51 protein-coding genes, 3 pseudogenes and 1 riboswitch (2 of these 55 cut by a window edge) are annotated in these 56,127 nt (G+C 61.9%); of the genes and pseudogenes, 18 read left to right on the plus strand and 36 right to left on the minus strand.

Going from position 1 to position 56,127, the window contains the following annotated elements:
- Positions 1-300, minus strand: partial view of a DNA helicase RecQ gene (gene recQ, locus C8K66_RS09510; protein WP_017845348.1) — the 5' portion only. The gene continues 1,827 nt to the left of window position 1, outside the view; only the first 300 of its 2,127 coding nucleotides appear in the window; it begins with the start codon at positions 298-300; its stop codon lies off the left edge, out of view.
- Between the two features lie 275 nt (positions 301-575).
- Here recQ and C8K66_RS09515 point away from each other — a divergent pair, with 275 nt between their 5' ends.
- The 3 genes from C8K66_RS09515 (at position 576) to C8K66_RS09525 (ending at position 5,170) form a co-directional block, all read left to right on the plus strand.
- The gene (locus C8K66_RS09515; protein ID WP_017845347.1) at positions 576-1,163 is read left to right on the plus strand and encodes a YecA family protein; all 588 of its coding nucleotides are present in this window, start codon (positions 576-578) and stop codon (positions 1,161-1,163) included.
- A gap of 20 nt (positions 1,164-1,183) precedes the next feature.
- Positions 1,184-1,567, plus strand: coding sequence for a YbaN family protein (locus C8K66_RS09520; protein WP_079445037.1), 384 nt, complete (start codon positions 1,184-1,186; stop codon positions 1,565-1,567).
- 132 nt (positions 1,568-1,699) lie between these two features.
- A complete protein-coding gene (locus tag C8K66_RS09525) occupies positions 1,700-5,170 on the plus strand; it encodes a PAS domain-containing hybrid sensor histidine kinase/response regulator (protein ID WP_108524701.1) in 3,471 nt (1,156 codons plus the stop codon).
- A gap of 8 nt (positions 5,171-5,178) precedes the next feature.
- Here the strand turns inward: C8K66_RS09525 and rmuC are convergent, their stop codons facing one another.
- Together rmuC and C8K66_RS09535 are read right to left on the minus strand one after the other, a co-directional pair.
- Complete coding sequence (gene rmuC / locus C8K66_RS09530; protein WP_164887036.1) at positions 5,179-6,543, minus strand: DNA recombination protein RmuC; 1,365 nt, start codon at positions 6,541-6,543, stop codon at positions 5,179-5,181.
- 175 nt (positions 6,544-6,718) lie between these two features.
- The gene (locus C8K66_RS09535; protein WP_057003854.1) at positions 6,719-7,042 is read right to left on the minus strand and encodes a hypothetical protein; all 324 of its coding nucleotides are present in this window, start codon (positions 7,040-7,042) and stop codon (positions 6,719-6,721) included.
- 457 nt (positions 7,043-7,499) lie between these two features.
- Here C8K66_RS09535 and C8K66_RS09540 point away from each other — a divergent pair, with 457 nt between their 5' ends.
- The 4 genes from C8K66_RS09540 to C8K66_RS09560 all read left to right on the plus strand — a co-directional run bounded on the left by C8K66_RS09540 (position 7,500) and on the right by C8K66_RS09560 (position 10,668).
- Positions 7,500-7,805 (plus strand): hypothetical protein, encoded by a 306-nt coding sequence (locus C8K66_RS09540; RefSeq protein WP_057003853.1) that lies wholly within the window; start codon positions 7,500-7,502, stop codon positions 7,803-7,805.
- A gap of 443 nt (positions 7,806-8,248) precedes the next feature.
- Entirely contained in the window at positions 8,249-8,473 is a 225-nt protein-coding gene (locus C8K66_RS09550) for a hypothetical protein (RefSeq protein ID WP_017845341.1), read from the plus strand.
- A 280-nt stretch (positions 8,474-8,753) separates the two neighbouring features.
- Positions 8,754-9,236, plus strand: a complete 483-nt coding sequence (locus C8K66_RS09555) for a hypothetical protein (RefSeq protein WP_046382493.1) — start codon at positions 8,754-8,756, stop codon at positions 9,234-9,236.
- A 145-nt stretch (positions 9,237-9,381) separates the two neighbouring features.
- Entirely contained in the window at positions 9,382-10,668 is a 1,287-nt protein-coding gene (locus C8K66_RS09560; protein WP_057003852.1) for an OmpP1/FadL family transporter, read from the plus strand.
- Between the two features lie 64 nt (positions 10,669-10,732).
- Here the strand turns inward: C8K66_RS09560 and C8K66_RS09565 are convergent, their stop codons facing one another.
- From C8K66_RS09565 to cobO, 14 genes are all read right to left on the minus strand, one after another.
- A complete protein-coding gene (locus C8K66_RS09565) occupies positions 10,733-11,284 on the minus strand; it encodes a glutathione peroxidase (protein WP_017845338.1) in 552 nt (183 codons plus the stop codon).
- Between the two features lie 34 nt (positions 11,285-11,318).
- Complete coding sequence (locus tag C8K66_RS31230) at positions 11,319-11,441, minus strand: hypothetical protein (protein WP_017845337.1); 123 nt, start codon at positions 11,439-11,441, stop codon at positions 11,319-11,321.
- Positions 11,438-12,637: an MFS transporter gene (locus tag C8K66_RS09570; protein ID WP_162231515.1), complete on the minus strand. Its 1,200-nt coding sequence runs from the start codon at positions 12,635-12,637 to the stop codon at positions 11,438-11,440. The genes C8K66_RS31230 and C8K66_RS09570 overlap by 4 nt, the downstream gene beginning before the upstream one ends.
- A gap of 63 nt (positions 12,638-12,700) precedes the next feature.
- Complete coding sequence (locus C8K66_RS09575; RefSeq protein WP_017845335.1) at positions 12,701-13,105, minus strand: MarR family winged helix-turn-helix transcriptional regulator; 405 nt, start codon at positions 13,103-13,105, stop codon at positions 12,701-12,703.
- 42 nt (positions 13,106-13,147) lie between these two features.
- A complete protein-coding gene (locus C8K66_RS09580) occupies positions 13,148-13,876 on the minus strand; it encodes an adenosylcobinamide-GDP ribazoletransferase (protein ID WP_017845334.1) in 729 nt (242 codons plus the stop codon).
- Positions 13,877-13,878: 2 nt separating this feature from the next.
- Entirely contained in the window at positions 13,879-14,454 is a 576-nt protein-coding gene (gene cobC, locus C8K66_RS09585) for an alpha-ribazole phosphatase family protein (protein WP_108524703.1), read from the minus strand.
- Positions 14,451-15,506, minus strand: coding sequence for a nicotinate-nucleotide--dimethylbenzimidazole phosphoribosyltransferase (gene cobT / locus C8K66_RS09590; RefSeq protein ID WP_046382490.1), 1,056 nt, complete (start codon positions 15,504-15,506; stop codon positions 14,451-14,453). Before cobT ends, cobC begins: the two co-directional genes overlap by 4 nt.
- Complete coding sequence (cobU, locus tag C8K66_RS09595; RefSeq protein ID WP_017845331.1) at positions 15,503-16,024, minus strand: bifunctional adenosylcobinamide kinase/adenosylcobinamide-phosphate guanylyltransferase; 522 nt, start codon at positions 16,022-16,024, stop codon at positions 15,503-15,505. Before cobU ends, cobT begins: the two co-directional genes overlap by 4 nt.
- Positions 16,025-16,115: 91 nt before the next feature.
- Positions 16,116-17,567 carry a cobyric acid synthase gene (locus tag C8K66_RS09600; RefSeq protein WP_057003849.1) on the minus strand — a complete coding sequence of 484 codons (1,452 nt, stop codon included), beginning with the start codon at positions 17,565-17,567 and terminating at the stop codon, positions 16,116-16,118.
- The gene (gene cobD / locus C8K66_RS09605) at positions 17,564-18,553 is read right to left on the minus strand and encodes a threonine-phosphate decarboxylase CobD (RefSeq protein ID WP_108524705.1); all 990 of its coding nucleotides are present in this window, start codon (positions 18,551-18,553) and stop codon (positions 17,564-17,566) included. Before cobD ends, C8K66_RS09600 begins: the two co-directional genes overlap by 4 nt.
- On the minus strand, positions 18,546-19,454 hold the full coding sequence (gene cbiB / locus C8K66_RS09610) for an adenosylcobinamide-phosphate synthase CbiB (protein WP_017845328.1): 909 nt from the start codon (positions 19,452-19,454) through the stop codon (positions 18,546-18,548). The genes cobD and cbiB overlap by 8 nt, the downstream gene beginning before the upstream one ends.
- A complete protein-coding gene (gene bluB / locus C8K66_RS09615; protein WP_108524707.1) occupies positions 19,451-20,101 on the minus strand; it encodes a 5,6-dimethylbenzimidazole synthase in 651 nt (216 codons plus the stop codon). Before bluB ends, cbiB begins: the two co-directional genes overlap by 4 nt.
- Positions 20,098-21,465: a cobyrinate a,c-diamide synthase gene (locus C8K66_RS09620; RefSeq protein WP_017845326.1), complete on the minus strand. Its 1,368-nt coding sequence runs from the start codon at positions 21,463-21,465 to the stop codon at positions 20,098-20,100. The genes bluB and C8K66_RS09620 overlap by 4 nt, the downstream gene beginning before the upstream one ends.
- Complete coding sequence (cobO, locus tag C8K66_RS09625; protein ID WP_046382485.1) at positions 21,462-22,073, minus strand: cob(I)yrinic acid a,c-diamide adenosyltransferase; 612 nt, start codon at positions 22,071-22,073, stop codon at positions 21,462-21,464. The genes C8K66_RS09620 and cobO overlap by 4 nt, the downstream gene beginning before the upstream one ends.
- A 78-nt stretch (positions 22,074-22,151) precedes the next feature.
- A riboswitch (cobalamin riboswitch) is annotated at positions 22,152-22,396 on the minus strand.
- A gap of 99 nt (positions 22,397-22,495) precedes the next feature.
- On the opposite strand from cobO, the gene C8K66_RS09630 reads away from it, so the two are divergent.
- On the plus strand, positions 22,496-23,809 hold the full coding sequence (locus C8K66_RS09630) for a sorbosone dehydrogenase family protein (RefSeq protein WP_108524709.1): 1,314 nt from the start codon (positions 22,496-22,498) through the stop codon (positions 23,807-23,809).
- Between the two features lie 133 nt (positions 23,810-23,942).
- Here C8K66_RS09630 and C8K66_RS09635 read toward each other — a convergent pair whose 3' ends face one another.
- The 5 genes from C8K66_RS09635 to C8K66_RS09655 all read right to left on the minus strand — a co-directional run bounded on the left by C8K66_RS09635 (position 23,943) and on the right by C8K66_RS09655 (position 28,532).
- The gene (locus tag C8K66_RS09635) at positions 23,943-24,479 is read right to left on the minus strand and encodes a C40 family peptidase (protein ID WP_017845323.1); all 537 of its coding nucleotides are present in this window, start codon (positions 24,477-24,479) and stop codon (positions 23,943-23,945) included.
- Between the two features lie 144 nt (positions 24,480-24,623).
- Positions 24,624-25,253: a C40 family peptidase gene (locus tag C8K66_RS09640; protein WP_046382483.1), complete on the minus strand. Its 630-nt coding sequence runs from the start codon at positions 25,251-25,253 to the stop codon at positions 24,624-24,626.
- A gap of 213 nt (positions 25,254-25,466) precedes the next feature.
- Positions 25,467-26,171, minus strand: coding sequence for a DnaA regulatory inactivator Hda (hda, locus tag C8K66_RS09645; RefSeq protein ID WP_017845321.1), 705 nt, complete (start codon positions 26,169-26,171; stop codon positions 25,467-25,469).
- Positions 26,172-26,374: 203 nt separating this feature from the next.
- The gene (locus tag C8K66_RS09650; RefSeq protein ID WP_046382482.1) at positions 26,375-27,448 is read right to left on the minus strand and encodes an AI-2E family transporter; all 1,074 of its coding nucleotides are present in this window, start codon (positions 27,446-27,448) and stop codon (positions 26,375-26,377) included.
- A 43-nt stretch (positions 27,449-27,491) separates the two neighbouring features.
- Complete coding sequence (locus C8K66_RS09655) at positions 27,492-28,532, minus strand: DUF2066 domain-containing protein (RefSeq protein ID WP_046382481.1); 1,041 nt, start codon at positions 28,530-28,532, stop codon at positions 27,492-27,494.
- Between the two features lie 355 nt (positions 28,533-28,887).
- Between C8K66_RS09655 and purM the strand changes: the two genes are divergently transcribed.
- From purM to C8K66_RS09675, 4 genes are all read left to right on the plus strand, one after another.
- Positions 28,888-29,946, plus strand: coding sequence for a phosphoribosylformylglycinamidine cyclo-ligase (gene purM / locus C8K66_RS09660; RefSeq protein WP_017845318.1), 1,059 nt, complete (start codon positions 28,888-28,890; stop codon positions 29,944-29,946).
- Complete coding sequence (gene purN, locus C8K66_RS09665) at positions 29,946-30,596, plus strand: phosphoribosylglycinamide formyltransferase (RefSeq protein WP_017845317.1); 651 nt, start codon at positions 29,946-29,948, stop codon at positions 30,594-30,596. The genes purM and purN overlap by 1 nt, the downstream gene beginning before the upstream one ends.
- An 8-nt stretch (positions 30,597-30,604) precedes the next feature.
- Positions 30,605-31,318 (plus strand): DUF3108 domain-containing protein, encoded by a 714-nt coding sequence (locus C8K66_RS09670; protein ID WP_046382480.1) that lies wholly within the window; start codon positions 30,605-30,607, stop codon positions 31,316-31,318.
- Positions 31,319-31,597: 279 nt separating this feature from the next.
- A complete protein-coding gene (locus C8K66_RS09675) occupies positions 31,598-31,786 on the plus strand; it encodes a hypothetical protein (RefSeq protein WP_017845315.1) in 189 nt (62 codons plus the stop codon).
- A gap of 91 nt (positions 31,787-31,877) precedes the next feature.
- On the opposite strand, the gene C8K66_RS09680 is transcribed toward C8K66_RS09675, so the two are convergent.
- The 10 genes and pseudogenes from C8K66_RS09680 to C8K66_RS09720 form a co-directional block, all read right to left on the minus strand.
- Positions 31,878-32,423, minus strand: a complete 546-nt coding sequence (locus C8K66_RS09680) for a DUF2058 domain-containing protein (RefSeq protein ID WP_017845310.1) — start codon at positions 32,421-32,423, stop codon at positions 31,878-31,880.
- Positions 32,424-32,448: 25 nt separating this feature from the next.
- A complete protein-coding gene (gene mazG / locus C8K66_RS09685; protein ID WP_017845309.1) occupies positions 32,449-33,282 on the minus strand; it encodes a nucleoside triphosphate pyrophosphohydrolase in 834 nt (277 codons plus the stop codon).
- Between the two features lie 152 nt (positions 33,283-33,434).
- Positions 33,435-33,569 (minus strand): annotated as a pseudogene (locus tag C8K66_RS31605) (hypothetical protein); the annotation flags it as partial.
- Positions 33,570-33,573: 4 nt separating this feature from the next.
- Positions 33,574-33,645, minus strand: a pseudogene (locus C8K66_RS09690) (hypothetical protein); the annotation flags it as partial.
- A 152-nt stretch (positions 33,646-33,797) separates the two neighbouring features.
- Positions 33,798-36,041, minus strand: a complete 2,244-nt coding sequence (gene relA, locus C8K66_RS09695) for a GTP diphosphokinase (protein ID WP_017845308.1) — start codon at positions 36,039-36,041, stop codon at positions 33,798-33,800.
- Positions 36,042-36,175: 134 nt separating this feature from the next.
- Entirely contained in the window at positions 36,176-37,528 is a 1,353-nt protein-coding gene (gene rlmD / locus C8K66_RS09700) for a 23S rRNA (uracil(1939)-C(5))-methyltransferase RlmD (protein WP_046382479.1), read from the minus strand.
- Positions 37,528-38,430, minus strand: coding sequence for a cysteine synthase CysM (gene cysM / locus C8K66_RS09705; protein WP_108524711.1), 903 nt, complete (start codon positions 38,428-38,430; stop codon positions 37,528-37,530). The genes rlmD and cysM overlap by 1 nt, the downstream gene beginning before the upstream one ends.
- A 106-nt stretch (positions 38,431-38,536) precedes the next feature.
- On the minus strand, positions 38,537-44,407 hold the full coding sequence (locus tag C8K66_RS09710) for an NEL-type E3 ubiquitin ligase domain-containing protein (RefSeq protein WP_108524713.1): 5,871 nt from the start codon (positions 44,405-44,407) through the stop codon (positions 38,537-38,539).
- A 71-nt stretch (positions 44,408-44,478) separates the two neighbouring features.
- Complete coding sequence (locus tag C8K66_RS09715; RefSeq protein WP_108524715.1) at positions 44,479-45,069, minus strand: tRNA-uridine aminocarboxypropyltransferase; 591 nt, start codon at positions 45,067-45,069, stop codon at positions 44,479-44,481.
- A 6-nt stretch (positions 45,070-45,075) separates the two neighbouring features.
- Complete coding sequence (locus C8K66_RS09720; RefSeq protein ID WP_017845303.1) at positions 45,076-45,969, minus strand: LysR family transcriptional regulator; 894 nt, start codon at positions 45,967-45,969, stop codon at positions 45,076-45,078.
- A gap of 149 nt (positions 45,970-46,118) precedes the next feature.
- Between C8K66_RS09720 and speB the strand changes: the two genes are divergently transcribed.
- The 4 genes and pseudogenes from speB to C8K66_RS09740 all read left to right on the plus strand — a co-directional run bounded on the left by speB (position 46,119) and on the right by C8K66_RS09740 (position 50,441).
- Positions 46,119-47,069, plus strand: coding sequence for an agmatinase (gene speB, locus C8K66_RS09725; protein ID WP_017845302.1), 951 nt, complete (start codon positions 46,119-46,121; stop codon positions 47,067-47,069).
- Entirely contained in the window at positions 47,069-47,491 is a 423-nt protein-coding gene (locus C8K66_RS09730) for a nuclear transport factor 2 family protein (RefSeq protein ID WP_108524717.1), read from the plus strand. Before speB ends, C8K66_RS09730 begins: the two co-directional genes overlap by 1 nt.
- Positions 47,492-47,512: 21 nt before the next feature.
- Positions 47,513-49,024, plus strand: a pseudogene (locus C8K66_RS09735) (cytosine permease).
- Between the two features lie 34 nt (positions 49,025-49,058).
- On the plus strand, positions 49,059-50,441 hold the full coding sequence (locus tag C8K66_RS09740; RefSeq protein WP_017845299.1) for a sodium:solute symporter: 1,383 nt from the start codon (positions 49,059-49,061) through the stop codon (positions 50,439-50,441).
- Positions 50,442-50,600: 159 nt separating this feature from the next.
- Here C8K66_RS09740 and C8K66_RS31235 read toward each other — a convergent pair whose 3' ends face one another.
- A complete protein-coding gene (locus C8K66_RS31235; protein ID WP_017737772.1) occupies positions 50,601-50,723 on the minus strand; it encodes a PA1414 family protein in 123 nt (40 codons plus the stop codon).
- Positions 50,724-50,862: 139 nt separating this feature from the next.
- Positions 50,863-51,756 (minus strand): LysR family transcriptional regulator, encoded by an 894-nt coding sequence (locus C8K66_RS09745; protein ID WP_017845298.1) that lies wholly within the window; start codon positions 51,754-51,756, stop codon positions 50,863-50,865.
- Between the two features lie 105 nt (positions 51,757-51,861).
- Here C8K66_RS09745 and C8K66_RS09750 point away from each other — a divergent pair, with 105 nt between their 5' ends.
- Positions 51,862-53,079: a YbfB/YjiJ family MFS transporter gene (locus C8K66_RS09750; protein ID WP_057003841.1), complete on the plus strand. Its 1,218-nt coding sequence runs from the start codon at positions 51,862-51,864 to the stop codon at positions 53,077-53,079.
- On the opposite strand, the gene C8K66_RS09755 is transcribed toward C8K66_RS09750, so the two are convergent.
- Complete coding sequence (locus C8K66_RS09755; protein ID WP_079444480.1) at positions 52,991-54,433, minus strand: NCS1 family nucleobase:cation symporter-1; 1,443 nt, start codon at positions 54,431-54,433, stop codon at positions 52,991-52,993. The genes C8K66_RS09750 and C8K66_RS09755 overlap by 89 nt on opposite strands.
- Positions 54,434-54,805: 372 nt before the next feature.
- Positions 54,806-55,642, minus strand: a complete 837-nt coding sequence (locus C8K66_RS09760; protein ID WP_028617391.1) for a S1 RNA-binding domain-containing protein — start codon at positions 55,640-55,642, stop codon at positions 54,806-54,808.
- A gap of 322 nt (positions 55,643-55,964) precedes the next feature.
- On the opposite strand from C8K66_RS09760, the gene C8K66_RS09765 reads away from it, so the two are divergent.
- Positions 55,965-56,127, plus strand: the 5' portion of a protein-coding gene (locus tag C8K66_RS09765; protein ID WP_003193095.1) for a hypothetical protein. 17 nt of this gene lie beyond the right edge of the window; only the first 163 of its 180 coding nucleotides appear in the window; it begins with the start codon at positions 55,965-55,967; the stop codon falls past the right edge of the window.

The following is a 56,127-nucleotide window of genomic DNA, read 5'->3' on the forward strand; positions in this document are numbered from 1 at the left end:
GGCCAGGTCGCGCTGCTGTTCGGCGCTGAGCGTGGAGTTCAATGCGGCGGCAGCAACGCCGAGTTCCTCAAGGGTCGCCACCTGATCGTCCATCAGCGCGATCAACGGCGACACCACCACGGCAAGGCCGTTACGCAGCAACGCCGGCACCTGGAAACACAACGACTTGCCACCGCCGGTCGGCATCAGGACGAGGGCATCACCGCCATTGGCCACGCGCTCAATGATCGCACCCTGGCGGCCACGAAAACTGTCGTAGCCGAAGATGTCCTTGAGGACGCGTTGAGCCTGCTCGAGCATGTAAAACTCCAAATATCGCCGAAATCCCTCCATACAGGCTGGCCGAAAAAGCGCGTATCTACGGAAAATAATCCGTAAGCGAAGTTTTCTCGGGTTGGCGCTGGCCTGCAGGGGGCATCACAAAACGCGGCAGTATACCCGAGCGTCGGCCGGCAAAGGGCGCGGCTGACGAACAGCGGCCGCTATCTAAAACCGGCCAAATATGCAGTGTGGCTGGCCTGGGCGCTCAAGAAAGCCTAGAATTCAGCATCGTTTATTCCCAAGGTAGTCCTTCAATGTCCTTCGCTGAGCAACTAACCCGCCTGCAAGCCTTCCTCGACGCCGATGAGCTGCATGACGAGGCGCTGGACTACGTGGCCGCCCACGGCTACCTGACCGCCCTGTCGATTTCTTCCGACATCGTGCCGGACCGTGAGTGGATCGACGCCTTGTTCGCCGAAGAGCCTCATTACGCTGACGCCGCCCAGCGCGAAGAGATCGAAGCCACCCTGCTCGCCCTCAAGGCCCACATCGGTCGCCAACTGGCCTCCGACGAGGAATTCGAGCTGCCGTGCGACCTCGACCTGGGCGAAGAGCCGGACGACTCCGACCTGCGCGGCTGGTGCATCGGCTTCATGGAAGGCGTGTTCCTGCGCGAAGCCGCCTGGTTCGAAACCGCCGAAGAAGAAGTCAGCGAAATGCTGCTGCCGATCATGGTCGGTTCGGGCCTGTTCGACGACCAGCCGGAGTTCTCCGACATCGCCGCCGACGCCAATCTGATGGACGACATGATCGTACAGATCCCGGAAGCCCTGACTGCCCTGTACCTGCTGTGCAACGCCCCCGACGAAAAACCGGCGCTCCTCAAGCCACGTCACCACTGAGTCGCACGCCCGTGATCGCCATGGGCAAGCGCTCGCCGCTCCTGCGTTACGCACTGCTGGCCATCGGCTGGCTGAGCGTAACGCTGGGCGTGATCGGCATCTTCCTGCCGGTATTGCCCACCACCCCCTTCCTGCTTCTTGCCGCCGCTTGCTTCGCGCGCAGCTCCCCGCGTTTCTACGCCTGGCTGGTGGAACACCCGCGCCTGGGCCCATGGATTCGCGACTACCTGGACGGCAATGGCATCCCGCTCAAGGGTAAGGTCTACGCCATCGGCCTGATGTGGCTGAGTATCGGTTTTTCCTGCTACCTGGTGCCTCTGCCGTGGGCCCGCGGCTTCATGCTGACCAGCGCGGTGCTGGTGACGATCTACATCCTGCGCCAGAAAACCCTGCCGCCGCGCTGAGCCTCTTTAACACCGTGCCCTGCGACATTAGTGCTCACAAGACCTTGGTCGACACTGACTAATCCCCAGCCATCATGCGAGACTGTCCAACCGGGCCCGAAATGCCTGGGCGTGTTTCTGTCCGGAGTTACCATGACGCTGTCCAGCGGGCTGATCGCCGCCGTTGCCTTGGCCTATATGGCCATTATGTTTTCCATCGCCTTTTACGGTGACCGCCGCCATGCGCCGTTGCCGCCGCGCATGCGTGCCTGGGTGTACAGCCTGTCGCTGGCCGTTTATTGCACCAGTTGGACCTTCTTCGGCGCCGTAGGCCAGGCGGCCGAACAACTGTGGGCGTTTATACCTATCTACCTGGGACCGGTGCTGTTACTGGTATTCGCCCCCTGGGTCCTGCAAAAGATGATTCTGATCAGCAAGCAGGAAAACATCACTTCCATCGCTGACTTTATCGCCGCACGCTACGGCAAATCCCAGTCGTTGGCGGTGGTGGTCGCGCTGATCTGCATGGTCGGCGTGTTGCCTTACATCGCCCTGCAACTGAAGGGCATCGTACTCGGGGTGAACCTGCTGATCGGCGCCGGCGCGGATGCCACCGGCACCCGCGCCCAGGACACGGCGCTGATCGTATCGCTGGTGCTGGCGCTGTTCACCATTGTCTTCGGTACGCGCAACCTCGACGCCACCGAACACCACCGTGGCATGGTGCTGGCGATTGCCTTCGAGTCGCTGGTCAAGCTGTTCGCGTTTCTCGCAGTCGGCGTGTTTGTGACCTACGGCCTCTACGACGGTTTCGACGACTTGTTCAGCCAGGCGATGCTGGCACCACGCCTGGAGGAATACTGGAACGAAACCGTCAACTGGCCCACGATGGTGGTACAGACCGGCGTCGCGATGATGGCGATCATCTGCCTGCCCCGGCAGTTTCACGTCACCGTCGTGGAAAACATCGACCCCCAGGATTTGCGCCTGGCCAAATGGGTTTTCCCTGCGTACTTGATCCTCGCCGCGCTGTTTGTCGTACCGATCGCCCTCGGCGGCAAAATGCTCTTGCCCGGCTCGGTGCTACCCGATTCCTACGTGATCAGCCTGCCCTTGGCCGAAGCCCATCCAGTCCTCGCCCTGCTGGCGTTCATTGGCGGCGCGTCGGCCGCCACCGGCATGGTGATTGTGGCGAGCATCGCGTTGTCGACCATGGTGTCCAACGACATGCTGCTGCCTTGGCTGTTGCGCCGCTCCAGCGCAGAACGGCCGTTTGAAGTGTTCCGCCACTGGATGCTCTCGGTACGCCGCGTCAGCATTGTGCTCATCCTGCTGCTGGCGTATGTCAGCTACCGATTGCTCGGCTCCAGCGCGAGCCTGGCGACGATCGGCCAGATTGCCTTCGCCGCGGTGACCCAACTGGCACCTGCCATGCTCGGCGCGCTGTATTGGAAACAGGCGAATCGACGCGGCGTGTTTGCCGGCTTGGCGGCAGGCACGTTCCTGTGGTTCTACACCTTGGTCCTACCGGTTACCGCGAAAAGCCTGGGCTGGTCGCTCAGCCTTTTCCCCGGCCTGACCTGGTTGCATTCCCACCCGCTCGGCTTGCCCCTCACGTCGCTGACCCTGGGCACCGTGTTCTCCCTGGCGGGCAACTTCACACTGTTCGTCTGGGTCTCGATGCTTTCGCGTACCCGGGTGTCCGAACACTGGCAGGCCGGGCGCTTCATCGGCCAGGAAACCAGCCAACGCGCCAGCACTCGCTCCATGTTGTCGGTCCAGATCAGCGACCTGCTGAGCCTGGCCGCGCGCTTTGTCGGCGAAGAACGCGCGCAGCAGAGCTTTATCCGCTTCGCCTATCGCCAGGGCAAAGGCTTCAACCCCAACCAGAATGCCGATAACGATTGGATCGCGCATACCGAACGCCTGCTGGCGGGTGTACTCGGCGCCTCTTCGACTCGCGCAGTCGTAAAGGCCGCGATTGAAGGTCGGGACATGCTGCTGGAGGACGTAGTACGGATCGCCGACGAAGCCTCCGAAGTGCTGCAATTCAATCGGGCCCTGCTGCAAGGCGCCATCGAAAACATCACCCAGGGCATCAGCGTGGTGGATCAGTCCCTCAAGCTGGTGGCGTGGAACCGCCGTTACCTGGAGCTGTTCAACTACCCCGAGGGATTGATCAGCGTCGGCCGGCCGATTGCCGACATCATTCGCTATAACGCCGAGCGCGGCTTGTGCGGACCGGGTGAGGCCGAAGTGCATGTGGCGCGACGCCTGCACTGGATGCGCCAAGGCCGCGCGCACACCTCCGAACGCCTGTTCCCGAATGGACGGGTGATTGAACTGATCGGCAACCCGATGCCCGGCGGCGGTTTCGTCATGAGCTTCACCGACATCACCGCGTTCCGCGAGGCCGAACACGCACTGACCGAGGCGAACGAGGGCTTGGAACGACGGGTCACCGAGCGGACACACGAGCTGTCGCAGCTCAACGTGGCGCTCACCGATGCCAAGGGCGTGGCCGAGTCCGCGAACCAATCGAAGACGCGCTTTCTCGCAGCGGTCAGCCATGACCTGATGCAACCGCTGAACGCTGCACGCCTGTTCTCCGCCGCCCTCTCCCACCAGAACGACGGCCTGTCGAGCGAAGCCCGGCAACTGGTGCAACACCTCGACAGCTCGCTACGTTCCGCCGAAGACCTGATCAGCGACCTGCTGGACATCTCGCGCCTGGAAAACGGCAAGATCAATCCGCAACGCCAGCCGTTCGTGCTCAACGAACTGTTCGACACCCTCGGCGCCGAATTCAAGGCGCTCGCCCAGGAACAAGGCCTGCGCTTCCGCTTGCGCGGCAGTCATTTGCGCGTGGACAGTGACATCAAGTTGCTGCGCCGGATTTTGCAGAACTTTCTGACGAATGCTTTCCGCTATGCCGACGGCCCAGTGCTGCTGGGTGTACGCCGACACCAGGGCGAGTTGAGCCTGGAAGTCTGGGATCGCGGCCCCGGCATTCCGCAGGATAAACAGAAGGTGATTTTCGAGGAGTTCAAACGTCTGGACAGCCACCAGACCCGCGCCGAAAAGGGCCTCGGCCTGGGCCTGGCGATTGCCGATGGCCTGTGTCGCGTATTGGACCATCGCCTGAGCGTGCGCTCATGGCCGGGCAAGGGCAGCGTATTCAGCGTGCGCGTGCCGCTGGCTCGCAACCAGACCAGCACACCGGTCAAGACCGCGCAGGAAACCGGTCTGCCCCTGAGCGGCGCGCGGGTGCTGTGTGTGGATAACGAAGAAAGCATCCTGATAGGCATGCGCAGCCTGCTGACGCGCTGGGGCTGCGAAGTATGGACCGCCACCGACCAGGCACAATGCGCGGCGCTGCTGGCCGACGGCGTGCGCCCACAACTGGCGCTGGTGGATTACCACCTGGACCACGGCGAAACCGGCACGGAGTTGATGGGCTGGCTACGCACACAGTTGGCGGAGCCGATTCCCGGCGTGGTCATCAGCGCCGACGGTCGTCCGGAGATGGTGGCGCAAGTGCATGCGGCGGGGCTGGATTATCTGGCCAAACCGGTGAAGCCGGCGGCGTTGCGCGCCTTGCTCAGCCGGCATCTGCCCCTTTGATCAGCCACCTATTCGGGCAGGTGCGCCACCCCGTCGGAGTCGGTCATTGCCCGCTCCAGCAGGTCGGCGGGCAAGCTTTTGCTGGCGCGGGCGCCGAGCAACCTTAACTGTTCGGTGCGGCTGACCAGATTACCGCGACCATCTGTCAGCTTATTCCGCGCTGCGCTGTAAGCCTTATCCAATTGCTGCAGACGGTTACCCACTTCATCCAGGTCCTGGATAAACAGCACGAACTTGTCGTACAGCCAGCCGGCGCGCTCAGCGATTTCCCGGGCGTTCTGGCTCTGGCGTTCCTGCTTCCACAGGCTGTCGATGACCCGCAGGGTGGCGAGCAAGGTGGTGGGGCTGACGATGACGATATGACGGTCGAAGGCTTCTTGGAACAGGTTGGGCTCAGCCTGCAAGGCCGCCGAAAAAGCGGCTTCAATCGGCACGAACAGCAACACGAAATCCAGGCTGTGCAAGCCCTCCAGGCGTTTGTAGTCTTTACCGGCCAAGCCTTTGACGTGATTGCGCAGAGACAGCACATGCTGTTTGAGCGCCGCCTGGCCGATCACCTCGTCGTCCGCCGCCACGTACTGCTGATAGGCCGTCAGGCTGACCTTGGAGTCCACCACCACCTGTTTGTCACCGGGCAACATGATCAGCACGTCCGGCTGGAAGCGCTCACCGTCCGGACCTTTCAGGCTGACCTGGGTCTGGTACTCGCGGCCCTTCTCCAGGCCGGCGTGTTCCAGCACGCGCTCAAGGATCAGTTCACCCCAGTTGCCCTGGGTTTTCTGGCCTTTCAGCGCACGGGTCAAATTCGTGGCTTCGTCCGACAGACGCAGGTTCAGTTGCTGCAGGCGTTCAAGCTCCTTGCCCAGGGAAAAGCGTTCGCGGGCTTCATTCTGATAGCTTTCTTCGACACGCTTTTCGAAGGACTGGATGCGTTCTTTCAAGGGATCGAGCAACTGTCCGAGGCGCTCCTGACTGGTTTCGGCGAAGCGCTGTTCGCGCTCGTCGAAAATCTTCCCGGCCAGCTCGGCGAACTGCGCCCGCAATTCGTCCCGCGAGCCCTGCAGGTCGGCGAGGCGTTGCTGATGGCTGTCCTGTTGCTCGCGCAGCTCCGCACGCAAGGCCGCCGACAACGCGTCAAGGCGACGCAGTTCGGCTTCCTTGGCGCTGCGGTCGAGGTTCCAGGCGTGGGCGGCGTCGCGGGCATTGTCGCGATCGATCTGCAGCAATTCGACTTCGCGGCGCACGGCGGCCAGGTCTGCCTGCTTGGCGGCGTTGGCCTGGCTGAGGTCGCTGATTTCGTCACGGCTGGCGTCCAGTTGGGCCGCCAACCCTTCCTGGGCCAGTTGCGCGGTGGTCAGGCGCTCTTCAAGCAATTCCCAGCCGGCCATGCGCGCGGCCAGACGGCGCTGAAGCTGCCAGCACACGGCCAATAACGGCACTGCCGCGCCAGCAAGTCCCAGGGCAATACTGGTCCAGTCAAAAGCCATAGCCATGTCTGCCATCACCGAAAAAGAGCAAGGTTAACCAAGCAAGGGGGTTGAGGACAGCTCAGTCTTCGACCTGGCCCAATTCACGCTGGGCGCGGCGGTCACCGGCACGGGCAGCCAGGCGCAGCAGGTCGTGGCCGATGCGGCGGTCGCGGGCATTGTCGCATTCGCGGCACATCAATTGGCCGAGTCGGCTTTGCGCTGCGACCACGCCATCACGGGCCGGCTGTTTGAGCAAGCGCCCGGCAAAATGTTTGATGTTGGTGCTGTGACCAAGACGCGGGCTGTCGAGCAACCACAAGGCCACTTTCAAGGAGAAACGTTTGGGTGGGGTAACAACCGGAGGGGTGTCGGTAACAGAAGATGATACTGAGCGAAACTTCATAAAGCACTGCGGGACAGAACGGAAGGCGCGCCACTCTACTCTTTTTTTCGTACAGGTAAAGCCGAAAAAACCCTGCACGCCCGTGCTAGAGCAAGCGCTCGGGACAATCCACAGAAGCTGTGGATAACTCAGTGGACAACCCACCTTTAACTCGCGCAAAGCCCCATGGAATGGGGGCCGCAGTCAAACTGACGATTTTTTCACCAATAAAAAAAAGCGATATTTTTCATTGACTTAAATTTTCATTACAGGCAAATGGGGCCCGATGGAAACACTTGACAGAACGGTGACACATACCGTGAACAATGTGTACAAGTCCCTTTGCTCCGGTTATATCGCCAAGGTTTTTTGATCCGACATGGCTTGAATATGTTACTGGCACGGCCAGGCAGGGACTTTTCAAATTCAATGCGGGTCGCCACACTGCCGCACCTACAACGCAACCATGTACGGGTCGATGAAAGGAATTCTGTTATTCACCGTGTTGCTGCTGGCCATTTGCGCGACCTCCCTGGGAATCAACGCCGCTCTGCCTTCGCCGGACGGCGCATTGTTTGCGATCGCGATCCTGCTCTCCGCCGCGTTCACCGCCGCCAGCCTGTGCATCGAGTTGGGCGAGGGCCGGATCAATGACATGGGCGATGTCATGAAAATGATCGAGACCGGCCAGTCCCTGCGCCTGACCCTGGCCGCGTATGCGCTGGGCTGCTCGCTGGCGGCAGCCGTCACGGTGCTGGTGTATCACGGGGTGCTGGAGGGCTGACTGAAGTTTTTTTACCGATACGCTTCCATTCCCCGCTTCGATCCGTTACTATCCGCGGCGTTAGTACCAAGCTGAAAGTCAATTCTGGTCGAACAACTCCCCTGAACAACACGGGATCGACCACCTTGATGGTTTCCAGGTATCACTTGCGACGACACAGCCTTTGAACAAGCAAAGGGTGTCGCGAAGTCTCAATACTCTGACCGAACCAACCTGCCAATTGATCAGGATCTTCACCCCGGGCCCAGAACCTTAGCCCCTGTTGTGTTGCCTGCCCTCCTAAGTACCTACCTGCCAGCCCAAGCGCGCCTAAACTATTAGCGCTTCAAACTGGCTGCTTTGTTCCAGTCGGGTTCTTCGTTCGATCAATAGTGATCGACGTCACTGGAACGTTTTAACGTTGCGCGGTTCTTAACCGTGTCATTTGTAGGAACACCCATAATATGTCCACTCAAATCCATACTCAGGACGCCATTCGCGCCCTCACCAACGCTTTTGCACCAATGAACTGCCTGATCATGGCCGCTCGCAAAGGCTGCTTCAGCTTCACCCTGGTCAACGAACACGGCATCGCTCGTCACAGCGAACGCCTGTACCCCGATCAATACTCCAGCGCAGAGCCGCTGCAGGCCGTGATCGAGCGTACCCGTCAGGCACTGATTGCCTGATCGACCGAAGTCGCTGAAACCCAAAAACCCTGTTTAACAAGCAGGGTTTTTTATTGCCCGGTATTCAGGTTTTGAATATTTGCACTCAGCACGAATAGATATAAACGTTATAACTGAATAAAGAAGATGTTTTTAAAACAGTCCTTTACACCACGAATATGACACTACACTTCAACTCAAGCGGCATGATCCGCTTCCGACGGGCCTGAGATCCGATCCACCGCTGCCAAGCCCCCACCCGCTCAGGCTTCGTCGACCACTTTCACGGACAGAGGCGAGTATGGGTATCGCTGCCAGCGAATTGTGTCGTTATGTGATCAGGCCGACGCTTGTTTACCTCGGGCGCCACGACCAGACCGCTGAATCCCTGCTGCTGGGTATTGCCGCCAGCCAGTCGGAACTTGGCTCCGCCTTGCACGACCGTCGCGGCCACGGCCTCTACAGCATCTCCGACCAGCGTCACCGCGCCTTATGGGACACCTACCTGGCGCTGGACCCCGAACGCGCCAGCCTGGTACGCGGCCTGGCCAGCCAGCACGCCTTCCTTGGCGCGCCCCAGCTTGAGCTGACCGTCAACCTGCGTTATGCCACCGCCATCGCCTGGTTACTGGTGGAACAACAGCGCCCCGCCTTGCCCGAACCGGGTGACATATTGGCCATGGCGCGTATCTGGAAAGAAATATTTCACCCTCAAGGCCGTCTTCGCGATTTCACCCACGCCTGGAAAACCTGTGTTTCATCCATGAATCAGGTGACCTGCTGATCGGGCAATTTACAAAATCCGGTAAAATGCGGCGATTTTGGTAGGATTGTCCTACAAAACGGCTCTATCTCCTGTGTTACAGCCTATAGCGCGATGTGTAATTTGTTGATACTTTCCGCTGCGGTGATCACACGGAGTTCTAATAATGAAAAAAGTAATGCTCAAGACCACACTTAGCCTCGCCGTTGCCATGGCCTCTTCCCACGTCTTCGCAAGTGGCTTTGCCCTTAACGAACAAGACGTCGCCGGGATGGGTACGGGCTTCGCAGGACGCTCTTCTACCGCCGAAAACGCAAGCACTGTCTACGGTAACCCTGCTGGTATGGCTCGCCTGGAAGGCCAACAAATTACCGGTGGTTTCGCGGTGATCGATGCCTCCACCGATATCAAAGATGCCGGCGGCCGTTCCAGCGGGACCAACAAAGGCGACATGGTGCCTTTCACTGGCGTACCTTTCGGTTTCTACACCAACAAACTCAACGATCAATGGTCTATCGGCTTCGGTGTTTATGCACCGTTCGGCCTGAAAACCGACTACGAAAGTGGTTTCCAAGGTCGCGGGTTTGGTAGCAAGAGCGAAGTATCGGTCATCACCTTCCAACCGACTGTCAGCTACGCGTTCAATGATCGCGTGTCCATCGGTTTTGGTCCGACCATCAACCGTATCGACGGCACCCTGGAATCGCGGCCGAGCCTGGCTGGCCTGGGGATGCCAGGCGACAACAAAGTCAAAGTCAAAGGCGACGACACCGCCCTGGGCTTTAACGCCGGTATCCTGGTTCAAGCCACCGATACCACTCGCGTCGGCCTGACCTACCACTCGGCAGTGAAGTACAAACTCGAAGGCCACACCGACGTCACCAAAGCGTCCACGGTTCCATCACGAGTGCTGGCCAATAACCGCTACGACGCCTCATTGAAAGTCGACACGCCTGAATCCTGGGACCTGTCGGTGACTCAAGACCTCAGCGACGCCTGGAAACTGTATGCGGGTGCGACCTGGACTCGTTGGAGTCGCTTGAAAGACATCACCATCAAAAACGAAGGTGTGACAGCGGCTAGCGGAGGCGCATTGGCACCTGCGCTTGTCGGCACTATCACTGAACCGCAGAACTGGCACGACACCTGGGCTTACGCCTTGGGTACCTCGTATCAGGTCACCAAGCAGGTGGTACTGCGTACCGGCCTGTCCTTCGACCAGTCGCCAACCAACAACACCGATCGTTCGCCGCGCATTCCTACCGGTGACCGGACCATCTTCAGTGTTGGTATGGGTTACGCAGTGACGGAAGACCTGACCGTTGACGTGGCTTACTCCTACCTCAAGGAAGAGCCGGTCAAAGTCAACAAATCCAACGCACTGGGTTCCTACAGCTCCAAATACGAAAACAGCGCCAACGGTTTCGGCCTGGGCGTGACTTACAAGTTCTGACCTGCTTGCGCATAAAAAGCCCCGCTCTCCGGTAAAGGAGGCGGGGCTTTTCAATGGGTAACGATCAGGGTTTCGACGCCAACGCTGCCTCTACCGCCTTGAGCAAGTCCGGACTGTCCGGCTTGGTCAGGCTGGAAAAATTGGCGATCACCTTGCCCTGGCGATCCACCACGTACTTGTAGAAATTCCACTTTGGCGCGCTGCTCTGCTGCGCCAGCACCTTGAACAGATGCACTGCGTCCGGCCCCTTGACCGCCTGCGGCTCGGTCATGGTGAAGGTGACGCCATAATTCACGTAGCAGACCTTGGCGGTTTCCTCGCCGGTCTTGGCTTCCTGCTTGAAGTCATCGGACGGCACACCAATCACTTCCAGCCCCTGGTCCTTATAGCGCTGGTACAGAGCCTCAAGGCCTTTGAATTGCGGCGCAAAGCCGCAGAAACTGGCGGTATTGACGATCACCAAAGGCTTGCCGGCAAAGCGTTGGCACAGGTCGATGGATTCCTTGGCGCGCAACTTGGGCAACTGCCCCTCCAGCAACGGCGGGCAACTGGCGGCCATCGCCGCACCGCTAAAAGCAGCCATCAGGACGGGTACTGCAAGCCAGCGCATCTGCATGTCGTGTGTCCTTCAAAATAGTCAGACCACGAACTTAACAGATCGACATACCCAGTTGCATCAACGCCAGCCCACCGCGCTGCCAGCCCCACCATGCCAGAAGCAGCAGCAGCGTTGCCGCCGCGGCCCCAACGAACCAATACCCATTGGAACTCATGCCGCCTCCATCTGCGTCTGCAACCGCGCCACCGGCCGCTCGCGCACCGGCCAGTTCAGAGCGGCGGCGAGCAGGCTCAAGAGAATCGCCACTTGCCAGATCAAATCGTAGTTGCCGGTTCGATCATAGACCACCCCGCCCAACCAGCCACCGAGGAACGAACCGAGCTGATGGAACAGGAACACGATCCCACCGAGCATCGAGAGGTTTCGCACACCAAACAGCGTGGCGACCGTGCCGTTGGTCAGCGGCACGGTGGACAGCCACAGGAAGCCCATCGCCATACCGAACAGGTAGGCCGTGACTTCAGTCACCGGCGCCCACAGGAACAGCACGATCACCACCGCGCGCAACAGATACAAAGCGGTCAGCAGGCGCGGCTTGGACATGCGCCCGCCGAGCCAGCCGGCGGTGTAGGTGCCGGCGATATTAAACAGGCCAATCAAGGCCAATACGGTGGTGCCGGTAGTCGCCGGTAAATGCTGATCGACCAGGTAGGCCGGCAGATGCACGCCGATAAACACCACTTGGAAACCGCAGACGAAAAAACCGAACGCCAGCAACCAGAACCCGGAGTGAGAACAGGCTTCCTTCAGTGCTTCACGCAAGGTTTGCTGGCCAGCCATGACGGGCAGTGGCCGATCCTTGAGCATGCTCACCAGCGGCAGAATCAGCGCCACCATCAAGCCCAACGCCAGCAGCGCCGCCGACCAGCCCAACCAACTGATCAAACCCAGGGTGCCCGGCACCATGGCAAACTGGCCGAAAGAACCGGCGGCGCTGGCAATGCCCATGGCGATGCTGCGTTTTTCCGGCGGCACCGCACGGCCGACCACGCCCAGGATCACCGAGAATGAAGTGCCGGACAGGCCGATACCAATCAACAAACCGGCGCTCAACGACAGTGACCAGGCCGAGTCGGACATGCCCATCAATACCAGGCCGACGGCGTACAACACCCCGCCAACCAGCACGGCCTTGCTCGCCCCAAAACGGTCGGCCAGGGCGCCGGTGAACGGCTGCGCCAGGCCCCAGATCAGGTTCTGCAGGGCAATAGCGAAGGCAAACGTCTCACGGCCCCAGCCAAATTCGGCGCTCATCGGTGCCAGGAACAGACCGAAGCCATGCCGTACACCCAGCGACAACGCCAGGATCAGCGCACTTCCCACAAGAATCCAGCCACTGGTGCGCCACATCGAAGTCATTTCTTATTCTCCATTTACGGGTATATACCCGCTTATAGTCGAACAAACCCGCGCTCAGGCAAGTTCATCCAGCAAGGCCAACAGGGTTTCGCGTTTTTCCGCGCCCAGCCGATCAATCAATTTCTGCTGCGCCGCTTCCCACGCTGGCAACGCTGCGGCCAGTCGTTCTGCACCGGCTTCGGTCAACAGCACCAGGCGGTTGCGCAGATCGTCGCCTTCGACCAACCGCACCAGGCCTTCGCCTTCCAGCACGCGCAGGTTGCGCCCCAAGGTACTGCGATCCAGGCCCATGGCGTCGGCCAGGCTGGAAATGCTCGGTTGATCGAGACGCTGCAAATTGCACAGCAGAGAATACTGGGCGACGTTGATCCCGAAGCCGTCGAGAGCGCCGTCGTAATGCCTGCTGACGCCACGGGCGGCACGTCGCAGGTTGGTGCATAAACATTGGGAGGCAAGCATGGAACGTGTATATACCCGCGATTAAGGAAATGCAAGCAAGTGTTACAGCGCCAATCCGACCACAACCGCCACTTCCAGCAGCTCCAGCAGGGCGCCAGCGGTGTCCCCGGTGGTGCCGCCGAGACGCCTGACCATCAACTGACGCAAGCCGATAAAACACAGCGCCGCGAGCAGGACCGCGATCCCACCGCTGAAACCACCGATCAGCAGGCAGGCCAGGCCGCTGAGGATCAGCACCTGCTGGCCGACAATCCTTGGTAAGTGGTCCGACAATGCCTGGCCCAATCCTCCGGCACGCACATAGCGCGTGGTGAGAAACAGCGCGAGCATCGACGCACGCCCGATCAGCGGCGCGAGGATCAGTGCCGCGCCGTTGTGCTGCTCGATCAGCGCCACCAGGGCGGTGAACTTGAGCAGCAATACCAGGCCGAGGGTGACCACGGCGATCGGCCCGCTGCGCGGGTCCTTCATGATGGTCAGGGTGCGTTCGCGATCGCCGAACCCACCGAGCCAGGCGTCCGCGCTGTCCGCTAGCCCGTCCAGGTGCAAGCCGCCGCTGAGCAACACCCAGGCCGTCAGTAACAACGCGGCGTGCAGCAACAACGGCGCGCCCGCCAGCGCGAGGTTCAGGCCCCACAACAGCAGACCGAACAACAGGCCCACCAGCGGATAAAACAGCAGTGAGCGCCCCAGTTCCTGGGGTTGCGGCATGCCCGGCAGACGAATCGGCAGGCTGCTCAGGAACTGCAAGGCGATCCAGAACGGCAGCATGTTCAGCGCCCTTCCTTCAACGCGCCGTCAGCCGCAACCTGCAGGCTGAACAGTGCGCCATGGGCGACTTCGACATTCAGCAACTGCGCTCGGGGCAAACCGCGCGCCCGGGCCAGCAGCAGACGCATCACGCCACCGTGGCTGATCAACAACACACGCTGTCCGGCATAAGCCTGATGCAAGCGTGAGACCGCGCCGAGAACCCGATCGGAAAAGTCGCTGACACGTTCACCGTCAGGTGGCGTGAAGCTATAGGGGTCGGCCCAGAACGCGCCCAGCCCGTCGGCGTCGGTCTCCATCAACGCCGCCGCGCTCTGCCCTTCCCAGGCGCCGAAGTGCAATTCCTGCAGGGCCTTTTCCAGGCTAACCGGCACCTTGAGTGTTGCGCCCAGTTCTTGCGCGAACCGCGCACACCGTTGCAGCGGCGAACTGATCAATCGGTCCCATGGGCCCTGCCCGGCCACCGCAGCACGCATCTGCGCCCAGCCGTTTGCGGTGAGCGCATCGTCGAGGTTGCCGCGCAGGCCACCGCCCAATTCGGTTTCGCCGTGGCGCAACAGGTCCAGGTGCAAGGTCATGCCGGGCGGTCCGCCACGGCGGCTTCGGCGAATGTCGCCATCTGCCCGTGCAGCGCGCAGGCCAGGCGCAGCAGCGGCACCGCCAACGCCGCGCCGCTGCCTTCGCCGAGCCGCAGGCCGAGTTCGAGCAACGGTTGCGCGTCGAGGCAGTGCAGCACGTGGCGATGGCCAGGCTCGGCGCCGCGATGGCCGAACACCAGCCACTCCCGGCACGCCGGGTTCAGCCGCGTGGCGACCAACGCGGCAACGCTGCAGATAAAGCCGTCCACCAGCACCACGATGCCGTCCTGGGCGCAGGCCAGATAGGCACCGACCAACGCCGCGATCTCCAACCCGCCGAGGTTGAACAGGGTGTGCAGCGCATCACCGCGTTGCGCGGCATGCACCGCCAGTGCGCGTTCGATGACGGTGACTTTGTGGCTGACACCCCGGGCATCCAGGCCGGTACCCGGCCCGGTCAAATCGCTCACCGGGCAATCGAGCAAGGCACACGCCAACGCGCTGGCGGCGGTGGTGTTGCCGATCCCCATCTCGCCGCCGATAAACAGCTGTGCGCCGCTCGCCAACGCACGGCGCGCGCTGTCGCGACCGGCCTGCAGCGCCAGCCGCCCTTGCGCCTCGGTCATCGCCGGGCCGTTGACGAAGTTGGCGGTGCCCGCTGCGATATTCAAGTGACGCACGCCGGGCAGGTTCAGCGACGGCGTCACCGTGCCGAGGTCGATCACTTCCAACTGCGCCGCCAGTTGCTGCGCCAATACGCTGATGGCCGCACCGCCGGCGACAAAGTTATGCAGCATCTGCCCGGTGACTGCCTGGGGATACGCCGACACGCCTTCGGCCACCACGCCGTGGTCGCCGGCAAAGATGGCGATCCACACCTGCTCCATCGCCGGTTTGACCCGGCCTTGCAGGCCGGCCAACTGCACCGCCAACGCTTCCAGGCGGCCGAGGGAGCCGGCCGGCTTGGTCAATTGCTGTTGGCGCGCCAAGGCGTGTTGATACGCCGAAGCGTCGCTGGCCTTGCACGGGTTGAGCCACCAGGTTTCCGTCATAACGCAGTACCTTTCAAAGTCAGGGGCAGGCCGGCAACGGTCAGGACAACGCGCTGACACCGTTCGGCCAAGGCTTGATGCAGCCAACCGGCTTCATCCACATAGCGGCGAGTCAATTCGCCCAGCGGCACGACACCCAAACCGGTCTCGTTGCTGACAAACAGGATTTCACCTGGCAATGAGGCCAGGCTTTCGAGCAATTGGTCACGCTCAAAAGCCAGACGCTCGGGGTTATCGAGCAGCAGCAGATTGGTCAGCCAGAGCGTGAGGCAATCCACCAGCAGGCAGCGCTCGGGCGCGGCGTTTTCGCGCAGCACCCGTGCCAGTTCGATCGGTTCTTCGATCAGGCCCCAGTGATCCGGGCGGCGCTGGCGATGCAGGGCGACACGCTGGTTCATCTCGCCGTCCAGCGGTTGGCTGGTGGCGATATAAATGACGGGCAACGCGCTGTCGCTGGCGAGTTTTTCCGCCAGGCGGCTCTTGCCGGAACGGGCGCCGCCGAGAATCAGTTGGAGCATGGGATGGCACCTCGGTATTCGAGCCGGGCTCGGTCAACGGTGGGAGCTGGCGTGCCAGCGATGCAGGCACCTCGGTGTCTCAGGCAAGCCCTCAAATCCCACACAACCTGCGCAACAGCGCGGTATCCAGATGCTGTTCCACCAGGTCGGCCAACCGTTCGATGTCGCGCTCGCGCAGGGCGTGGTAATCGACCTCCTGCACCGCCTGCACACCGGCCCAGCGCAACAAGGCGCTGCACGCGGCCGGGGTTTCGAATACACCGTGCAGATAAGTCCCGAGGATTTGCCCGTCGGCGCTCTGGGCGCCGTCATGTCGGCCATCGTCCAGATACACAGCAGGACGTTCCAGAGCCGCGCCGGACGTCACGCCCGCATGGATCTCATACCCACTGACCTCGGCGTCCTCCAGCAACAGGCGCCCACGCACATTGCGCAACTGCTTCTCTTGCGCCAGCGTCGTACTGAACGCCAGCAGCCCCAGACCGTCACTGGAGCCGGCCGGCCCCTCGAGCCCGAGCGGGTCATGCACCTGCTCGCCGAGCATCTGCAACCCGCCGCAAATTCCCAGCACCTTGCCGCCGTAGCGCAAGTGCCGCGCCACCGCAGTGTCCCAGCCATTGGCGCGCAGGTACGCGAGGTCACTGCGCACGCTTTTCGAGCCCGGCAGAATAATCAGGTCGGCGGCGGGAATCGGCTGGCCCGGGCCGATGAACTGCAAGTCCACCTGGGGATGCAGGCGCAGCGGGTCAAAGTCGGTGTGGTTGCTGATGCGCGGCAACACCGGCACGACCACCTTGAGCACCTCGGCCGCCTTGTCGATCTGACGCTGGTCGATGCCGTCTTCGGCCTCCAGGTGCAGGTCCATCACGTAGGGCAATACGCCGACCACCGGTTTGCCGGTGCGCGCTTCCAGCCAATCCAGCCCTGGCTGCAACAAGGCGATATCGCCGCGAAAACGGTTGATGATGAAGCCTTTGACCCGTGCCTGTTCGGTCGGCGAAAGCAATTCAAGGGTGCCCACCAGATGCGCGAACACGCCGCCGCGATTGATGTCGGCGATCAGCAGCACCGGGCAATCCACGGCCTCGGCGAAGCCCATGTTGGCGATGTCATTGGCGCGCAGGTTGATCTCCGCCGGGGAGCCTGCGCCTTCCACCATCACCACCGGGTAGGCGTCGCTCAAACGCGTGTGGGACGCCAGCACCGCCTGCATCGCGATGGCTTTGTAGTCGTGATAGGCCACTGCGTTCATGCTGGTCACGGCGCGGCCATGGATGATCACTTGGGCGCCGGTGTCACTGTTGGGTTTGAGCAGCACCGGGTTCATGTCGGTGTGCGGCGCCAGGTTGGCGGCCTGCGCCTGCACCGCCTGGGCGCGGCCGATTTCGCCGCCTTCGGCCGTCACCGCGCTGTTGAGCGCCATGTTCTGCGGCTTGAACGGCACCACCGCCACGCCCTGGCGCACCAGCCAGCGGCACAAGGCGGTGACCAGGGTGCTTTTACCGGCATCGGACGTCGTGCCTTGCACCATCAGCGTACTCATACCGCGTCCTTGTAGGCGATCAGGGCCTGTTCCAGGCGCTGCCAATCGGCGTCGGTGTCGGGCAGGCCGAAACGCAGGCTGCTGTCGTGGACAAACAGGCGCAGCAGAATGCCGCGCTGGGCCATGAAGTTGTGCATGCGTTCGGCGTGAGGGGTGATCAGCCATTGAAACAGGGCGCAGCCGCCCTGGGGTTGGAAACCTTGGCGCTCGAGCAAATCGAACAAGCGCTGGCCGGCTTCCAGGCAACGGTTGCGTTGCCGGGTGTGCCCGGCGGTATCGCGCAGACACGCTTGACCGATCACCCGCGTCGGCCCGCTGACCGCCCACGGCCCGACCTGTTCGGCCAACAGCTTGAGCAACTTGCGCTCCGCCAGCACAAACCCCAGGCGCACACCGGCCAGGCCGAAGAACTTGCCGAACGAACACAGCACGATCAGGCCGACCTGATGGGCCTGGCCGGCCAGGCTCAGGTGCGGCGTGACGTCCATGAACGCTTCGTCCACCACCAGCCAACCGCCGCGCTGGGCCAGCCGCGCATGCCAGTCGAGCAGCCGTTGCGGGGTCAGGCTCAGGCCCGTGGGGTTATTCGGGTTGACCACCACCAGCACGTCCAGGCTGTCGAGAAAGAAGTCGACCTCCTGCTCCTGCACTTCGCGCACCACGTAGCCGGCGCGACGCCAGGCCTCGGCGTGCTCGGCATAGCAAGGTGACAGCACGCCGACCTTGCCGCCCCGGCGCAAGCGCGGCAGCAGTTGGATCGCCGCCTGGGAACCCGGCACTGGCAATAAATGCGCGGTGCCATAGTATTCGCTGGCGGCTTGCTCCAGACCGTCGTCGGTTTCCGGCAGACGCGCCCAGGCGCGCAACGGAATCTCGGGGACCGGCCACGGCCAGGGCGCCAGGCCGCTGGACAGGTCGAGCCATTCGGCCTCGGCAATCCCATATTCAATCGCCGCCTTACGCAGCCGGCCACCGTGCTCAAGCATACAATTGCCCCCCGACGCATAGGATCAGCAGCCACAACCATACGCCGCGCTGCACCAGTTGCCAGCCGCGGTCGATGGCGTCCGCATCCGCCGCCGGGCCTTCGCCCAGTGGCGGACGCTGGTGCAGCTCACCGTGATAGATCGCGGCACCGCCCAACTCGACGCCCAAGGCACCTGCCCCCGCCGCCATCACCGGACCGGCGTTGGGGCTGTCCCAGGTCGGGCCCTGACGGCGCCAGCATTTGATGGCCAGCCTGGTTTTACCGAGTACGGCGTAGGTCAACGCCACCAGGCGTGCCGGAATATAGTTCAGTACATCGTCGATCCTGGCCGCCGCCCATCCGAAACGCTCGAAGCGTTCGTTGCGATAGCCCCACATGGCGTCGAGGGTGTTGCTCAAGCGGTACAGCACCACGCCCGGCACACCCGCGACGACAAACCAGAACAGTGCGGCAAACACCGCGTCGCTGCCGTTTTCCAGCACCGATTCGGTGGCGGCGCGAGCGACTTCAGTGCGATCCAGTTCACTGGTCTGGCGACTCACCAGGTAACTCACGCGCCGCCGGGCTTCGTCCAGGTCATCGCCGCGCAGGGCCTGGGCCACCGGGATCACGTGCTCGCCGAGACTGCGCATGCCGAGGGCACAGTACAACGCGAGGATCTCCAGCACCCAGCCGATGTAAGGCGCCCACGACAACGCGGTGGCCAACAGCGTCAACGGCACCACCGCAATAAACCAGGCGGTCACGCCGTGGCTGCGCCAGCCACGGCCACCGCTGTTGAAACGCTGCTCGATGCGCGCGGCGAAGTTGCCGAACGCCACCAGCGGATGCCAGCGCCTGGGCTCGCCCAGCAGCGCATCCAGCGCCACCGCAGCGACACACAGCAAGGCCACACTCATTGACGCACTCCCCAGGTATTTTCATACAACATGTCACTCAGCGGGCGCGGTTCGGCCCAGCCTTCGAGCTGCAACATCGGTGCCGGATAGAACGCCTCGACCGGCCCCAGGCACAACACCGCCAAGGGTTTCGCGCCGGGCGGCAAGCCCAGCAGGTCGGCCAGGGCCTGCGGTTCGAACAACGACACCCAGCCCATGCCCAGGCCTTCGACCCGCGCGGCCAGCCACAGATTCTGGATCGCGCAGGACAGCGAGGCCATGTCCATTTCCGGCAAGGTACGCCGGCCGAAGATATGTCGCTCGCGCTCATCCATCAGCGCCGCCACCAGCACTTCGGCGCAGTCGTGGATGCCTTCGACCTTGAGCTTCATGAACGTATCGGAACGCTCGCCCAACGCCTCGGCGGTGCGTATGCGTTCTTCCTCCACCAACTGTTGAATCCGCCCACGCAATGGGCGATCGCTGATGCGGATAAAACGCCACGGCTGCATCAAGCCGACGCTCGGCGCCTGGTGTGCGGCCTGGAGCAAGCGCTGCAGCAGTTCGGGAGCCACGTCACCGCCGCTGAAGTGACGCATGTCGCGGCGTTCGGCGATGGCACGGTAGACGGCGTCGCGCTCGGCCTGGGGGAAAGAGTTGTCGGTCATGAGCCTATCGCGGGCAAGCCCGCTCCCACCGTGGATTCGTGCTGTGGCGCAGCGTGCGGTGCGACTCGCTCGGGCGCAAACAGCGCGGCCACGGCCCGGGGGTTGGAGGGGAAGTAGAAGTGAACGTAGGAAGCGGTCAGCCGCCCCTGTCGATACACCGCCTCGGCCCCGCGCCCGCCATTGGGGCTCACGCCACGGGCAATGGGCACCCAGTCGGTGCTGGTCAGCGAGTGGTGATAGGTGTGCCCACGCAACACGCCCTCGGGCAATTCGACGCTTTGCAGAGCCAGCGCCGCGAGCTTCTTTTGCATCACCGCAGCGCCCTGCAGCAGGCCGACCAGTCCGGCGCGGAGGCCGTCGACATCGGTGAGCGAGTCCAGCAGATAGAGCATGCCGCCACACTCGGCGAGCAGCGGTTTGCCGGCAGCGTGATGGGCGCGGATCGCCTCCAGCATCGCGGTGTTTTCCGACAGTGCCTGGTGATGCAATTCCGGGTAACCACCGGGCAGATAGAGGCTGTCGGCGTCTGGCAATTGGCGATCATGGATCGGCGAGAAGAAGCTCAACTCGGCGCCCATCGCCCGCAGCAGATCGAGGCTGGCACCGTAAGTGAAGGCGAAGGCTTCGTCACGCGCGACGGCGATCCGCACGCCAGCCAGCAACGGTTCGGTGCGGGTTACCGGCGGTGCGGCAAAGGTGACCGGCGGCGGCAACGCAACCTCGCAACTGCTGCCCAACGCTTGGGCGGCGGCGTCCAGGCGCAGGTCGAGGTCATTCAGTTCGCTGGCTTGCACCAGGCCCAGGTGGCGGCTGGGCAATTCGATAGCGGTCTCGCGGGACAGCGCGCCATACCAGCGCAGGCCTTCGGTGAGGCTGCCTTCGAGCAATTGCGCATGGCGCAGGGTGCCGACGCGGTTGGCCAGCACGCCGGCGAACGGCAAGTCCGGCTGATAGCGTGCCAGGCCGAGGGCCAGGGCGCCGAAGGTCTGCGCCATGGCCGTGCCATCGATCACGCCGAGCACCGGCACACCGAAGTGCCGCGCCAGGTCGGCGCTGGAAGGTGTGCCGTCGAACAGCCCCATCACGCCTTCGATCAGGATCAGGTCCGCCTCCCCCGCTGCTTCCCACAGTAGGCGGCGACTTTCCTGCTCACCCACCATCCACATGTCCAATTGATACACCGGCGCACCGCTGGCGCGCTCGTGGATCATCGGGTCGAGGAAGTCCGGGCCGCATTTGAACACACGCACCTTGCGCCCCAGGTTGCGGTGCAAGCGCGCCAGCGCGGCGGTGACCGTGGTTTTGCCCTGGCCGGACGCCGGTGCGGCGATCAAGACAGCCGGGCAATGGCGGGGCTGATTCAAAGTTCGACGCCTTTCTGTGCCTTGATACCGGCCTGGAACGCATGCTTGAGCATGCCCATGTCGGTGACGGTGTCGCCCATTTCGATCAGTTCAGGCTTGGCGCCACGGCCGGTGACCACCACGTGCTGCATCGGCGGGCGGGCCTGCAGGTCGCTGAGGACTTGATCGAGGTCGAGGTAGCCGTGCTTGAGCGCGATGTTCAGCTCATCCAGCACCACCAGGCCGATGCTCGGGTCTTGCAGCAATTGGCGGGACACCGCCCAGGCGGCCTCGGCGGCCGCGATGTCGCGCTGGCGGTCCTGGGTTTCCCAGGTAAAGCCCTCGCCCATTACATGGAAACGCACTTGCTCGGGGAAACGGCGGAAGAACAGTTCTTCGCCGGTGCTGTTGCGCCCCTTGATGAACTGCACCACACCGCACTGCATGCCATGGCCCATGGCGCGGGCAAGCATGCCAAATGCCGAGCTGCTCTTGCCTTTGCCGTTGCCGGTCAGCACCAGCAGCAAGCCGCATTCGTTCGGGGAATTGGCGATGCGCTCATCGATCACGGCTTTTTTACGCAGCATGCGCGCCAGGTGGCGTTCGTCGCGCTCGGGGGAATCGGTCATGGCAGCTCTCCGTTGGGGCTGGACAAAAACGGCGGGCAGGAAAAATCAAAAACAGACAGCCAAGCATCGCCCACCGTGATGCTGTTGGATGATCCGGGCCGGTCTCCGGGCTCATGAGTGGCGCGCTAGCGCGCAGGCCGACGGCGCGCCTTCCCATATCGCAGGCGATACAGTGGCAAACAGCACCGTCTTGACTCATTTACCGTTGCGGGGGCAGCGCCGGAATCGCGGCAGCACTGTGTACAAGTGCGCTCACTCACCGGCTTCCCTGTTTCACTCAGTCGACCCGTGGGTCACAGAGCACCTGGAACAAGCGGCGAAGGTTAGTGGGTTGGGGGTGGAGCGTCAATTAAAGCTGGCCTTGCACTTGAACCATCGCCGCATCGGGCGCCTCTACCCTTACAGACATCCAGGAGAAAACCATGCATAAAACAAGACTCGCCTTACTGATCATGCTCGCGGGCACCCTCGCCGCCTGCGGCGAAAGCTCGACCCTGAAGGTGTCCGATGGCACCGGGCCTTCACCGCAGCTGCCGGAGCCGAACAAGACCCTGATCCCCACCGTGAACATCGCTCCGGCCATCGGCTGGCCGGCGGGCACCCAGCCCACGGCCGCCGCCGGCACCCAAGTGGCGGCGTTCGCCGAAGGCCTGGACCACCCGCGCTGGCTGTATGTACTGCCCAATGGCGATGTGCTGGTGGCGGAAACCAACGCGCCGCCCAAGCCGGACGACGCCAAAGGCCTGCGGGGTTGGGTGATGCAGACAGTCATGGGCCGCGCCGGTGCCGGTGTGCCGAGCCCGAACCGCATCACCCTGCTGCGCGATGCCGACCATGACGGGGTCGCGGAGACCCGCACCGTGTTCCTGGAAAACCTCAACTCGCCCTTCGGCATGACGCTGGTGGGCAATGACCTGTACGTGGCCGATTCGGACAAGCTGTTGCGCTTTCCCTATCAGACCGGCGAAACCGCGATCAAGGCCGCCGGCAGCAAGGTCATCGACCTGCCAGCGGGCAGCATCAACCATCACTGGACGAAAAACGTGGTGGCCAGCAAGGACGGCAGCAAGTTGTATGTGAGCGTCGGCTCCAACAGCAACGTCGCCGAGAACGGCCTGGAAGCGGAACAAGGCCGCGCGGCGATCTGGGAAGTCGACCGCGCCAGCGGCCAGCACCGTATCTTCGCCTCCGGCCTGCGCAACCCGAACGGCATGGCCTGGGAACCGCAGAGCGGCAAGCTGTGGACGGCAGTGAACGAGCGCGACGAGATCGGCAGCGACCTGGTGCCGGACTACATCACCTCGGTCCAGGATGGCGCCTTTTATGGCTGGCCCTTCAGCTATTACGGGCAGCACGTGGATGTACGCGTCACACCGCAGAACCCGGACCTGGTGGCCAAAGCCATTGCGCCGGACTACGCCGTAGGCCCACATACCGCCTCGCTGGGCCTGACCTTCGCCGAGGGCAGCAAACTCCCGGCGCCCTTTATCAACGGCGCGTTTATCGGCCAGCACGGCTCGTGGAACCGCAAGCCGCACAGCGGCTACAAGGTGATCTTCGTACCGTTCGAGGGCGGCAAGCCGAAGGGGCCGCCAGTGGACGTGCTGACCGGGTTCCTCAACAGCGAAGAACAAGCCATGGGACGACCGGTTGGCGTGGTCATCGACAAGCAGGGTGATTTGCTGGTGGCGGACGATGTGGGGAATAAGGTGTGGCGGGTTTCTGCGGCTAAGTAACTATTACAAATGTGGGAGGGGCGGTGCGACGATTCGACTTGCCCACGATGGCGGTGGGTCAGTCACTGAATGCATGGACTGACACGCCCTCATCGGGAGCAAGCTCCCTCCCACATTTGGATCCTGCTTTGGCTTAGGGGTTGCGGGCCAAGTGCTCAGCCGGTAACACGCGCTTGGCGCTCAGGTAGGCGTTCTGCCAGTAGGCTTTGGACAAGGTGTCCAGCTTCACCGTACCGCCCGTCTGCGGCGCATGCACAAAGCGCCCTTCGCCGACATAGATCCCGGCGTGGCTGACCTGCGAGCCGCCACCCGTGGCGAAGAACAGCAGGTCACCGGTTTGCAGGTTCTGTGCGCTGACGTCCTGGGCGCGCATCACGATCAGTTCGCGCGTGGTGCGCGGCAGAGAGATGCCCGCGGCATCACGGTAGACAAACCCGATCAACCCGCTGCAATCGAAACCGGAGTCCGGCGTATTGCCGCCCCAACGATAAGGCGTACCGACCAGGCCCAGCGCGCGGAACAGCACGTCTTCAGCGACCGGCGAACTCTGGCTGGAATAGTTGAACACTGGTTTAGGCTTGGCCGCTACGGGCGCAGGCTGCGGGCGGCTTGCGCAGGCGCTGAGCAGCGCGGCGCAAACAATAAGAATCAGGCGGGCCGAGGTCGACATGTGCAGAACAATCCTGGTCTGGATGCGGCTTTCGCTGCCGAACGCTGAAAACCAGAACGCGCAAGCATGGCTTGCGCGAACGGATTACAACAATGTCCAGAGATTCTAGCGCTTACACGTCAAACTTCAAGTATCACTTTAACTTTACTTGCTAGCGGTAATCGTCGTCGGGGCCATGGCAAGTGCGCGCTTGGCTTCGATGAAGGTTTTGCTCCAGTAGCTGTCGCCCAGGCTGTCGACTCGAACACCACCGCTGCGGCGGCTGCTGGAGTGGATAAACTGGTTATCGCCCAGGTAGATACCGGCGTGACTGACGCGACCGCGGCCACTGGTACTGAAGAAAAGCAGATCCCCAGGCTTGAGGTTGTTACGCGCGACCAACGGTGCATTCACGTTGATCATTTCGCGGGTGGAGCGTGGCAGGTTCATGCCAGCTTCTTCGCGAAACAGGTAACCGATAAAACCGCTGCAATCAAAACCGGCTTCAGAGGTACCGCCGAAACGGTAACGGGTCCCGATCAGGGACATGCCGCGTTCGAGGATGCTGTCGGCCAGAACGGGAAGCTGATAAGGCTTGTTGCCAGCGAAGGCGGCCAGTTCTTTTTCGGTTGCCAGCTCTTCCTCATAAACAGTGGAAGACTGCGCAGCAACGAATTTTGCCTGATTTTTATACTGTTGATTGTGCTGCTCGGCCACTTGTTGAGGGTGGGAGGCGCAACCAAACAACAGAGCGACAAGTGCGAGAGGCACGAGGGGTGCGAAGCGATTTAGCATGGGCACGACCGTGGCTGATGTGTAAAGAAGTCGAGACTATGCCTTCTATCACATCGATTTGCAAATTCAATCGTGATCCATGTGACTTACTGTTTGCGTTATGACATCTAAGCCCTTAATACCCTTTGCGCGTGTTTTGCGTGGTCAAGCCGGCCAAAACGCAGGTTTCCTGGCGCCTGAAATTTGCCGAAGCCCCCGAAATACAAGGGCTGGCTACCAGCCGAGGGTTTCCTTGAGGAAGGGAATCGTCAGCTTGCGCTGGGCCTGCAAAGAGGCCTGATCAAGCTGCTCGAGCAAATCGAACAATGCGCTCATGCTGCGGGTGCCGCGGGTGAGGATAAAGTGCCCGACCTCGTCGGTGAGGTGCAGGCCGCGACGGGATGCACGCAATTGCAGGGCACGCAATTTGTCCTCGTCGGACAGCGGGCGCATCTGGAAGATCAGCGCCAGGGTCAGGCGCGACTTGAGGTCGGCCAGCTTGACCGGCAACTCACGGGGCGAGGTCGAAGCCGCGATCAGCAGGCGGCGCCCGCTGTCGCGCAGGCGGTTGAACAGATGAAACAGCGCCTCTTCCCAATCCGCCTTGCCGGCGACGGCCTGCAGATCGTCCAGGCACACCAGTTCGTATTGTTCGAGGTTGTCGAAAATCCCGATCCCGCGGTCCATCAACTCCGCCAACGGCAGGTAAACCGCCGGTTCACCCATCTGCTCGAAGCGCAGGCACGCAGCCTGCAACAGGTGGGTGCGCCCCACGCCTTGCTTGCCCCACAGGTAGATCAGGCTTTCAGTCCACCCGGCGTCGGCTTCGCAGAGCCGCTCGACATAGCCGAGTGCTGCGGCGTTGGCGCCTGGGTAGTAATTGATAAAGGTGGCGTCGTCACGCAGACGCACACCTAAGGGCAGCTGAATCGGTTTCATGCTGACTGAACGGCTCCGATCGAACCGTTAGTGGCCTCTGTGAAAAGTTTGCAAAGTTTATACCCGTGACGCCGGGCGCACAATGCAGCAGACCATAAGCAAAATCAAAGGTTTGCGTTAACTTGTTGGATTTACGCAAATTGTTTGACGCCACAGCGCCAGAAACAACAAACCCGGCCTGGGCCGGGTTTGTGACGCTGCGATTACAAATCGGGGTCTTCAACGCCCCCGTACATATCCGAATCCTTGTACAGATCGTGGACATGACGCACCAGCACCATGATCACCGCCGCCACCGGCAGCGCGAGCAGGATGCCGGTAAAGCCGAACAACTCACCGCCAGCCAGGATCGCAAAGATCACCGCGACCGGGTGCAGGCCGATGCGATCACCCACCAGCAACGGGGTCAGCACCATGCCTTCGAGGGCCTGGCCGACCATGAACACCGCGACAATCCCGAGCATCGGGTACAGGTCACCGCCAAACTGGAACAGCCCGGCCACCAGCGCCGCACCGATACCGATCACAAAGCCCATGTACGGCACGATCGCGGCCAGACCGGCAATCAAGCCAATCAACAGGCCCAGCTCCAGGCCGATCGCCATCAAGCCGGCGGCATAGATAATCCCCAGGGCCAGCATCACCAGCAGCTGGCCGCGCACGAACGCCCCCAAGACCTCATGACACTCCCCAGCCAGGGACACGATGCGCGCTTCACGGTCACGCGGCAGCAGGCTGCGGATCTTGGCCATCATGATGTCCCAGTCCCGCAACAGGTAGAACGCCACCACCGGGATCAACACCAGATTGGTCAGCCAGCCGATCAGCGCCAGGCTGGATGCCGTTGCCTGGCTGAGAACCACGCCGACGATGTCGGTGGTCTGGCCCATATGCTCGCTGATCGCAGCCTTGACCTTGTCGAACTTCCAGAAGCCATCCGCCAGCCCCAGCTTGGCCTGGGCCCACGGCATCGCCGTGTGCTGCAGCCAGTCGAGCATCTGCGGCGCCAGTTCATACAGACGGAACAACTGCTTGGCCAGCATCGGCACCAGCACCAGCACCAACGCCGTGATGATCAGCGTAAACAGCGCAAACACCGTGACCACCCCCAAAGTCCGCGACAGGCCGGCTTTCTCCAGGCGATCCACCACGGGATCGAACAGATAGGCGAGCAACAGCGCGACCAGGAACGGCGTCAGGATCGAATGCAGCAAGAACACAAAAACGCACAGCAGGGCGATCCCGCCAAGCCACACCCAACGACGCGTATCCGCCATACACCACTCCATCTTTTATCGGCTGCTATATAAAGCAGAACATTTACCAACGAAAACGCAGTTGCGCCTGCGGCTCAGGGGCGGCGACCGGCTGCGTGCCGTCCACTGGCGGTTGCGCAGCCAGTGCTTCACCCGGGGGAATCTCCTGCAACCTGGCCAGGCTCAGTTGAGTACGCAACTGATCGGCGCTGCCATTGACGCGATACACAATACGATTGCCATCCACGCGCTGCGGCTGGCCGCCAAACGGCTCGAGCAAGTGGCCCAACGCGGCGTAGCGCTCCAGGGTCATGCCCTGTACTTCGAGCAATTGCTCGGTGCTCGCGCCCGGCTTGACCACAAAGCGCGGCGCCAGTTTCTGGCTGACCGCCAGCATCACGGCATCGGCCACGGCGGCGGTGTCGGCGCCTTGCGCGGTACCCTGCTCGCTCTTGTCGCCCAACCACAGGCGCCATTTGGCCTGCCATTGGCTGCCTTCCTGGCGCGCATGCACTGCGAGCATCGCATCGGCGCCGTAGCGTTCCGAGGCTGCACGCAACGGCGTGGCGTCCGCGCTTTCGAGGTTGGGCGCGGTGGCGACCACCTGTTCATCCAAATCCCCCAACGGCAGGCGCAGCGGCAAGCCGCGATGTTGCGCCGCACGGCGCAGCGCCTGCGCGACGGCCTGGCCATCCCCGACCAGGTTGCTGCCGTCGGTGGAGTCATTCAGCCACCAACCCAGGATCGACGGCCGATTGCTGCCCCAGATCGACAGGCCGGCCTCACGCAAGGCGCGATCGGTGCTGACGGGGTCGAAATCCACTTGCAGGCTTTCCGGCGGGCCGGCGTCGTAGCCGTATTGCGTGATGATTTGTTGCGGGTCCTTGCGCACCGCCGCCAGGCCGGGGCCTTCGGCGGCCTTGGCGTCGCCAGTGAGGCGGATCACCAGGGTCTGTACGGCGCGCTGGGTCGCCTGGTCGCGTTCTTGCGGTGACTGGCTGCTGACCGGCTCCAGTACTTGATAAAGGCCATTGAGGGTTTCGGCATGACTCGCCAGGCTGACCAACGACAAGCAGCCTACAAAAAACACATTACACAGACGCATGGAAGATTCCCGAACGACAAAATTAGCGGCTGGAACAGACCGCGTGATCTCGGTTTGCCAAGGCTGTGACCACAGCGATCGGTAAAACATTCACGGGGTCTCGGTAAGTTTTCCTACTGTCATAACGATAGCGGGTTCAAGGCTATACCTTAATACGGAGCTGGGCAGACCCGATTAGCATTTTTTTAACCGGCTTTTTTATCTATGTGGCTCTGCCCGTCGGCCCGAGGATGGCCGCTGACCCTCAAGCCTGATAAAATCGCGCGCCTTCGCAGACCGTCAATGGCTGGGCCTTTTCACAAGAGCCCTTGCCCAATCGGTCGTTACCCCTGAATCCCCCCTAAAGGCCTGGATCATGAGCAAGCAACCCTCCCTGAGCTACAAGGACGCCGGTGTAGACATCGACGCCGGTGAAGCATTGGTCGAACGCATCAAGAGCGTCGCCAAGCGCACTGCGCGCCCCGAAGTCATGGGTGGCCTGGGCGGTTTTGGCGCCCTCTGTGAAATCCCGGCCGGCTACAAACAGCCCGTGCTGGTTTCCGGCACCGACGGCGTGGGCACCAAACTGCGCCTGGCCCTGAACCTGAACAAACACGACAGCATCGGCATCGACCTGGTCGCCATGTGCGTCAACGACCTGGTAGTGTGCGGCGCCGAGCCGTTGTTCTTCCTGGACTACTACGCCACCGGCAAGCTCAACGTCGAAACCGCGACCCAAGTGGTCACCGGCATCGGCGCTGGCTGCGAATTGTCGGGTTGCTCCCTGGTCGGCGGCGAAACCGCTGAAATGCCAGGCATGTACGAAGGCGAAGACTACGACCTGGCCGGCTTCTGCGTCGGCGTGGTCGAAAAAGCCGAGATCATCGACGGCTCCAAAGTGGCTGCCGGCGACGCCCTGCTCGCCCTGCCGTCGTCCGGCCCGCACTCCAACGGCTACTCGCTGATCCGCAAGATCATCGAAGTGTCCGGCGCCGACATCGAGAACATCCAGCTCGACGGCAAGCCCCTGACCGACCTGCTGATGGCGCCGACACGCATCTACGTCAAGCCACTGCTCAAGCTGATCAAGGACACCGGCGCGGTCAAAGCCATGGCCCACATCACCGGCGGCGGCCTGCTGGACAACATCCCGCGCGTCCTGCCCAAAGGCGCCCAGGCGATTGTCGACGTGGCCAGCTGGCAGCGTCCTGCGGTATTCGACTGGCTGCAAGAGAAAGGCAACGTCAACGAAACCGAAATGCACCGCGTGCTGAACTGCGGCGTGGGCATGGTGATCTGCGTGGCGCAAGAGCACGTGGAAAGCGCGTTGAACGTGCTGCGCGAAGCCGGCGAACAGCCTTGGGTCATCGGCCAGATCGCTGCTGCCGCCGAAGGCGCGGCTCAGGTTGAACTGAAGAACCTTAAGGCGCACTGATGTCTGCAACCTGTGATGTCGTGGTGCTGCTCTCCGGCACCGGCAGTAACTTGCAGGCCCTGATCGACAGCACGCGCACCGGCGACAGCCCGGCGCGCATCGCTGCGGTGATCTCCAACCGCAGCGACGCCTATGGCCTGCAACGCGCCAGGGAGGCAGGCATTGCCACGCGCACCCTGGATCACAAGGCTTTCGAAGGTCGCGAGGCCTTCGACAGCGCCCTGGTCGAACTGATCGACGCCTTCAACCCCAAACTCGTGGTACTGGCCGGCTTCATGCGTATCCTCAGCGCTGATTTCGTGCGGCACTACGCTGGGCGGCTGTTGAATATCCACCCTTCCCTGCTGCCCAAGTACAAAGGCATGCACACCCATCAGCGCGCCCTCGACGCGGGCGACAGCGAGCATGGCTGCAGCGTGCATTTTGTCACCGAGGAACTCGATGGCGGGCCTCTGGTCGTACAGGCAGTGGTTCCGGTAGAGTCTGACGACTCGGCGCAGACGCTTGCGCAACGGGTTCATACGCAGGAACACAGGATTTACCCGCTGGCTGTTCGCTGGTTTGCCGAGGGGCGGTTGATTCTTGGTAAACAGGGTGCATTATTGGACGGTCAGTTACTCGCGGCCAGCGGCCACTTGATTCGAACCTAGGAGATTTTATGCGTCGCGCCTTGCTCTTCGCTTTTGCGCTGTTCGCCTTGCCTGCGGTGCAAGCAGCAGATTTACATCCTTTCTCCGCCAGCTACACCGCCGACTGGAAACAGTTGCCCATGAGCGGTTCGGCCGAGCGCAGCCTGACCCACAATGGCGATGGCACCTGGACCTTGAACTTCAAGGCTTCCATGATGATTGCCAGCCTCACCGAAACCAGCGTGATCCAATTCGACAAGGACGCTCTGCAGCCGAAGAGCTACACCTTCGAACGCGGCGGCCTGGGCAAGGCGAAAAGGATCAACCTGGACTTCGACCAGACCGCCAAGAAAGTCACCGGCTTTGAAAACAAAGACCCGGTCAACGTTGCCCTGCAAAGCGGCATGCTCGACAAGTCGACCTACCAGTTGGCGCTGCAGCGCGATGTCGCGGCCGGCAAGAAGAGCATGAGCTACAACGTGGTTGAAGGCACCGACGTCGACACTTACGACTTTCGCGTGATCGGCCCGGAAAAGGTCCAGACCAAAGCCGGCTCCATCGACGCGATCAAGGTCGAGCGCGTGCGTGACCCGACCCAAAGCAAGCGCATCACCCAGATGTGGTTTGCCAAGGACTGGGGCGGCATCCTGGTTGCCCTGCGTCAGGTGGAAACCGACGGCAAGGAATACAACATCATGCTGCAAGACGGCACGGTTGACGGTCAGCCTGTCAAAGGCAGCTGATTGAACTGATACGTTGGAAAAGAGCCTCGCGCAATGCGGGGCTTTTTTTCGCCTGGAATATTCAGGCAAGGCCGTTATTGCCTGACGCAATCATGAAGCTTTTGTCATAAAACCCAGCCGCCTGTGGCGCAATGTCGCGGTTTACGCGGCCTGCACAATTGTTGCTATTTATGTAAAGGACTGTTGCAGGAAAAATCGGTTTACTTAGCAAGCTAACAAAACATATAACAAATGCCTGCGACGACTTGCCGCAGATCAACCAGAGATTGGAGCAAGCAGATGACTGTAAAAGTGACTGAGCGCGACGACGAACATATGTCCCACGAAGCATTGGGCCATGGGATTCACATCTGGGACGTACACCAACAAGACCTGCTGGTCGGCATGTTTCATAACGAGAGCGACGCTCATAACTATAAAAACGAGCTCGAAACCCTTGAGATGAAACGCCAGGCACAAAGCTCCTGACTATTTGCCAGACTCAGGCGCCAGGCCCACGCAGCCTGGTTGCCTGAAAACAAAAAACCCGCCGGTGAGCGGGGTTTGTTGTTTTACAGCCTTACCACATCAGATCATCCGGGATCTGGTAGGCGGCGTAAGGATCATCCTCATCCGGCACCTGGCTTTCGGTGAGGATATTGAGCTGGACGATACGCTCCGGCGCGCGCTCCTGGATCTTCAGCGCCGCTTCGCGCGGGATCACCTCGTAACCGCCGGCGTGATGCACGATCGCCAGGGAGCCGTTGCTCAGCTTGTTGCGCATCAGCGTGTTGACCGACAGGCGCTTGACCTTCTTGTCATCCACGAAGTTGTAGTAGTCCTCGGTGGTCAGCTTGGGCAGGCGCGAGGTCTCGATCAGTTGCTTGACCTGGGCCGTGCGGGCCTTGGCCTCGGCTTTCTCCTGCTGCTGGCGGTTCAGCTCCTGGTCGCGCTTGACCTTCTCGGCCATGGCTTCCTGGGCCAGGCGTGCCTGGGTGTCATCGGCCTCGGCCTGGCCTTTGTGGACCAGACGTTGATGTTTCTGTTTCTCTTTGCCGACCTGCTTGGCCTGCTTTTGGTTGACCAGACCTGCTTTGAGCAACTGGTCGCGAAGGGAAAGGCTCATGGTGCTTACTCACTTAGGCAACTGCTCAACCGCAGCTGGACACGTTCTTTTCCTGGCGTTTGGCTTCGCCCCACAGGGCGTCCAACTCTTCGAGGGTGCAATCTTCCATGGATTGACGCGTATCGCGCAATGCCTGTTCGATAAATCGGAAACGTCGCTCGAATTTGGCATTGGCACCGCGCAAGGCGGTTTCCGGGTCGACCTTGAGGTGACGGGCCAGGTTGACCGCAGCAAACAGCAGGTCACCGACTTCATCGGCGATGGCCACTGCATCGTTATCGGCCATGGCTTCGAGCACTTCATCCAGCTCTTCGCGCACGTTATCCACCACCGGCAACGCAGCGGGCCAATCGAAACCGACCTGGCTGGCACGCTTCTGCAATTTGGCGGCACGGGACAGCGACGGCAAGGCGGTGGGCACATCGTCGAGCAGGGACAGTTGCTCGGGGGCGTCGGACTTTTCCGCGCGCTCCTCGGCCTTGATCTGCTCCCAACGCGTCTTGACCTGCTCTTCGCTCAGTTGCGGGATATCCAGCGGCGCGTACAGATCGCCGGTGGGGAACACATGGGGATGACGTCGAATCAGCTTGCGGGTGATGCTGTCGATCACCCCGGCGAACTCGAAGCGCCCTTCTTCCTGTGCCAGCTGGCTGTAATACACCACCTGGAACAACAGGTCGCCCAACTCGCCTTGCAGGTGATCGAAGTCGCCGCGCTCGATGGCGTCGGCGACTTCGTAGGCCTCTTCCAGGGTGTGCGGGACGATGCTCGCGTAGGTTTGCTTGATGTCCCACGGGCACCCGTATTGCGGGTCGCGCAGGCGATTCATCAGGTGCAGCAGGTCTTCAAGTGAATACATCATTCTATTTCCGATCAGGTATGAACACCGCCGAACAACTGTGGGAGGGGGCTTGCCCCCGATTGCGGTGGATCAACCAAGAATCTGGTACCTGACACTCCGCTTTCGGGGGCAAGCCCCCTCCCACTTTCAGACTGTGTTCATCCAGATGCTCATGGGGTACGGTTGCGCCGCGTCTCGATGATGTTCGGCAACTGGGAAATCCGCCCCAGCAACCGCCCCAACGCGTCCAGCCCCGGAATCTCGATGGTCAGGGACATCAACGCGGTGTTGTCCTCCTGTTTGCTTGATGTCCCACGGGCACCCGTATTGCGGGTCGCGCAGGCGATTCATCAGGTGCAGCAGGTCTTCAAGTGAATACATCATTCTATTTCCGATCAGGTATGAACACCGCCGATCAACTGTGGGAGGGGGCTTGCCCCCGATTGCGGTGGATCAACCAAGAATCTGGTACCTGACACTCCGCTTTCGGGGGCAAGCCCCCTCCCACATTCAGCCTGCATTCATCCAGACGCTCATGGGGTACGGTTGCGCCGCGTCTCGATGATGTTCGGCAACTGGGAAATCCGCCCCAGCAACCGCCCCAACGCGTCCAGCCCCGGAATCTCGATGGTCAGGGACATCAACGCGGTGTTGTCCTCCTTGTTCGAGCGGGTGTTGACGGCCAGCACGTTGATCCGCTCGTTGAGCAGCACTTGCGACACGTCGCGCAGCAGACCGGAACGGTCGTAGGCACGGATGATGATGTCCACCGGATAGGTGAGCACCGGCACCGGGCCCCAGCTGACCTGGATGATTCGCTCCGGCTCACGCCCGCCCAGTTGCAGCACCGAGGCGCAGTCCTGGCGGTGAATGCTCACGCCACGGCCCTGGGTGATGTAGCCGACGATGGCGTCGCCCGGCAGCGGCTGGCAGCAACCGGCCATTTGCGTCATCAGGTTGCCGACGCCCTGGATCTGGATATCGCCACGCTTGCCGGGCTTGTAGCCGGTGGCTTTGCGCGGGATCAGTTCCAGCTGTTCGTTGCCGCGTTCCGGCTCCACCAGTTGCTGGGCCAGGTTGACCAGTTGCGCCAGGCGCAGGTCGCCGGCACCGAGGGCGGCGAACATGTCTTCGGCGATCTTCATGTTGGCCTTTTCGGCCAGCTTGTCGAAGTCCACCTGAGGCAGGCCCAGGCGCGCCAGTTCGCGTTCGAGCAGGCTTTTGCCGGCGGCGACGTTCTGGTCGCGCGCCTGCAGCTTGAACCAGTGGACGATCTTCGCCCGCGCCCGCGAGGTGGTGATGTAACCCAGGTTCGGGTTCAGCCAGTCGCGGCTCGGCGTACCGTGCTTGCTGGTGATGATCTCGACCTGCTCGCCGGTCTGCAGGCTGTAGTTGAGCGGCACGATGCGCCCGTTGATCTTGGCGCCCCGGCAGTTGTGGCCGATTTCGGTGTGCACGCGGTAGGCGAAGTCCAGCGGCGTGGCGCCCTTCGGCAGGTCGATGGCGTGGCCGTCGGGGGTGAAGATGTAGACCCGGTCCGGCTCGATATCCACCCGCAGTTGTTCGGCCAGGCCGCCGATGTCGCCGAGTTCTTCGTGCCACTCCAGCACTTGGCGCAGCCAGGAGATCTTCTCTTCGTACTGGTTGGACCCGGCCTTGACGTCGGTGCCCTTGTAGCGCCAGTGCGCGCACACCCCCAGCTCCGCCTCTTCGTGCATGGCGTGGGTGCGGATCTGCACTTCCAGCACCTTGCCCTCGGGGCCGATCACTGCAGTGTGCAGCGAGCGATAGCCGTTTTCCTTGGGGTTGGCGATGTAGTCGTCGAACTCCTTGGGGATGTGCCGCCACAGGGTGTGGACGATACCGAGCGCGGTGTAGCAGTCGCGCATTTCCGGCACCAGCACGCGCACGGCGCGCACGTCGTAGATCTGGCTGAAGGCCAGGCCCTTGCGCTGCATTTTGCGCCAGATCGAATAGATGTGCTTGGCGCGGCCGCTGATGTCGGCGTCGACGCCGGTAGCCTGCAACTCGGCGCGCAGCTGGCCCATCACGTCGGTGATGAAACGCTCGCGGTCGAGCCGGCGCTCATGCAGCAGCGTGGCGATCTGTTTGTATTGGTCGGGTTCGAGGTAGCGGAAGGACAAGTCCTCCAGCTCCCATTTGATATGGCCGATACCCAGGCGGTGCGCCAGCGGTGCGTAGATGTCGAAGACTTCGCGGGCCACGCGGTTGCGCTTTTCGTCGTCGGCGGTTTTCACCGCACGGATCGCGCAGGTGCGTTCGGCCAGCTTGATCAAGGCGACGCGCACGTCGTCGACCATCGCCACCAGCATCTTGCGCAGGTTTTCCACCTGGCCCTGGGTGCCCAGCACCATGGACTGGCGCGGGCTGAGGCTGGCGCTGATGGCGGCCATGCGCAGCACGCCGTCGATCAGCTTGGCCACCACGGAGCCGAAGCGCTGGCCCACGGTGGCCAACGGGATATGCCCTTCACGCACGCCGCGATAGAGCACGGCAGCGATCAGCGAATCCTGGTCGAGCTTGAGATCGGCGAGGATCTCAGCGATTTCCAAGCCGGTGCGAAAGCTCGAAGTGCCTTCGGCCCACAGGTTCTTGGCCGCATTGTCTTGCTGTTCAGACTCACGAGCGAACTCGCAGGCTGCTTTCAAGGCTTCACGGTCCAGTGCCGGGTCGACACTGATGGCATGATCCAGCCATGCCTCGAGATTGATACTGCCGTCGGTGTTGATCGGCTGGTGTGCTCTCACCTGTACCATCTTGCTTACCTTCCCTACGACGCACCTTCGATGCGCCAAAAATCATCGCTGACCTGCTTTATCACTAAAGCTCACACACTCCCTGGCAGGTCACGGCCCAGGAGAATGCAGGCCAGTCGGATTAAACGGGCATCCTAGCCCGCCTCAAATAACGCCATCGCCTCGACATGCGCGGTTTGCGGAAACATGTCGAGGATCCCGGCACGTTTTAGCCGGTAACCCTGCTTGACCAACTCAACCGTGTCCCGCGCCAGCGTCGCCGGATTGCAGGACACGTACACCAGGCGCTTGGCCCCCAGGCTGGCGAGCTTGCGCACAACCTCCAGGGCACCGTCGCGAGGTGGGTCCAAGAGTACCGCAGAAAAGCCCTGTTTGGCCCATTCCGCGTCAGTCAACGACTGGGACAAATCGGCCTGAAAAAACTGCACATTATGCAAATTATTGCTGACGGCATTCAGCGCCGCACGCTCGACCATGGCCTGCACGCCTTCCACCGCGACCACTTCGCGCACCTGGCGCGCAAGTGGCAGGGCGAAGTTGCCCAGCCCGCAAAACAGGTCCAGCACGCGCTCATCGGCTTGCGGCGCCAGCCATTCGAGGGCCTGGGCCACCATCGCCGCGTTGACCCCGGCGTTGACCTGGACAAAATCGCCCGGCCGATACGCCAGCTCCAGAGCCCACGGTTCCAACCGATAACCCAGGGCCTGGTCAGGCTCGACCGGCTCCGGCTGGCCCTCGCCATGCAGCCACAACTGGGCCTCATGGAAGGCGCAGAATTCTTTGAGGATCAGCAGATCGGCGTCGGACAACGGCGCCATATGGCGCAGCAATACGGCGATGGACGACCCGCTGAACAGCTCCACATGCCCCAATGCCTGCGGTTTGCTCAAGCGCCGCAGCATGTTGGGCAAACGCTGCATGATCGGTTGCAAGGCCTGTACCAGCACCGGGCAATCGTCGATGGCGACAATGTCCTGGCTGGCCACGGCGCGAAAGCCCACTTCCAGGGTCTTGGCCTTGGCGTCCCAGCGCACCGCCACGCGGGCGCGACGCCGATAGCCCAGCTCCGGGCCACTCAAGGGTGCCGCCCACGCCTGCGGTTCGACCCCTGCCACACGCGACAATTGCTCGGCGAGCATGCGCTGTTTCAGGGCAAGTTGTTCAGCATGGGGCAGGTGCTGCACGCTGCAACCGCCGCAACGACCGAAGTGCGCGCACGGCGCCGGGCGCCGCAGTTCGCTGGGCTTGAACACACGCTCGGTGCGCGCCTCGACCACTTTGCCGTGGGCGCCCAATACCCGCGCTTCGACCTCTTCACCGGCCAGCGCACCGTTGACAAACCAGGTGCGGCCTTCAAAGAACACGATGCCACGGCCGTCATTGGCCAGGCGCTCGATGGTCAGGCGTTGCTTCTTGCCCACCGGAATCTGTGGGGTACGGCTGCCGCCCGTCGGCTGGAAGCGCAGGCCTCTCTCGTGCTTGGCCATCAGTTGGGTTCGTCGAAAATGCCGGTCGACAAGTAACGGTCGCCACGGTCACAGATGATCGCGACGATCACCGCGTTTTCCACTTCCTTGGACAATCGCAACATGCCGGCCACGGCGCCGCCGGAGGACACACCGCAGAAGATGCCTTCTTCACGGGCCAGGCGGCGCGTGGTGTCTTCGGCTTCACGCTGGGCCATGTCGATGATGCGATCCACGCGCGTGGCGTTGTAGATCTTCGGCAAATACTCTTCGGGCCAGCGGCGAATCCCGGGGATCGACGCGCCTTCCATCGGTTGCAGGCCGACGATCTGGATCGCCGGGTTCTGCTCCTTGAGGTAGCGCGAGTTGCCCATGATGGTGCCGGTGGTGCCCATGGAACTGACGAAATGGGTAATCGTGCCCTGGGTCTGGCGCCAGATTTCCGGGCCGGTGGTGGTGTAGTGCGCCTCGGGATTGTCGCCGTTGGCGAACTGGTCCAGCACCTGGCCACGGCCTTCGGCGGCCATGCGCTCGGCGAGGTCGCGGGCGCCTTCCATGCCTTCTTCCTGGCTGACCAGGACCAATTCGGCACCGTAGGCGGTCATCGCGGCCTTGCGCTCGGCGCTGCCATTGTCGGGCATGATCAGCACCATCTTGTAACCCTTGATCGCCGCGGCCATGGCCAGGGCGATCCCGGTGTTACCGGAGGTGGCTTCGATCAGGGTGTCGCCCGGCTTGAGCTGCCCGCGCAGCTCGGCGCGCGTGATCATCGACAGCGCCGGACGATCCTTGACGGAACCGGCCGGGTTGTTCCCTTCGAGCTTGAGCAACAGGGTATTGCTGGTTTCACCCGCCATGCGTTGCAAGCGGACCAGGGGCGTGTTGCCGACGCAATCGGCGATTGTAGGGTACTGCAAGGTCATGGCGTATTCGCAATCCAGACTGCGGGGCGAACATCATACCGGGAAAGCCTGGCGCGCCATATCACGCAAAGTGCGGTGCTTATGGCTTAAAGGCATAAGCACGCAATCAGCCGGTCACGAAGCGGGTCCACTCCTCGCGCGTCAGTTGCTCAATCAATTGCTCCTCGTCGTGCGCCCTCAAGGCTTGCACCTTACGCACCAGCAGCAGGTACGCGCCTTCGCTCATCTCCGCGCTTTCGACTTGCGCCTGCGCACGCTCCATTTCTCGATCGTATTGCCCAAGGCGCGCGTCGAACCTCGATCGGTATTTACGCGCCAGAAACTGCCGCCAATATTCTGCTTGCACCAATAAAGCCGGCCAGTCGAACTGAGCTTCGGCGGCCACGATCATTCCGTGCATCCTGGTGATTGAGTTCGCATTGGGGCCACCCAGTGTCCTGGCCAAACGCTCTTCGAATCCAAGGGGTAAATCCAGGCTGTGCGCCAACGCAATGCGGCTGGCAAGGATCATGCTGCTCACCACATCCCACGTTTGATGGCGGTCGAAACGCAACACCATCTCATCAATGGCCTGCAACCGTTTCAGGGCTCGAAAGTAATTCAAGAGTGGCGCGGCATCACCGTCCGTGTCGCGGGCGAGCAGTTCGATCGGCAGGAACTCAAGCTCCAGCGCATTGAGTGATAACAGCCAGCCATCCACCCCGCGATTGAGCTCGAAGCGGTGCTGAAACAGGATCACGGCCAGCTGCTCGTTATGGGTTGCACTCTCGATCAACTGCCACACGCGGCGCGTCAGGTCTTCTCGCAGCGCCCGAAAGCCGGTGGCGATGAGCGACGGATAGGCCGCGATACATGCCAGCAACTCAAAAAAACGATCAGACATCGGGCGTTGCTGCAGTTGCGCCCAAAGTGCCTGGTAGTGGGGAACCTCAGCGAAAGGCAGCACCGTCAACCATGTGTCGGGGCGCGTGGATGCCGCTGCGGGCTGGGCGTCCAGGCCAAAATCGATATCCGCCTGCCCCGGCCACTCACGGTAGCGGCGCATCATTTGCAGGGAGCCCTGTGAAAGCGGGTTGCCTTGCAAATTCATCGCTCGATGAACATTTGGGTAAATGAACAAATCGAGGCTGGTCAAGATCGATATTCGATTGTCACGCAAATCAAAGACCTCCAGTGATCGCAAGATGGCGGCGCCAAGGGGCAGGCTTTCAATTTGCGTATTGCGCAGGTTAAGCACGCGCAACTTCTTCAACCCATGCAGCTTCAAGCGCTGCCCCAGTCTCAGTGGGTTTACCGATAAATCCAGTGTCACCAGGCTGGTCATTTCAGCGAGCAGTATTACGTCCCCCAGTTGAAGCTTGAGCCGATTATTCGAGAGGTTGAGCAGCGATAAATAGCCCAGCTGTGCCAACCCGACGGGAAGGCGCTGCAGATGATTACCGTTGAAAAACACCCAGCGAAGCTGCGGAAAACACCTGAAAAAACTGGTTGGAATGGTTTCCAGCCGATTGTTTTTCAGGCTCAACAGTTTTACATGACCGAAATAGGCGCCCAGCGGCGGCAAATCATTTAATGCCAAGTCATCCAGGATGAGTTCATACGGTACCCCGCGAACGGAGTCTTCTTTAGCCCAGCAGCGCTGAATGCGCGCCGCCGCCTCACGTTGTGCGGGCAAGTCCTCGGGCTTCCCCTGTCGGCACCATCGCTCAAGGTTGGCATTCAAGACGGCGCGCTCTCTGAACATGAAGTTGATCGCGCTTTCCCGCTCTCGGACGGAATCACTCAGGCCCTGGAGCAGCGCGAAGGCCTGCTCATCGGTTTTCGCCGGAAACAGCTGCCGCAGCTTGGCGACGTGTTCACGGTCCACCGGCCCCCAATGATCACCGCCGCTCAACGGGTAACCCATGCGCCCATCCGCCAGGCGCCGTGGCGGGACGTACCAGGGGCGTCGCTGTGGGTCGAACAGGCTGAGGGCGCGTTGCGAACGCTGTTCGATCTCCCGGCGCAGCGCATCGTGGGTGTAGTGCAGTGCTTCACGTTCAATCGACGGTAACGCGTCCAACAGCACCGCCAGGAACGCCCCGGGACGCCCGGTCGGTTGCCGTTCACCGTTCGCTTGAAGAATGTAGGCCTGATAATCCACGTCGACCGCTTCCAGTATCCGTCTGAGCGCGCCGTCGACCGGGCCGATGCTATCGATCAGGCGACCGCGCTCCCACACCTCGACCCGCAGGCGGTTCGGCCATCCGTCGATGTCCGGCAATGTATGCAGGATCAGTCTCGAGGTGTCTTCACTCGCTGCAGCCGGCAGATACAATCCCTCCAGCGCCCTGATCTTGCGCGCGACGCTCACCCGCCAACGCGCGGCCGACATCAGGCTCAAGGGGATGCGGCCGGCCTGCAGGCTGAGGCGCTCCTGCGCGGTGACGTCGCGCACCAGCTCTTCGGCGAGTGCCGCCGTCAAACTGGGAAAATCGCGCTGCAGCACCTGCGCCAATGGATCGCCCGATGGCTGCTGTTTTTGGCCCAGCGCCTTGAAAAACAGGCGCTCCATGTGGGGCCGGTTGCGCGCGACCTCGGCCTCGAGCACCGCGACCTGCTCGGCGCGGGTGGCCGCCGCCGGCCCCACCAACGTTTCGGCGCTTTCGACACCGACCTCGCCGAGCAGCCTGTCGAAAAAATCCCGCCCCGTATCCACGCCGGTGTTGATCCGTTGATGCCGCATGAAGCGCTCGACGGTCTCCACCACGATTGCCGGCGCGCGCTCATTGCGCAGATGTATCCGGCGCAGGACGTCCGCTGTCACCCCGCTGATCTGCTGAATCTGCTCGATGGCATCCGCCGGCACTGCGCGGGTAAACGGCCCCAGGCGCTGGAACGCCTTGGCGCCGTCCCACGTCAGCGGGTTTTCCCATTCGTGCCGCCAGGCGCCGGCACCGTTGTGGCTCAACAGCGGGGCATACGCATCGTTCAGGGACGGGTGCAATAGGCGCCATGGCTGCTCCGCCACCTTGAAATAAGCATCGTCCAGCCACAGGTAGCGCTCCGCCCCCAGGTGGTATAGGCCAAGGGCATCGGGCTCTGCGGCGATACGGGCGGTATCGACGTGACTGACGTAGTGCGCGATCTCGCGCCGGTCGGGATAAAACGCGCCATCCGGCGCACGATGGCGCAACAGGGCGCGAGCGACCTGACGCCGAAAGTCGGCAACGCTGTGCTCCGCGCTCAAGCCGAGTAGACGCCGGTCATCGTCGGACAGCTGGCGCATGATCGCCAGATAGAAACCGTTGGCGCCACTCAGCATGGCGCCGGTGCGCGACTCACGGTGGTAATACGGCGAAAATCGCCCTTGGCCCTGATCAATGACCACCACGCTGCGGTCCTGCGCCCCCTGCGAAACATAGGGCAGCGCTTGCGTGGCCGGGCTGACGAGCAACGCCTGGGCGCTGCCGTCGCGCAGCACGCTGTGGGCGAAATGCGCGGCCCAATCCTGGGTTTGCCGGTCAAATCGGCGCGGATGAAAAAGCCCATCGACGATGGCTTCGCGGCGCGTCACCAGGCGTGCGGCGCGCAATGCGTCATAAAGCGCCTCGGGTTGCAGTTGCGACTGCAGCAGCTGGGTTTGCTGATGCTCCGATAACGGGTGTTCGCGCAACACCTCGAGCAACCGCGCCATGCTCAGTTCGGGGTGCAAGGCCCGTAGTTGGGTAATCACCGCCGGTACGGGCTGGTCGGGGCTGACGCGCTCGGGCAACAATTTGAGTACCGATGCACTGGCACCCACCGCGTCAGCACGGCAGGTGTCGGCAAACCGCGTGAGCGCGTCAAACAGATCGTTCCTCAAGGCCTTGGCTTTCGTCGCCAATTGCTGGCGAAGCAACTGCGCGTCACCCGAAACAAGCGCCGGCACCAACGCCACAATGGCCTGTGCCAGATGGGCGGTGAAGCGGCGCGGCGTGGCATAGGCGAACTCATGATTTTCCAGCGCGGTCAGCGTAACCACTGCCGTTGTCGCACGCGTTGCGTCCTTGTTGTAGCGACGCACCTCCAGGCCCTGATGGTCTTCAATGCTCAACGACATTCCCGCCGGCCAACCCTCCAACTGAGTGAGCAGCGGCGCCATGACGTCCAGCGCGTCGACGGGTGCGGGGCGGCTGGGGTCAGCGTCTGCGGCCAGCCAATCGATCAGCCGGTCGGCGCGCAACCGATGCACGGCGTCGACCAAAGACGCCGACGCCGGCGCGCCCTCCCATACCTGGTTCAAGGTCTGTGCCGAGGTCGCGCTCGTTTCGAGCAAAATCTCGATTTGCCGTGGCAATACGTCCTGGCTGCCGAGCATTCTTTCGAGCACCTGCGGGCTCGACAGATGCCGGTGTTCAGGCACGGCGCTGTAGCGCTGGGACAAGCGTTGATACAAATGCTGATGGCGACGCAGCACGCTGCGCCCCAAACGCGTATGCAATCGACCACTGATCAGTAAATCGGCAAGGTCGGCAAACCCCTGGAGCAATTCGGCAGGCTCGCCGAGCAGCGCCTGCCGCCCCCCTTCGACCAACGCTTGCTCCATCGCTATGAACATCGCAAACGCCCTCACCCGTCCCAACCCTTTTAACGCCCCCGGCACCGGGATCAGCAGCACATCGAGGATTTCCCCGATCAGGGTCTGGAACAGCTCGATCATGGTGGGCATGAAACCGGGCGTCTGGTGCGCCAATTCCTGCAGATTGGCGCGACTGCGCTCGCGATAGAAATCGTTCAGGCTCAGCGCCGGGGACTTTTGCACGACGTTGCGCACATAGCCGACTTTATCGACGATATTGACGCTCGGAATGACACGGGCCAGCCAGTCGACCAGTTTTTCCAACCCCTCAAGGTCGCGACGCGGCTGCGCGGTTTTACCGATTTGCTTGAGCCGCGCACAGTCACGCAGCCACATGATCTGATACAGCCAATCGACCCGCCCCGCGCGGTAGGCCGCATGGAACTCCGCATGAAACACCTCGCAGGCTTGCCGATGGCTGGCATGATGACGCAGCGACCCGCCGGGGCGATTCGGGATAAAACTGAAAGCCCCCTTGCAACCGCTGACGGAAAAAACGATGTGGGGAATGCTCAAGCTGTCGCCGGGAGGCTGGCCGGCGTAATGCCCGACCAAGCCGATCGATTGTGGTAACCAACTGATGTTGTCCGTCCCATGGGGCACGAAAAGCAGCATTTCCTCTACGCGCTCCCAGCGCGCTTCTCCCGCCAGCGCACGTTTCACCTGCTGGTATTTGTCCCGGTCGACGCGGCTGGCTTCGGTGTTTCTCAAGGCCTCGATGAGGGCGAACTCAAACTCGGCATTCGCCAACCGCATGATGCTGCTGCCCAGCGAGGCGTTGGCCTGCAGCGCCTGGTCGAGACGGCGACGCAGTTGCCCGCCGAGATCGAGCCGGCGCACCAGCGCAATGAATTCGCCGGCGGTCGCGTTGATGTTCCTGTCGAGGTAACTGGCATCGGCCAGGCCGGTGCGGCCGGGGTAGCTCCAGCCGGTCAGGCCGTCATAGTTCATACAGGCGGCGTCCCATAAGGTCACGCTAGAGATCTTGATCTCATCGCCTTTCAATTCGCGCCGGACGCGACCGGAGTGCTTGAGGTAGCGGGTATTGATCTTCGCCACCTTGGGGTCGATGTACTGGCCGGTCAGGGTTATCAACGCGCTGCGCAACGACTCCAGGGCATGTAGCTCGAACGCTTCGGTGAGTTGGCGGATGCCCTGCTCCATGGTGTGCTGGGCATCGATCCAGGCCCTTTGCAGGCGCACGTACTCACGTTTTTCGGCAAGATCGAGCCCGCCGAGAAGGCCGTCGAACTCAGCTCTCAAGCCATCCAGGGCCTGCAGGACTGACCACTCCAGGCCCGCCATCAAGGGTGCGCGCTGCTGCGCGATAAAAGCGCTCAGCGTGTCCTGCGGTGTGGGGGTAATCGGCTCGCTCATGGCTCTGCTCCTGAAAAGCTCAGCCTATCGCCTCGCCGTCAGCGTCTCAGGTAGCTATGTAGCGCCATGGATCAGCCGTGGTTCTTGTCGAAAACCGCCGGTCCCATCGCCGCAATCTGGCCCTCGATCAACGCATCGAAGGGTTTGAGTAACGGCTCGAAAGAAGTGGGCGCCTCCAGCACCTGCAACGCCTGCACAATCGCCTCCACCGTCGACAAGGCACCGGGGCCCGGCGCCTTGCGCAGCCGGTAGCGCGAGACGGCGCCCGCGGCCAGCGTCACCCTGGGCAGCGCCGCCAGCAGCGGGTTGAGGTGCAACAGCTTGCGCGCCTTGCGCCAGGTGCCGTCGGGGACCACCAGCAACAACGGCTCGTCACTCGGCCCATAAGCCTGCAGCGGCTGGGCATCGTCTGCCGGAAACAACAGGCGCGCCTGATAGCCGGGCGGGTTCAGCAAGCTCGGCAGATCGTCGAATACCTCGCCCACCACCAACTGTGCATTGTTCAAGCCCAACGCCGCCAACCGCGCGGTATTGAGCGCATGGTTGACCTCGCTCGGGTGCTGCAGCAGCAACACGCGGGTGCGACTGTCGAGGCTGGGGATCAGCGCGCACAGGCAATGGGTGGCGGGCCGCAGGCAACGGGAACACTGGGGTCTGGACATGGTTTTTCAGGCCTGGTTGAGCTGGGTTTTGAGCAAGTCGCGAAACGTCTGGATCAGCGGCTCGCGGCTACGGCCACGGCGCATGATCATCGAGAACGGCGCCTGGTAGCCGAAGGTCGCCGGCAGCAGCACGCGCAGGTCGCCCTTGTCGGCCCAGGCCTGGGCGTAGTGTTCGGGCAGGTAGCCGATGTAGGCGCCGGACAGCACCAGGATCAGTTGCGCCTCCATACTTTCCACGGTGGCGGCGCTGTGCTTGAAGCCGTGGCGCGCCAGTTCCGCCTGGCTCCAGTAGCCGCGCCCGACCATGCGCTGCTGGGTGATCACCTGCTCGGGGATGCGCCGCTCATTGAACAGCGGGTGCCGGGTGCTGCAATACAACCAGTGTTGTTCACGGTACAGCGGCATGTAGATCAGCCCGCTCATGCGGTTGGAGAACGCGCCGATGGCCAGGTCCAGGCGGTTGTCCTGCACACCCAGTTGCAGTTCGTAAGGGCTCAGCACCGACAAATGCAGGTGCACCGCCGGGTGTTCCAGGCTGTAGGCGCCGATCACCTCGGCGAACGGCAGGGCCTTGTCGCTGACGGTGGAGTCGAGCACGCCGAGCTTGAGCGTGCCGCGCAGCTCGCCTTTGAGCGCGGCGGCGTATTGCTCGAAACCTTCCAGTTCGCCCAGTAGCCGCAGAGTCTCCTGATGGAACAACTCGCCCTTGCTGGTCAGGCTGAACCCGCCCCGGCCACGGTGGCACAGCACCAGACCCAACGCCGATTCGAGCTGGCTCATATAGGTGCTGATCGCCGAGGTCGACAGGTTGAGCTCGTGCTGCGCATTGGCGAACCCCTGGTGGCGCACGACGCTGACGAAGATGCGCAGGAGTTTCAGGTCAGGCAAGGCGTTGGCCATGGTCGGCTCCGGGGAGGTGATCGCAGTAGTCTACCTGCCGGCATTAGTTTAGAAAAATCTGAACTAAGTATTTGCCTCTGCCGATTCTTCCCACTCCGGGCTTTTCGCAGAATCGGCCGCTAATAAACACAACACGATGAGGCAATCCCGTGGACAAGATTTTCCACCAACCACTGGGCGGCAACGAAATGCCGCGCTTCGCCGGCATCGCCACCATGATGCGTCTTCCCCATTTGCAATCGGCCAAGGGCCTGGATGCGGCCTTTATCGGCGTGCCGCTGGACATCGGCACCTCGCTGCGCGCCGGCACCCGCTTCGGCCCCCGGGAAATCCGCGCCGAATCGGTGATGATCCGCCCGTACAACATGGCCACCGGTGCCGCGCCGTTCGATTCGCTGTCGGTGGCCGATATCGGCGACGTGGCGATCAACACCTTCAACCTGCTCGACGCCGTGCGGATCATTGAAGAAGCCTACGACGAGATCCTCGAACACAACGTCATCCCCATGACCCTGGGCGGCGACCACACCATCACCCTGCCGATCCTGCGGGCGATCCACAAAAAGCACGGCAAGGTCGGGCTGGTCCACATCGATGCCCATGCCGACGTCAACGACCACATGTTCGGCGAGAAGATCGCCCACGGCACCACCTTCCGCCGCGCAGTGGAAGAAGGCCTGCTCGATTGCGACCGCGTGGTACAGATCGGCCTGCGCGCCCAGGGCTACACCGCCGAAGACTTCAACTGGAGCCGCAAGCAAGGCTTTCGCGTGGTGCAGGCCGAAGAATGCTGGCACCACTCCCTCGCGCCGTTGATGGCCGAAGTGCGCGAAAAAGTCGGTGGCGGCCCGGTGTACCTGAGCTTTGACATCGACGGCATCGACCCGGCCTGGGCGCCCGGCACCGGCACCCCGGAAATCGGCGGGCTGACCACTATCCAGGCGATCGAAATCATCCGTGGCTGCCAGGGCCTCGACCTGATTGGTTGCGATCTGGTAGAAGTTTCGCCGCCTTACGACACCACCGGCAACACCTCGTTGCTGGGCGCCAACCTGCTGTACGAAATGCTCTGCGTACTGCCCGGCGTGGCGCACCGCTGATGAGCACCCATGAGGTGTTGAAAGCGGCGGCCAACCTAGTGTCGGCCTTCGCACGCAACGACCGCGAGGCTTACTTCGGCGCGTTCAGCGCCGATGCCAGCTTCGTGTTCTACACCCTGCCCCAGCCGCTGCTCAGTCGCGATGCCTACCAGGCATTGTGGGACAGCTGGCGCCGGGACGAGGGGTTCGAGGTGCTGTCCTGCGTCTCGAGCAACGCCGTTGTCAGCCTGCAGGGTGATGTGGCGATTTTTATGCATGACGTGGCCACCGAGCTGCGCATGAACGGGGAGCAATTCAATAGCCAGGAACGCGAGACCATTGTCTTCAGACGGCAAGGGTTGGACGTACAACAAAAACAAGGCCTGTGGCTGGCCTGTCACGAACATTTGTCCGCTATGCCGGAAGGGCTGCCGCCCCCTTAGCCAATGTGATCGGAGCTGATCATGAATAATAAAAACAACGAAAACAGTATTCGCAAGATAGAAACCAACGGGGTCGAACAGATCCCGGACCATGAACGTACCGCCGGGCCCAAGGATCTGTTTCGCCTGATCTTCGGCGGTGCCAATACCTTTGCCACAGCGGTGTTGGGTGCCTTTCCGGTGCTGTTCGGCCTGTCGTTCCAGGCCGGTGTCTGGGCGATTGTGCTGGGCGTGCTGGTGGGTGCGCTGATCCTGGCGCCCATGGGCCTGTTCGGGCCGATCAATGGCACCAACAATGCTGTGTCGTCCGGGGCGCACTTCGGTGTCCACGGGCGGATCGTCGGCTCGTTTCTGTCATTGCTGACGGCGATTGCCTTCTTCTCACTGTCGGTGTGGAGTTCGGGCGATGCGCTGGTCGGCGGTGCGAAGCGGCTGATCGGCCTGCCGGAAACCGACCTGACCCTGGGCCTGGCCTACGGCGTGTTTGCCATCCTGGTGCTGACGGTCTGTATCTACGGCTTTCGCTTCATGCTGTGGGTCAACCGCATCGCGGTGTGGGCGGCGAGCCTGCTGTTTCTGCTGGGGATCTTCGCGTTCGCGCCGACCTTCGACAGCCACTTCGCCGGCAGCGTGGCCCTCGGCCAGAGCGGTTTCTGGGCCGCGTTTATCGGTGCGGCGCTGGTGGCCATGAGCAACCCGATCTCCTTCGGCGCGTTCCTCGGTGACTGGTCGCGCTACATCCCGCGTGAAACGCCGAAAATTCGCATCATGCTGGCGGTGGTCGCGGCACAGATCGCCACCTTGATCCCGTTCCTGTTCGGCTTGGCCACCGCGACCATCGTCGCGGTCAGGGCACCGGACTACATCGCGGCCAACAACTACGTCGGCGGTCTGCTGGCGGTGGCGCCGAGCTGGTTCTTCCTGCCGGTGTGCCTGATCGCGGTGATCGGCGGCATGTCCACCGGCACCACGTCGCTGTATGGCACGGGGTTGGACATGTCCAGCGTGTTCCCGCGCCTGCTGTCGCGGGTCAAGGCCACGCTGCTGATCGGGGTGATGTCTATCGCCTTCATCTTTATCGGACGTTTCGCCGCCAACCTGGTGCAGAGCGTGTCGACCTTCGCGGTGCTGATCATCACCTGCACCACCCCGTAGATGGTGATGATGATCATCGGCCTGATCGTGCGTCGCGGCTTCTACTGCCCGGACGACCTGCAGGTATTTACCCGCGGCGAACGCGGCGGGCGCTACTGGTTCAGCCACGGCTGGAACTGGCGCGGCCTGGGGGCCTGGATTCCGAGCGCGTTGGTGGGGCTGTGCTTCGTCAACCTGCCGGGGCAGTTTGTCGGGCCATTGGGCAACCTCGCCGAGGGCATCGATATCAGCCTGCCGGTGACATTGGGGCTGGCCTCAGTGGTGTACCTGAGCTTGCTGCGCCTGTTCCCGGAACCGGCTGCCGTGTACGGCCCTACCGATCCACGCAGCGAACGCACGGACGTGCACGCTGAACCGGCGCTGCAAAAAGCCGCCTGATTTCCATAAAAAAGATAATCGGAGACCCGCCGTCATGGCTTTGGATTTATTCGTCGTACTCATCTACGCCGCCGGCATGCTCGTGCTCGGCTATTACGGCATGCGCCGCGCCAAGACCCACGAAGACTACCTGGTCGCCGGGCGCAATCTCGGCCCGTCGCTGTACATGGGCACCATGGCCGCCACGGTATTGGGCGGCGCGTCCACCGTCGGCACCGTGCGCCTGGGGTATGTCCACGGCATCTCCGGCTTCTGGCTGTGCGCCGCGCTGGGCATGGGGATCATCGCGCTGAACCTGTTCCTGGCCAAGCCGTTGCTGAAGCTGAAAATCTTCACCGTCACCCAGGTCTTGGAAAAGCGCTACAACCCCATGGCCCGCCAGGCGAGCGCGGTGATCATGCTGGCCTACGCGCTGATGATCGGTGTGACCTCGATCCTGGCCATCGGCACCGTGCTGCAGGTGCTGTTCGGCCTGCCCTTCTGGATTTCGGTGCTGCTCGGCGGTGGCGTGGTGGTGATGTACTCGACCATCGGCGGCATGTGGTCGCTGACCTTGACCGACATCGTGCAGTTCGTGATCAAGACCGTCGGCCTGATGTTTATCCTGCTGCCGATCTGCCTGTACCGCGTCGGCGGCTGGGACGAACTGGTGGCCAAGCTGCCGGCGTCGAACTTCAGCTTCACCGCGATCGGCTGGGACACGATCATCACCTACTTCATGATCTACTTTTTCGGCATCCTGATCGGCCAGGACATCTGGCAACGGGTGTTCACCGCCCGTGACGAAAAGGTCGCCCAGTACGCAGGCACTTTCGCCGGTTTCTACTGCATTCTCTACGGCCTGGCCTGTGCGTTGATCGGCATGGCGGCCCATGTGCTGATTCCCGATCTGGATAACGTCAACAACGCGTTCGCCGCGATCGTCAAAGTGTCGCTGCCCGATGGCATTCGTGGGTTGGTGATTGCGGCGGCGTTGGCGGCGATGATGTCGACGGCCAGCGCCGGCTTGCTGGCGGCGTCCACCGTGTTGACCGAGGACCTGCTGCCACGTTTGCGCGGCGGCAAGCAGTCGAGCCTGAACATCAACCGTCTGTTCACCCTGCTGACCGGTATCGCGGTGCTGGGCATCGCGCTGGTGGTGAACGATGTGATCAGTGCCCTGACCCTGGCTTACAACCTGTTGGTGGGCGGCATGCTGATCCCGCTGATCGGGGCGATTTTCTGGAAGCGCGCGACGACTTCGGGGGCGATTACGTCCATGACCCTCGGCTTCGTGACGGCGTTGGTGTTCATGTTCAAGGACGGCTTGGACGCGAACACGCCGATCTACTACAGCCTGGCGGTGGCGTTGGTGAGTTTTGTCGGGGTGAGCCTGTTGTCGCGCCGGCCTGAAACGGAACCGGCGCGAGCCGCCTGAACAAGCACGCGGGAAATCAGGTTTTCTTCAGCGGGTGCGACGTCGGATGTCGCACTCGTTTTTTTTTGCGTGGCGTACCAAGCATCGCGAGGGCGGGTTTGCTTGCTCCCACACAAGCCCGTTCCTACACAGATTCTGCGGTGTTCCGACGACTGCGGTTCAACGCCGACGTGGACGACGCTGCTCATCATCCGTGCGAATGGGCACCGGCTGCAGCGGGGGCTCGATCAGGCCCAGCGCAACGCCAAGGTCGTGGAGCCAGGTTTGGATTTTCTCTTTCATGATTGCCCCCTTTGAGGGTAGTGCGGGTCGGCGGAAATTCTTTCGCCTCTTCCTACAAATAGTAGCCCTAACTCCTACACATTGCATGAACGAAACCACAACGAACTATTACCAAATTCATGCAAATACGACAGATCGGTCAGGCGATCGCCCGGCTATCTTGCAGGAACCCTGCCTGGCCTTCGCGCTGCAGTTCGATCCATGCGTTGAGATTAGCGCCGAGCATACCCTTTCGCCACATCAGCCAGGTGGTCGCAGTGGCAAAAGGCTCAGATAGGGGATGAACGGACACGCTGTCCTTGCCTGGCAGGCTGTCGAGCATGGATTCGGACATCAAGGCCACGCCGGAACCGGCGATCACGCAGGCGAGCATGCCTTGATAAGACTCGATCTCAATGGCACGGCCCATCGCCACGTGCTCGTGGGAAAACCACGTCTCCAAACGTCGGCGATAGGAACAACTGCGTCGGAAGGTGAACACCGCACGGCCGGCAACATCCTGGGGGCCGAGTACTGGCGGGTGGTCGGCTTCGCAAATCAGCATCAGCTTTTCGTCGCACAAGGGCACACCGTCCAGGGACGCGATAGTCAGCGGGCCGTCGACCAGCGCCGCGTCGAGACGCCCGGTGATCAAGCCTTCGAGCAGCTCGCCGCTGGGCGCCGATTGCACCTGCAGATTCACCATCGGATACGCCTTGTGATAGCGCGCCAACAGTTTCGGTAAGTGAATCGCGGCGGTGCTGTACATGCTGCCCAGCACAAAGTCACCGGCCGGTTGCCCGCCTTGCACGGCACCGTGGGCTTCGTCGTGCAGCGCCAGCAGACGGGTGCTGTAGTCCAGCAACACTTTGCCCGCAGGGGAAAGCTGCAGGCGTTGACGTTCACGAACGAACAACTCGACGCCCAGTTGCTCCTCCATCTGCCTGAGCCGGGTCGACAGGTTCGATGGCACGCGGTGCAAGCGCTCGGCAGCGCGGGTGATGGAGCCCTCTTCCGCCACGGCCTGGAAAATGCGCAATTGACTGAACTCCATACCTTTCTCCAAAACTGAACAAGTTTCTCACTATTATTCATTTTTACAGAAAGTCAATCCACCTTAGCCTGCACGTCATTCGCTTTCCCGCAGGAAACCTTGCACATGTCGCCGTTGACTCGCCTCCTCGCCAGCTTTATCGCCCTGATGATGGCCATGGGCATTGGCCGCTTCGCCCTCACCCCGCAAATGCCACATCTGCTCAGCGAGGGGCAGATTGATCTGACCGGTGCCGGGCTGATCGCCGCCGCCAACTACCTGGGCTACTTCGTCGGTGCGGTGGATTCGATTTTCGCGCGCAGCCATCACCCTGTACGCGGTCGCTTGTACGGCGGGTTGTGGTTGTGCGTGCTGCTGACCCTGGCGTCGTACTGGGCCCATGGGTTCTGGCCGCACCTGCTGTTGCGCTTCGGCACCGGCGTGGCCAGCGCCTGGGCGCTGGTGATGATCACCAGCCTCAGCCAACCGCTGGCGATTGCCGCCGGGCGGCCGCGCTTGGGCGCCCTGGTGTTTGCCGGGCCGGGCCTGGGGATTCTGTTGACCGGCCTGCTCGCGCTGGGTTCGAACCTGCTGGGACAAAGCTCCGCAACACTGTGGCTGGTCTACGGCGGGGTGGCGCTGCTGATGCTGCTGGCGATCCTGCCTTTCCTGCCTCAACCGAGCGTCACTGACACGCCCGTCAGCGACGCGAGCAGCAATGCGAGCATCGCGCACCTGGGTTGGGTTTATTTCCTCTACGGCCTCGGCTACATCATCCCGGCGACCTTTCTGTCCCAGATGGCCAGCGCGCAGTTCAAGGGCGCCTGGCAGGCAGACCTGTTCTGGCCATGCTTTGGCCTGGCGGCTGCGCTCGGGGTGGTCGTGGCGAGCCTGCGCCGCAAGGCCGCGAACACAACCCGCCGCTGGCTGATGACAACCTTATGGTTGCAAGCGGCGGGCGTATTTACCTGCTTGCTCGGCAACGGCTGGGGCCTGGCGCTGGGCGTATTGCTCTGCGGCGCACCGTTTCTGGCGTGTATGCAGTTGGTGATGGCACGCTTGCGCGAGGTGGCGCCCCACGGCTACCAGCGCAGCACTGGGGTGCTGACCGCGAGCTTTGCCATCGGACAACTGAGCGGCCCATTGCTCGCGTCGGTGAGCAGCCACCTGAGCGGCGGCCTGCAACCGGCGCTGGTGATCGCCGGTTGCGGGTTGTTATTGGCCGGCGCGCTGTTGCTGCGCCCGGCCGCGGCAGTCAGCCAGCCATCAGCGGCGTTGGCACGCGAGCCTGTTCGCGCCGAGCGAGCACCAGGAAAAACAGCCCACCCAGGAAGCAACCGGTGAACCAGGCGAAGTTGGCCATGCCCTGCAAGGCCGGGGTGAACGTGATCGCGACACCCACCAGCGTCGCCGGCAACAGAGCCTTGACCGCCGTCCAGTTCACGCCGCCGTCGAAGTAATAACGCCCGCTCGGGCTGTCATCGAACAGCGCATCCACGTCGATCTGCTGTTTTTTGATCAGGTAGAAGTCCACCAGCAAAATCCCGAACAACGGCCCGATAAACGCGGCGAGGATGTCCAGGGTGTAGTGGATCATCAGCGGGTTGTTGAACAGGTTCCACGGGGTGATAAAGACTGAAGCCACCGCTGCAATCATGCCGCCGGCGCGCCAGCTGATTTTGCTCGGCGCAACGTTGGCGAAGTCGAACGCCGGGGACACGAAGTTGGCGACGATATTGATGCCGATCGTGGCCGTGACAAAGGCAAAGGCGCCCAGCAACACGGCCATGCTGTTGTCGATACGCGACACGGTGGCGATCGGGTCGTGGAGCATTTCACCGAATACCGGCAAGGTGCCCGAGACGATCACCACGGTCACCAGGGAGAACGCCAGGAAATTCACCGGCAGCCCCCAGAAATTACCGCGACGCACATCCTGCATGCTGCGACAGTAGCGGCTGAAATCGCCGAAGTTCAGCGTCGGCCCGGAAAAGTACGACACCACCAACGCCGTCGCCACAATCACCTGGCCAAAAGCCTGCCAGCCCGACAAGGACTTTTCCGCCAGGGTAAAGCTGATATTCGCCCAGCCCGCCTTCCACACGATCCAGCCGGCCAAGGCGAACATCACCGCATAGACCACTGGCCCGGCCCAGTCGATAAAGCGCCGGATAGACTCCATGCCCGCCCAGAATACGGCCGCCTGCAACACCCACAAGCTGAGGAAACCAAACCAGCCCAGGTAGGACAGGCCCGCGAAGTGCGGCTCTGCATACACGGCCATCTGTGGGAAAAAGCGCAGCACCACGATGATCAGCGCACTCGACGCCAGATACGTCTGAATCCCGTACCACGCCACCGCGATCAAGCCGCGTATCACCGCCGGAATATTCGCACCGAACACACCAAACGCCAGTCGGCAGATCACCGGGTACGGTACAGCCGCTTGCTGGCTCGGCCTGGCCACCAGGTTAGCGATCAATTGCACGATGCAAATACCCGCGAGCAACGCAATCAGCACCTGCCAACTGGCCAGCCCGAGGGCGAACAGGCTGGCGGCGAAGACATAGCCGCCGACGCTGTGTACGTCGCTCATCCAGAAGGCAAAGATGTTGTACCAGGTCCACTTCTGCGGCAGTGGGCCCAGGTCCTGGTTGTACAGGCGCGGGCTGTAGCCTTTGGGCAATTGTTCGGTCATCGCTTGGCTCCTCGAAATACCCGCCTGCGCTGCCGTAACGGGATGCATACGGAAGGCGGCGCGGTTTGTATACGAAAGAGTCAGCAGAATGCGTGCCAATGGCACACAATCCCCACGGGGCGGGGTACCAAAGGATGTATCGAGAGTTAGATCGGTGTATACCGCTCAGCAACGGTGCACGCCTTAATCCTGTACACAATCACTTGCACACCCGTTGTGCACACAGGTGCCTGACTGCGCACTAGGCGGCGCTGAGGAATGTGTTCAAGTTGCTCAGGTCATCTGCGCCGTAGGCCGACAGAACAAGGATTTACGGGGCATCGGCACAGCTTCTGTAGGAGCGATTCGCTCCTACAGAAGAGCAAACCGCACTCAGCTCAGTTCAATGCGATCGGCATGAATCACAATCTGGCCCTGCTTGTAGAGCGCACCAATGGCCTTCTTGAAGTTGCCTTTGCTGACGCCGAACAAGTTGCTGATCACCGCCGGGTCGCTTTTATCGCTGACCGGCAGGCTGCCGTTGTTTTCGCGCAACTTGGCGAGGATCTTCGAGTTGAGGCTGGAAGCCGCTTCCTGGCCGACCGGTTGCAGGCTCAGGCTGATATTGCCGTCGGCGCGGATTTCCTTGATAAAGCCTTTCTCTTCCTTGCCCGGGCGCAGGAACTTGAACACTTCGTTCTTGTGGATCAGGCCCCAGTGCTTGTTGTTGATGATCGCCTTGAAGCCCATGTCCGTGGCCTCGGCCACCAGCAGGTCGACTTCCTGGCCAACCTGGTAGTTGGCGGGCGTCTTGTCCAGGTAGCGGTCAAGGCGCGCGGTGGCGGTGATGCGCTTGGTGTGCTTGTCGAGATAGACATGCACCACGCAATATTCGCCAGCGGTCAATTGACGCTTTTCTTCCGAATACGGCAGCAACAGATCCTTGGGCAAGCCCCAATCGAGGAAGACACCGATGCTGTTGACTTCCACAACTTTCAAACTGGCAAATTCGCCAACTTGAACTTTTGGTTTTTCAGTGGTGGCGATAAGTTTGTCATCGCTGTCCAGATAAATGAATACGTTAAGCCAGTCTTCATCTTCACTGGGAATATCTTTGGGGATATACCGATTAGGCAAGAGGATTTCACCGTCTTGCGCACCATCCAGGTACAAACCAAAGTTAGTGTGTTTAACCACTTGCAAGCTGTTGTAGCGCCCGACTAAAGCCATTTCCAATACCCTCATTGCGTGGGCGGCATTCTACCCGAGTTGCGTCCGGCACGCGCGCACGCCTGAAAATTCGCGGGTTCGCATAGCATTCTACCGGCACCGCCCCGCTCGTCTGATCAATCGGCTGAATTCCGCCGCGCCGGCGGCGCCCGACAGACCGCGTGGTTTCGAGTTAAAACAGTAAGTTAGAGGCTTATTTCGACGACGAACTTTGCCGGTTTCAGCCAGCGCACCAAATACAAGGGGATATTTACCAAGCAATTGTCAAGCATTTCCTGTACGATGCCTGGCCAAGTTAATTTTCTACAGGTTAGTGGCCGCCATGCGCGTAAAAGCATCCAACAGCAAAGCAAAGCCAGCTCCCGCCGTCGAAACCAGCGAGTCGATCAACAGCCAGATCGCTGCGTTCCTCAAGTCCGGTGGCGAAATCCAGCAGATTGCCAAGGGCGTCAGCGGCCAGACTTTCGGCCCGTCCAAGCAGATCA

Origin of the sequence: Pseudomonas sp. GV105 (genome assembly GCF_003058185.1) — a bacterium.
In the GTDB taxonomy this organism is placed as follows: domain Bacteria; phylum Pseudomonadota; class Gammaproteobacteria; order Pseudomonadales; family Pseudomonadaceae; genus Aquipseudomonas; species Aquipseudomonas veronii.

What these genes read in the sequence shown, in the direction of transcription:
- bluB (WP_108524707.1), bottom strand. Translation starts at nt 20,101, where the DNA reads ATGACCGACAACTCTTTCCCCCAGGCCGAGCGCGACGCCGTCTACCGT.
- C8K66_RS31230 (WP_017845337.1), bottom strand. Translation starts at nt 11,441, where the DNA reads ATGAGTTCCAATGGGTATTGGTTCGTTGGGGCCGCGGCGGCAACGCTG.
- C8K66_RS09515 (WP_017845347.1), top strand. Translation starts at nt 576, where the DNA reads ATGTCCTTCGCTGAGCAACTAACCCGCCTGCAAGCCTTCCTCGACGCC.
- C8K66_RS09550 (WP_017845341.1), top strand. Translation starts at nt 8,249, where the DNA reads ATGTCCACTCAAATCCATACTCAGGACGCCATTCGCGCCCTCACCAAC.
- C8K66_RS09520 (WP_079445037.1), top strand. Translation starts at nt 1,184, where the DNA reads ATGGGCAAGCGCTCGCCGCTCCTGCGTTACGCACTGCTGGCCATCGGC.
- C8K66_RS09760 (WP_028617391.1), bottom strand. Translation starts at nt 55,642, where the DNA reads ATGGCTTTAGTCGGGCGCTACAACAGCTTGCAAGTGGTTAAACACACT.
- C8K66_RS09740 (WP_017845299.1), top strand. Translation starts at nt 49,059, where the DNA reads ATGGCTTTGGATTTATTCGTCGTACTCATCTACGCCGCCGGCATGCTC.
- C8K66_RS09750 (WP_057003841.1), top strand. Translation starts at nt 51,862, where the DNA reads ATGTCGCCGTTGACTCGCCTCCTCGCCAGCTTTATCGCCCTGATGATG.
- cysM (WP_108524711.1), bottom strand. Translation starts at nt 38,430, where the DNA reads ATGACCTTGCAGTACCCTACAATCGCCGATTGCGTCGGCAACACGCCC.
- C8K66_RS09635 (WP_017845323.1), bottom strand. Translation starts at nt 24,479, where the DNA reads ATGTCGACCTCGGCCCGCCTGATTCTTATTGTTTGCGCCGCGCTGCTC.
- C8K66_RS09535 (WP_057003854.1), bottom strand. Translation starts at nt 7,042, where the DNA reads ATGAAGTTTCGCTCAGTATCATCTTCTGTTACCGACACCCCTCCGGTT.
- C8K66_RS09655 (WP_046382481.1), bottom strand. Translation starts at nt 28,532, where the DNA reads ATGCGTCTGTGTAATGTGTTTTTTGTAGGCTGCTTGTCGTTGGTCAGC.
- hda (WP_017845321.1), bottom strand. Translation starts at nt 26,171, where the DNA reads ATGAAACCGATTCAGCTGCCCTTAGGTGTGCGTCTGCGTGACGACGCC.
- mazG (WP_017845309.1), bottom strand. Translation starts at nt 33,282, where the DNA reads ATGTATTCACTTGAAGACCTGCTGCACCTGATGAATCGCCTGCGCGAC.
- C8K66_RS31235 (WP_017737772.1), bottom strand. Translation starts at nt 50,723, where the DNA reads ATGAAAGAGAAAATCCAAACCTGGCTCCACGACCTTGGCGTTGCGCTG.
- C8K66_RS09710 (WP_108524713.1), bottom strand. Translation starts at nt 44,407, where the DNA reads ATGAGCGAGCCGATTACCCCCACACCGCAGGACACGCTGAGCGCTTTT.
- purN (WP_017845317.1), top strand. Translation starts at nt 29,946, where the DNA reads ATGTCTGCAACCTGTGATGTCGTGGTGCTGCTCTCCGGCACCGGCAGT.
- C8K66_RS09555 (WP_046382493.1), top strand. Translation starts at nt 8,754, where the DNA reads ATGGGTATCGCTGCCAGCGAATTGTGTCGTTATGTGATCAGGCCGACG.
- C8K66_RS09525 (WP_108524701.1), top strand. Translation starts at nt 1,700, where the DNA reads ATGACGCTGTCCAGCGGGCTGATCGCCGCCGTTGCCTTGGCCTATATG.
- C8K66_RS09715 (WP_108524715.1), bottom strand. Translation starts at nt 45,069, where the DNA reads ATGTCCAGACCCCAGTGTTCCCGTTGCCTGCGGCCCGCCACCCATTGC.
- C8K66_RS09650 (WP_046382482.1), bottom strand. Translation starts at nt 27,448, where the DNA reads ATGGCGGATACGCGTCGTTGGGTGTGGCTTGGCGGGATCGCCCTGCTG.
- relA (WP_017845308.1), bottom strand. Translation starts at nt 36,041, where the DNA reads ATGGTACAGGTGAGAGCACACCAGCCGATCAACACCGACGGCAGTATC.
- C8K66_RS09600 (WP_057003849.1), bottom strand. Translation starts at nt 17,567, where the DNA reads ATGAGTACGCTGATGGTGCAAGGCACGACGTCCGATGCCGGTAAAAGC.
- C8K66_RS09540 (WP_057003853.1), top strand. Translation starts at nt 7,500, where the DNA reads ATGAAAGGAATTCTGTTATTCACCGTGTTGCTGCTGGCCATTTGCGCG.
- C8K66_RS09580 (WP_017845334.1), bottom strand. Translation starts at nt 13,876, where the DNA reads ATGCTGCCGTTCTGGATCGCCTTGCAGTTCCTGAGCAGCCTGCCGATT.
- C8K66_RS09675 (WP_017845315.1), top strand. Translation starts at nt 31,598, where the DNA reads ATGACTGTAAAAGTGACTGAGCGCGACGACGAACATATGTCCCACGAA.
- C8K66_RS09630 (WP_108524709.1), top strand. Translation starts at nt 22,496, where the DNA reads ATGCATAAAACAAGACTCGCCTTACTGATCATGCTCGCGGGCACCCTC.
- cobU (WP_017845331.1), bottom strand. Translation starts at nt 16,024, where the DNA reads ATGCTCCAACTGATTCTCGGCGGCGCCCGTTCCGGCAAGAGCCGCCTG.
- cbiB (WP_017845328.1), bottom strand. Translation starts at nt 19,454, where the DNA reads ATGAGTGTGGCCTTGCTGTGTGTCGCTGCGGTGGCGCTGGATGCGCTG.
- cobT (WP_046382490.1), bottom strand. Translation starts at nt 15,506, where the DNA reads ATGACGGAAACCTGGTGGCTCAACCCGTGCAAGGCCAGCGACGCTTCG.
- C8K66_RS09745 (WP_017845298.1), bottom strand. Translation starts at nt 51,756, where the DNA reads ATGGAGTTCAGTCAATTGCGCATTTTCCAGGCCGTGGCGGAAGAGGGC.
- C8K66_RS09640 (WP_046382483.1), bottom strand. Translation starts at nt 25,253, where the DNA reads ATGCTAAATCGCTTCGCACCCCTCGTGCCTCTCGCACTTGTCGCTCTG.
- cobC (WP_108524703.1), bottom strand. Translation starts at nt 14,454, where the DNA reads ATGACCTTGCACCTGGACCTGTTGCGCCACGGCGAAACCGAATTGGGC.
- purM (WP_017845318.1), top strand. Translation starts at nt 28,888, where the DNA reads ATGAGCAAGCAACCCTCCCTGAGCTACAAGGACGCCGGTGTAGACATC.
- C8K66_RS09560 (WP_057003852.1), top strand. Translation starts at nt 9,382, where the DNA reads ATGAAAAAAGTAATGCTCAAGACCACACTTAGCCTCGCCGTTGCCATG.
- C8K66_RS09670 (WP_046382480.1), top strand. Translation starts at nt 30,605, where the DNA reads ATGCGTCGCGCCTTGCTCTTCGCTTTTGCGCTGTTCGCCTTGCCTGCG.
- C8K66_RS09565 (WP_017845338.1), bottom strand. Translation starts at nt 11,284, where the DNA reads ATGCAGATGCGCTGGCTTGCAGTACCCGTCCTGATGGCTGCTTTTAGC.
- rlmD (WP_046382479.1), bottom strand. Translation starts at nt 37,528, where the DNA reads ATGGCCAAGCACGAGAGAGGCCTGCGCTTCCAGCCGACGGGCGGCAGC.
- C8K66_RS09570 (WP_162231515.1), bottom strand. Translation starts at nt 12,637, where the DNA reads ATGTGGCGCACCAGTGGCTGGATTCTTGTGGGAAGTGCGCTGATCCTG.
- cobD (WP_108524705.1), bottom strand. Translation starts at nt 18,553, where the DNA reads ATGCTTGAGCACGGTGGCCGGCTGCGTAAGGCGGCGATTGAATATGGG.
- C8K66_RS09755 (WP_079444480.1), bottom strand. Translation starts at nt 54,433, where the DNA reads ATGACCGAACAATTGCCCAAAGGCTACAGCCCGCGCCTGTACAACCAG.
- cobO (WP_046382485.1), bottom strand. Translation starts at nt 22,073, where the DNA reads ATGACCGATTCCCCCGAGCGCGACGAACGCCACCTGGCGCGCATGCTG.
- C8K66_RS09680 (WP_017845310.1), bottom strand. Translation starts at nt 32,423, where the DNA reads ATGAGCCTTTCCCTTCGCGACCAGTTGCTCAAAGCAGGTCTGGTCAAC.
- C8K66_RS09720 (WP_017845303.1), bottom strand. Translation starts at nt 45,969, where the DNA reads ATGGCCAACGCCTTGCCTGACCTGAAACTCCTGCGCATCTTCGTCAGC.
- C8K66_RS09575 (WP_017845335.1), bottom strand. Translation starts at nt 13,105, where the DNA reads ATGCTTGCCTCCCAATGTTTATGCACCAACCTGCGACGTGCCGCCCGT.
- C8K66_RS09730 (WP_108524717.1), top strand. Translation starts at nt 47,069, where the DNA reads ATGAGCACCCATGAGGTGTTGAAAGCGGCGGCCAACCTAGTGTCGGCC.